We start from the raw sequence: 57,671 nt of genomic DNA on the forward strand, positions 1-57,671 counted from the left end.
AGGAATTCGTTGTTCATCAATCACAAAAAAGCGGTCGAAATTAGTTTTTCGACCGCTTTTTTGTGATTTTAAAATTCGGGATGACTCATGTTTTTGTTACTTCCCTTTACGCTCAATCTCTCGTAAATTCTCTAATTTTTTATTTCTCAAGAATCCTGTAATATCTTCAAAATGTTCTTTTACTCGTTTGTTTCCAAATTCAAATACTTTGGTAGCTAATCCGTCTAAGAAATCTCTATCGTGTGAAATCAGGATGATTGTTCCTTCAAAACTCTTCAAAGCATCTTTTAAAATATCCTTCGTTTTTAAATCTAAATGGTTGGTAGGCTCATCCAGAATCAACAAATTGACAGGCTCAAGTAATAATTTTACCATTGCCAAACGAGTTTTTTCACCACCCGACAATACTCTTACTTTTTTGTTAACGCTGTCGCCACCAAACATAAAAGCCCCTAAAATATCTTTGATTTTAGTACGTACTTCACCCACAGCAATATTATCAATGGTTTGAAAAACCGTTAAATCTTCATCTAATAAAGAAGCCTGATTCTGAGCAAAATAGCCAATCATGGAATTATGACCTAATTTTAACTCTCCTTCAAAAGGAATTTCGCCCATGATAGCTTTCACCATGGTCGATTTACCTTCACCATTCTTTCCTACAAAAGCTATTTTTTCGCCTCTTTCAATTGTCAATGAAGCATCTTTAAATACGACATGGTCATCATAGCTTTTACTGACATTATCAACAATAACAGGATAATTTCCTGAACGTGGAGCAGGCGGAAATTTCAAATTCAAGGCTGAAGTATCAATTTCATCTACTTCTACAATCTCAATTTTCTCCAACATTTTTACTCTTGATTGAACTTGAAGCGTTTTTGAGTACGTTCCTTTGAAACGGTCGATAAATTCTTGCGTTTCAGCAATCATTTTTTGCTGGTCGTTGAATTGCTTTTGTTGTTGTTCCTGACGCTCTTTTCTAAGTTGTAAATACTGAGAATAATTTACTTTATAATCATAAATGCGTCCCATCGTTAGTTCAATGGTGCGGTTGGTAATATTATCTACAAAAGCTCTATCGTGAGAAATCACGATGACGGCTTTGGCATTATTAATCAAAAAATCCTCTAACCATTGGATAGATTCAATATCCATGTGGTTGGTTGGCTCATCTAATAAAATCAAATCAGGATTTTGAAGGAGAATTTTCGCTAATTCTATTCTCATTCGCCAGCCACCGCTAAATTCACTGGTTTGGCGAGTAAAATCGGAACGTAAAAAGCCTAAACCTAACAAAGTTTTTTCTACTTCTGCATCAAAATTAATTTCTTCAATAGAATAATACTTCTCGCTCAGTTCAGAAACTTTTTCGATGATGTGCATATACTCGTCTGATTCATAGTCAGTTCTGGTTTCAAGCTGCGTATTTAATTCGTCAATTTCAGCTTTCATGTTCAATACTGTCGAGAAAGCCTTAGACGTTTCTTCAAAAACCGTACTGTTATCTTCCGTGAGTAAATGCTGAGGTAAATAGGCAATTACGGCATCGCCTGGGGCAGAAATTTTTCCTCTGGTTGCTTTATCTACGCCTGCTATAATTTTTAAAAGCGTAGATTTTCCCGCTCCGTTTTTTCCCATGAGGGCTACTTTATCTTTGTCGTTGATGTTGAAAGTGACATCACTAAAAAGAGCTCTTCCACCGAACTCTACCGCTACGTTATCTATTGAAATCATGGTATTTTTTTATGAAATGCAAAGATAAGGAAAAACGAAGTTTTTTATAACTCTGTTTGGTAATCCCTTTTGGTTACTGAATAGAAGAGCGGTAGAATTAAACATTTATTGCGTAGCGGTAATCCTTTACGGTTACCGCATATTCAATACGGCAACCGCAAGGGATTGCCGCTACAATCTATTTATTTGAAAATCCAACATCACAAACCCGAAAGCAAAATCATTCTTCCATTTTAGGTTTTGAAGCCGATTTTGCTTGGTTCAATCGATAGCTTAAAGTGTCAAATTGATTTGTCTTGTCTCGGTAAAAAATCTCTGTATGAATAAAAATTTACGCCTTCAATAATTGTTCTTACTCTTCTTGAATACGAAATCTGTAAAGCATTTTCATTCGCTAAATTTAAGGTAAAATGCGTACTTGGGAACAAGTTGGCATAGTCTATTGGATTAACTTCATTGGTTTGTTTCAAGGTTGTTGTCACGTTTGTCAATTCTGCTCGCAAACCTGTTTCAATTTTTCCTTCTTTGCGGTAATTGACGTTCGCCGATACACCATAATTGGCAGGATTTCCCGAAATCAATTCAAAAGAGCCATTAAAACATTGCTTTTGTTCTTTTTTCAAAATGATATTAATAATGCCCGACATTCCTTCGGCTTCATATCGTGCCGAAGGATTCGTGATAATTTCTACTTTTTCAATCAAACTTCCTTGTAATTGTGCAGCCCAGCATCACCTTTAAAACTTACTAAACCCGAAGGTTTTCCATCAATCAAAATCCTGACGTTATCGCTTCCACGCAATTTTACACCCCCAATGTTGCTGAGAATATCAGACGCAGAACCGCCTGCATTTGATAAATCTTTTCCACGCTAATTTTTTTATCTTTGTTCTATTCCTAGAAAAGGCATAAAAACTAGGAGTACAAAAGGTGAAATTTACGAAATTGTTGGGAGTATGGCATCTTGAAAAATCAGCAATTCATTTGATAAAAGGATGAGGTGTTTTTTATTAAAAATGGTTCGTAATTTAGAAAAGTAATATAACTTTTGTGCTGGAAATTATAGGGAACAATGATAATTCCATTGAAAAGCATCTAGGTTAAAAGCGAATGTGTTTTTACAAAATTATTTTACTACATTTCAATTGTATTTTCCTACGGTAATAGGCTGTTGAATTAAGACCCATTATCATGACTTCTTTAGCTTTTGTAGTGGACTTATTCCGATAATGGATGCCAAAGGTCCTTCGGCTCAAGGCAACCACTCTATCAGTATTGGTGCGGCAGTTGGAATGTTTTCTGGAGTAATCTTGGGTATATTTACAGAAGACCCGATCTAAAAAATGCAGAATTGCTACTTCAAGAAGCAAATGCAAAAGTTGGTATAACAAAAGCAAGCCTATATCCATCGTTAACAATTAAGTTGCTGTTGGAATTACTCAACCATTGTTAAATGGCAAATTATTTAGAGGTAATTACTGCTCAAAGTAATTTACTACAAAGTGAATTAGAATTGGTTTCGCTGAAAAAAGCTAGACTAGAAGCAGATGTAGATTTATATCGGTCGTTAGGTGGCGGCTGGAAATAGTAATCATTTTAAGATTTGTATTGAAAAAAACGAGGCTGTCCAAAAAGTATTTGGCAACCTCGTTTTTTTTATTGGCAACTATTCTCATTTTTTCATCAATCTAATACTATAAATTGCTCCAGTACTTTGCTTATTTTTTGCTACAAATTTGATATTGATGAGTTTCTTATTCCATTCAGCAGGTAATTCATAATCTACTTCAAATGGCTTTCTTGATTTCACCGCTTCAAACTGAACCGACTTAAATAACTGATTATCAAGTAAAATATCAAAATCTCTTACTCGGTTTTCATTGCCAAAAGTAATTCTGATTTTCTGAGCATTTTGCTCGTTATTTCTTAAATCATAACTTATCCAATCGGTAGTACTTCTCCAGAATGCACCAAGTTCTCCGCCCACATTTGATTGGTTCCCTTGAAAATGATGGTCGGCTTCGGGTTGTTGTTCGCCCAAAGCAATTTGGTCAACTGTTTGTTGTTCTAAAGCCAATTTCACTTGTTCTTTTTCCTTCATTTCCTGTATTTTACTCGCCAATTTCTCTTGATTCATCACTGGAAAATATAGCATATATCGGGCATCGTGTAATTCGTAAAAAGGAATTAAAGTAAGCGAATGATACTTGGTTGGATAAAGTGCATCGCCCATCGAAAAGGCTAATGGCTGGTTTTTAATCGGCTGAATTTTCGATAAAAATTCTTTGGAATTACTTACCAAAATTGGTGCTTCGTCTAAAGGATATAATTTCCCAGACGCTTCGTGTCCCATTCTGCTATTGTCGGCAAAAAGTCCTTTTAAGTCGGTTGTGTCGGTTTTGGCTGCCAACACAATTGGTCCATGCACAAACGAAACCCAAGGCGAGCCGTCGGGAAGTGTTTCAACAGTCGTTTCCATTGGGAAATTAAGCGATACTTTATCGCCCGATTTCCAAGTTCTATTAATCGCAATAAATGAACTTGGTTTTTCATTTACTTCAAACGTTTTCCCATTTACTTTTACTTGAAAAGCCTTTTCTTTCACCCATTTCGGATAGCGAACATAAAGCGTAAAAGTTTGTGGTTGAGTCAATTTTAAAGTAATTTCTGAGTTTGAAGCATTCGGAAATTGTGTGTTTTGCGTCAGTGTCAAGCCTTTTTCTTTCCAATTCAACGTAGAAGCCATGAATAGATTTACGTACAAATCTTTGTCGGTATGTGCATAAATCATTTCGCCGTACTTGCCATGATTTTCAATTCCCGAACCCACACAGCACCAAAAACCTTCTTGTGGCTGAGAATAAACCCGATAATGACGTGGACGAATGGGCGTAAAATAAACAAATCCGCCTTTTGTCGGATGTTGTGAAGACAAAATATGATTGAAAAGCGTGCGTTCAAAAAAGTCAATATAATTGGCTTTGGGTTCAGACAAAAACAATGCTTTCGTCAGTTTCAACATATTGTATGAATTACAAGTTTCGGGACCTTGGTTCGATTCCAACATCGGTGTAAAATCATTGACAGGATTAAAGTGTTCTCTGAAACTATTTCCACCGAAAGAAACGCTGCGTTTGGTACTTACATTTTCCCAGAAAAAATTAGCTGCATTTGCCCAATCTTGGTTCTGTGTTAAATCCGCAATTTTTTGAAAACCAATTACTTTAGGAATTTGTGTATTGGCGTGTAAACCCGTTAGAGCATCTTTTTGAGCTAACAATGGGTCAAGGATGGCACGATGGGATATTTTTTGAGCAATTGCTAAATATTTATTCTCATGTGTAATTTCATAAAGATTAGCAAACACTTCGTTCATACCTCCATGTTCGGTTCTTAGCATTTTTTGAATTTGTTCATCATTCAAATTTTGAATGGTTACAGCAAACCAATCAGCTAATTTTACCAAAATACTCAAAGCTTGTTTGTTTCCTCCAATTCTGTAAGCATCATCTAAACCCGCAAATAATTTATGAATGTTGTACAAAGGCACCCACGTATTATTCAAGCCAAAGCCACTTCCATCCAAATCTCCTTTAGCAATTCTACTCCAAAATACTTTTCCTTGCGGAATTCCACCAACATAACCATCTCCATTTTTTTGCTGACATTTTGCCAATTCAGACACCATGTATTCCAATCTTTTTTTCACTTCGACATTATCCGTTGAAGCATACATCAATGCCAATGCTGATAAATAATGTCCGCCGATGTGTCCATCCAAACCAGAATTCTCCCAGTTTCCATAGCGTTCAGCTTTTAAAGGCAAACCTGCATCAATCAAGTAAGGAGCTAATAATCGGTCAGGATTCAAAGCAAGAATATACTTCAAATCAACCTCTTGGGCGTTCAGAAATGACCCAGCTTTTAAACGAACAGCTTGGAGCGGGAAGCTTTGAAGTTTAGTATTTACTTCTTGAGCAAAGTTATTTGTGCATGAGCCAAAAAGCAATAAAAATGAAAGTGTTGTTCTTAAAAACATAGAATTTTGTTCTTGAATAACGTTTTTTCGTAAAAGCTAAATAAGGCAATTTTTAAATGTGTTGATTTGACACAAATATAAGCATTCACCCCAAGAAGTCAACACTTGTATATCATTATTCTATTTTTAATTATTACGAATAATATAAAAATCTGTTTGGAAAGTAAAATGCTATAACTTTCCAAACAGATAAGTAAGCATTAATTTTTCCCCAGCCAAACTGCCATCGGTTTAATATCTCTGTGTCCCCAAACTACATAAGGAACCATCTGAATGGGTACTGCTTGTTTTCCTTCGTTGGTATTTATCCAGCCTTTTCCTTTCAAAACGGTTACTCCGTTCAATAAATCTTTTTGATATTCAGCCGTCAAAGGTGCTTGTTCGTTCAAGGAAATGTCTAAAGCATGATTGTTATTGTCTTGTGCTTCTACGCAAAATAACATTGGACCTCTTTGGACAGCTACTTTATTCGCATTTGCCTTGATATTGGCGTTACTTGTTAAAGTTTTGTTTTCCATTGGGAAACTGATACTTACTTTATCGCCACTTTTCCAAGCATGATTAATTAAAGCATAGCCATTTTCGATTTTATAAGTAACCGCTTTACCATTTAATTTAATGATGGTTTTAGCAGATGAAGTAGCGTTGAAATAATATAAATCGCTTGGTACGGCTTCGTTTTGTGACCAACCCGGAATACGAATACGCAAAGTAGCAGGCGTTAATTTTGATGTTTCGACCGATAAATTAACGTCTCCACTCCAAGGATAATTGGTCGTTTGGGTCAATTGAATGGTTTGATTTTTTACTGCTAAAGTCGCTTCCGAATTCATAAATAAATTTACGAAAACGCTGTTATCTTTTACGGCATAGACATAACCAGAAACCGAAGGTACAAATCTTGAAAGATTGGAAGGACAACACGAACAGTCAAACCACGGACTGCGACAAGTTGCTCCTTGATTGAACTTTTCTTTTCCATCAAATACAAGTGGATTTGGATAAAAGAATTTGTCACCTTCTAAAGACAAACCCGACATCAAACCATTGTACAAAGTTCTTTCTAAAACATCCATGTATTTAGATTCGCCATGCAATAAAAACATACGGTGATTCCAATAAACATTGGCAATAGCCGCACAGGTTTCCGCATAAGCGTCGTTTGGTAAAGCATAGGCTACATCAAAACCTTCGATGCCATGTGCCGCTCCCAAACCACCAGTCACATACATTTTTTTACTAACAATATCTTCCCAAAGTTTATCAATTGCCTTTAGGTATGCTTTATCGCCCGTAATGGCTGCAATGTCTGCCATCGACGCATACATGTAAACTGCACGCACAGAATGCCCAACGGCTTCATCTTGCTGCGTTACGGGCAAGTGGTCTTGTGAATACGCAGGACTATCGAAGTCGGTCTTTTTACCAGTAAGTGGCTGATGACCACGTCTTTCAAGTAAAAGTTTTGCTAAATCAAGGTACTTCTTATTATTGGTTACTCTGAATAATTTAATCAAACCCAGTTCAATTTCCTGATGTCCCGAATAGCTTTGTAATCCCTTATTAAAACATAAATCATAAATCAAATCTGCATTTTTAGTAGCAATATTCAAGAATGACTTTTTGCCAGTAGCGACATAATGGGCAACCGCTGCTTCGTACATGTGACCAGCGTCATAAAATTCATGGCTCATTTTTTCACCCAAAAATCTACCTTTAGGGTCATAAGAACAACATTGGAATTTGTTGTAATCATTCGCTTTCAAGGTCCAAGCGGTGTATAGATAGCCATCATCTTCTTGAGCAGCGGCTATGTACGAAATTACTTTGTCCAAATAAGCGTCTAATTTAGGATTTCTTTCGTTCATCAAAGAGTAAGAAGCTCCTTCGATAATTTTATAAACGTCCGAATCATCAAAACCAAAACTTCCTTCGAATTTTCCTTCTTTTAGTCCGCCGGCAAAAATAAAATTATTGATTCTACCCGTTTCCTCGCATTTCTGAAAAGCGTAAGGAATCGTTTTGTTTTCGACAGTATCTAAACGACTTTTCCAGAAACCGCCCGTTACTTTTACTTTCGTAAAATCAATCGGTTTGATGGGATAATCATAAGAAAGTTTTTGGGCATTGGCATAAAAAGCCAAAAGCCAACACGCCATTAAGAGTACTTTTTTCATCGTATTTATTGTTGATTTTTAAAAAATTGAAATAATTGTATATGTTCGTTATTGTTGGCAATCAAAATACAGTCACGATTTCCAAGCCGAATAGCTTGAATATCACGTACTTCTTTTGACATATTTAACCCGCTTTGATGGACTGGAATTTGATTAAAATTACCTTTTGAATTGCCTTGTGAATAAGTACCGACGCTTGCTTTCATCATGCCCAAATTGGGTTTGAATCCTGAAAAATTGCCCCCAGAAACCAAATCAATTTTTCCATCTTGATTAAAATCTTTGGTACAAAAAGCGTAAATCGGAGCAAACTGAAACTGTTTCGGAAGTACTTTTATTTGAAAATTACTTTGTCCGTCATTGATTAATTGTAGCGATTCAAAAGTTTCTACTTGTTTAATCACAGCATTTTTTTTGAGTGCTTCTGGAAAAATATCTTTCAGTTGACTCACCGCAAAAAACTTATACTCATGAAAACGATTTTGAATCATGGGCATCTGCTTTTTGATTTCGTCCAAGCCTTCATATAATCTTTCTTTCCCATTTCTGAAATGGCAAATAATGGGGTCGGTAGAAAAACTATTGTCGAAATCTTTCACCATCAATGTCACAGGATTTTCAGTACTGGCTCTTAAATCTGAATTAATTCCTCGGTTTCCTGCCAAAATATCAAGGTCTCCGTCATTGTCTAAATCACAGGCTTTCAAACAATTCCACCAACCTGCTGTATGTTCAATAATTCTTTTGGAGAAAGTACCATTCGCATCCCTTTTCAAAATAGTAATCGGCATCCAATCCCCAGCCACGACCAACTCTTTACTTTTGGGCAGCCATGTCGCAGCATTAACCATGCCTAAATTTTTGAAGACCGCTGTTTTTTCACTTGTCTCTAAGGCAAATTCTCCATTTCCTTGATTCATCAGCACATAACTATCTGCTGAAATACCATACTGTTTTACGATAGAACGCACGCCGACAAAAATATCCATTCGCTTATCGCCATCGAAATCTGCCGTGACTAAACAAGATTTATTACTCCAAAGTAGAGGCAATGCTTTGGGCGAACGACTAAAATTTCCTTTGCCATCATTCAAGTACAATCTTAATGGCGTAAGACTCGCCTCATTCGTTTGTCCGCCTGCACTAAGTATCAACAAGTCTAAATCCTTATCATTATCAGCATCAAAAAATTGAATAGCAGCATCTTCATATTGCTTATCCGCCATAAATGCCTGCAGATTTCCCATTACAAATTTTTCGTTTCTCTGTAAATACAAAACGCCAGCTTGGTTCATCGCTCCGCCCACAAAAAAGTCTTCCAAACTATCTCCATTCACATCCGCCACTGCTACTTTCGGCCCTTGTGTTGAAAGCATTTGTGGCATTAAACGCTCATTGGCAAAATCTGAATATGAGTTTTCTTGATGAACAAATTTGAGATTACTTTGCTCAGTAATGTCTTGCCAAAGTTTTTGTTTTGCTTTTTCTGGTAAAGGTTTTTCAGGAGAAGCATTAATTTCAGAAAGAATAAGTATCTGATTAACAGGCACATTTTTCAATACTTGTACTTTACCATTTGCCCAAGTTACTTTTATTTCTTGAATCGTTTTAATTGCTCCTAAACCGAAATTTAAGATATAGTCCATCGAAGAAAGCCAACCACGAGTAGGCTGTAATTCCTGAACTATTGTGCCTTTTTGAGTGACTATTTCTACTTTTGCTCCAATGCCAAAGGGATTTTTTTCTTCGCCTTTTAGTTGAATTTTTAAGTAATGATTTTCTTCGGCATTCGATTTGTTTACATAGATGGAAGCCAAAGCATTGAGATTATTGATGACTAAATCCAAATCGCCATCATTGTCTAAATCAGCATAAGCCGTTCCCATCGAATAGCCCACCGTTGAAAAACCCCAAGCTTGCGAAACGTCCTCAAATTGTAAGTTACCCTGATTTCTATACGCAAAGTTATGTTCTGCTCCACTTGGCATCATTTGCGAGAGTTTCAAGGAAGAACTTTTTTTAACATTTTTCTGATAAGTATAATTGATGTAATCTAAATCATTCGGACGACGATAAATGCCATTGGAAACAAAAATATCCTTCAATCCATCATTATCTAAATCTGCCAAAAGTGTTGACCAACTCCAATCGGTGGCATCCACACCTGCCAATTGACCAATTTCAGAAAATCGACAACCAATTTTTCCATCCAAATTTCCTTGATTCAATTGCAACATATTCCTTGGAAATTGTGCTTGATAACCAAAGCTAAGTTTGAACTGAAATATATCAAAAGGGTCTGCTCCTGCCGATTGTTTTCTGACAATATCGTCGTCGGGCTTCATGTCTAAAGTCATAATATCCAACAAACCATCATTATTAATATCAGCGATGTCGCTTCCCATCGAAAAATTACTCGTGTAAGTTGTAGCTTCTTTACTTTTTTCCAAAAAAGTACCGTCGCCCTGATTGAAATAGACATAATCATTTTCATGAAAATCATTGGAAACATAAATGTCTGCAAAGCCATTATTATCTAAATCTGCGACACCAACAGCCAAACCATAAGCAGCAGCCCAACCCCAAATTCCTGCTTTTTCGCTGACATCAACAAATTTTCCGTTATCATTTCTTAATAATTTATCCCCTGCCAAAGGGTCTCTTTTATTGCGAAGATTCGTGTTAAGATATACTTCTGGACTATGTACTGAATGATTCAATTGATATAAATCTAAATCGCCATCCTTATCATAATCAAAAAAAGCCGCTTGCTGACAGTAACCCACCAAATCAAGTTGATACTCTTTTGCTTTCTCGGAAAAAGTAAGATTATGATTATTGATAAATAGTAAATTTCTACCAGTAAAACCTTTATAACCAGACATTTGACTCACATAAATATCTAACCAGCCGTCGTGGTTAATATCCACCATCACTACACCAGTTGTCCAATAATTTTTACCTGAAAATCCTTTTACACCCGCTTTTTCGGTAATGTCTTCAAAACTAATCTGTTCTTTTTCTTTACTTTTATTCAGATACAAAGCATTGCCAGATTGATTGGCGTTAAAATACATATCAGGAAAACCATCATTATTGATGTCGCCAACCGCCACGCCACCGCCATTATAGGCATATAAATACTCGTTGAGGTTTACTTCTTCCGTTTCCAAAAAGCGATTTACGAAGTCAACTTTAGTATTTTTATTCTCTAATAATTGAAATAAAGGCTTTTTTTCAGGAGAACAAGCAGCAAACAAAAGCAGGCACACAAAAGCTTGAACAACTCTTTTGAAGTATAAATCATTACAAACGATATTTGCTTTTTTAAAAATCATTGCATTTACAAGTGGTTATTTTCCCTTACAAAAAACCTGAAACTTAGCCCCATTTTTAGCTATCATTAATACTTCTTTTTTGCCAACTTTCAAGGTTTTGAAATCTCTGATTTGTCCTTCCACATAAATACCAGCCGATTTATTCGGTATCACCGAAAAAGTACCGTCACCTTTGCCCAATAAGCAAAGTCCACGACCTGCATCGTATCTGCCTACTTCTGGTTTGGCTTCGTAGAGGTTACCACCTACAATCAAATCAGGAAATTTATCATGGTTGATGTCTGTAACGTGAATGGCATAAATCGGGAAAAGCTGTGCTTGATATGGCAATTTTTGTGCCTTAAATCCATCTTTTTGTTGATTGATTAGTACGATACTTTCTAACGTATTTACTTCCAGTTTTGTCGCTTTTGACAATTGCTCATTCGTAAATAAATCATTGATTTTCTGATTTTTATAACTTTCATTTTTCAAATATTTCGTCTTCAAATAAGGCAACTGAGCTGTGATATTTTGGTGTAAAACTAAAGGGTAAGATTCTTCGCCATTATAAGTACACAGAATTTGCTCAAAGAAACCATTGTTATCAAAATCACTGACAAAAAGTTGAATTGGTTTAGTTTCAGAAGCTTTAAATCTGGAATTCAATCCGTGATTTCCGAGTATCAAATCTTCATCTCCGTCATTATCCAAATCAGCCGATTGAATCGTATTCCACCAACCTTTTAAATTTGATAAGCCTAATTTTTCGGAAATATCTTCAAATTTTCCATGCGAATTTTTGAAGATATGAACACCCATCCACTCTCCAACAATTACCAAATCAAGCTGTTTATCTTTATCAACATCAATCCATTTTGCATCACGAATCAAACCGATTTGATTTAAAGTAGGAGCAATTTTGGATGTAATATTGCTAAAAAGTCCTTTGCCATTATTTTGCAAAAAATAGCCATTTTGTGGCAAACCATAATGACGATTGGCGGCACGAATGCCCACAAACAAATCAATATCGCCATCTTGGTCGAAATCAGCAGGTTTTACACAAGCTGAATTTTCAAATTTAATCGTTGGTAAAAACTGGAACGATTTTGTAAAATTCCCTTTGCCATCATTAAAATACAATCGGTCGCTTAGTTCATTACTTTGCTCTTCTGCCTCACTCCCACCGCTTGCCACGTACAAATCCAAATCATGGTCTTGGTCGGCATCGAAAAAAACGGCATCCACATCTTCTGCATTTTTGTCCATTTCCCAAAGCCTTTGATTGGTCTGTACAAAACTGCCATCTGCTTTTTGTTGCAATAATTTAGCAGGAAATCCTTTGCCTGTACCGATAAAAACATCTTCTAAACCATCTCCATTGACATCCCCTACTGCCAAATGAGATCCTTCAGTAGAGAGCATATGGAAGAGCAAAGGCACATCGTCAAAATCGCTATAAGTATTTTCTTGATGTGAAAAATCTGCTGAAAAATCCTTAGAAATATCCTTCCAGAAAGTAATATTTTGCTGGTTTAGTTCTTGTTTTTGCTGAAAAGTTGAAACTGTTTTTTCATCAAAAACTAAAGTTTGATTTACTTTCACTTGATACATTTTAGTCAACAATCCTCTTGGCCAACGAATCAATAAAGAGTCAATTTTAGCATTTTTCCCTAAACCAATTTGTAAGACATTACTTACCGAAGATTGAAAACCTCGAGACGGAATTTGCTCAACCATGTACTGTTTTCCTGCTGAAAAGGCTATTACTTTTGCTCCAATTGCTGCGGTATTCTTATCTTTTCCTTTGAGTTGTATTTTAAGAAAATTGCCTTTTTCGGCAACTGTATTACTTTCGTTTCTATACACAAAAGCAGGCATATTGACGTTGTTCACAACCAAATCTAAATCGCCATCATTATCTAAATCACCATAAGCAGAACCATTAGAAAAACTGGGTTTATTCAGTCCCCAAGCTTTGGTTTTATCTTCAAAAGCTAAGTCTGCTTTACCTGCAAAAGCGTAGTTTTCAATGGGTTTCGACGGAATAATGTCGATTAATTTCTTATAATCTACGCCATCTTTTGAGATAACCGTTTTGGCAAAAGCATCGCTTGAAATAAATTTCAAGTAATCTTGATTCAAAATATCTTTATAAATGCCGTTACTTACGTAAATATCTCGCCAACCGTCGTTATCAAAGTCCACCATCAAAGCACCCCAACTCCAGTCGGTCGCTTCTACGCCAGCAAACCTTCCAATTTCACTAAATGAGCCTTCTGAAAGCTCGTTTGCTCCATTGTTGAGTTGTAACATATTCCGTGTAAACTGCTGATGATAACCATACTTTTGGTTGTATTGGTACTTATTCCAATTCTCGAAAGTCATAGAAGTTTTCAGTCTTTCTTCGTCTTTCGGTAACATTTCAGTCACAAACAGTTCGGGCAAAGCATCATGGTTTAAATCGGCAGCATCTGCCCCCATACTTGCCTGAGAAATAGAAGGCATTTGCTGAGTAAGTTCTTCGGAAAAAGTACCATCGTGCTGATTGATGTAGAGATAATCTCTTTCAAAAAAATCGTTACAAACATACATATCCAACCAGCCATCGTTGTTAAAATCGGAAACAACCAAACCTAAACCAAAGCCAATCGCACTGCCATAAATATGTGCTTCTTGGCTAACATCTTTAAACTTTCCACCATCATTTCTATACAATTTATCACCTCCTAATTCATCTCTTGTATCTCTATCAATGGTCGCCAAATTGAATGAACCTATCGGGCGATAGGAATTATTCAAAATATAAACATCCAAATCGCCATCTTGGTCATAGTCAAAAAAAGAAGCGTGCGTCGATAAACCTTTGTCTGCCAAACCGTATTCTTCAGCTTTTTCGCTAAAAGTACCGTTTTGATTATTGATAAAAAGCTCGTTTTGTTTGTCGTCGCCTTTTACATCTCCCGAATTGCACACATAAATATCTAACCAACCATCACCATTTACATCTGCCATCGTCACGCCAGTTGACCATGCTTTTGTGCCTTCTACGCCTGCTTTTTTAGCAATATCTTCAAATTTTCCATCGCCTTTGTTCAAGTACAATTTGTTTTTCCCCATGTTGGCAGTGAAATAAATATCTTGCCAACCATCGTTGTTGATGTCGCCAATGGCTACACCACCGCCATTATAAAAATTTCGGTAAGTATAAATATTGAAATCTTTGGTATCGGTTACGGTATTCTGAAAATCAATCCCTGTTTCGGCGGACGACAATTCGGTAAACAAAGGTTTTTCACTTTGACTCCACTGACAAGCCCAACAAGTAAATGACAATATCAGACACAATATATTTCTTTTCAAACCTTGCATGAACTACTGTTTAGGAGCTAATAAATCAATAAATCTTACATTGATGACATTGCTTTGGGCTTCTTCCGAAACTACAATTCTACAGTTTCCACGAACCGTAACAAAAACATCATTTTTAAAAAAGTAAGGACTATTTATCTTGATAAATTTTCGTTGATACCACGATTCTAAAAGTTGAATTACATCGCTTAGAAGCTTATCATTACTTGCTCCAACTTTCCAAGCTACGGCATCTTGATAATAAAATGCTGCATTTACTTCGGCTATTTTTTGGGCTTTAAAGGTTGGGAAAAAATTGATTTCTAAGGTTTTGTGATTGGGTGATTTTATTTTCGTCGTAATCCAAGCACTATTTTTTTGTCCGCCTTGAAAGAAATCTTTGTGAATATTTTTCTTCAAACAAAAATCAAAAAAAGTAGAATCTTTCATGCCCAAGTAAAGCCCTTTAAAAAGCTTATCATGACGAACTTTTGTCGCCAACTCTTCCGATTCTAAGCTTAAATATTGTTCTTCTGGCGTTTGTTTACAAGCTCCCAAAAGCAATATAAACAACAAAGCGTAAATATATAATTGTTTGATTTTCATGAATTCCCCTATTACAAAGTATGCTTGATAATACTTATTTTATCGTTCTTTTTGGAAATTATCCAATGCTTTTTTCCTTTGACCACTATTTTGTTGATACTTCTGATTTCTCCTTTGATACACAAACCAGACTTTGCCATTGAATAAACTTTAAAATGCCCTTTGCCATCGCCTTTTAAAAATTGCCCTACGCTGGCATCGTAAATGCCAACTTCTGGTTTGGCGGTATGTAAATTTCCGCCACAGAGTATATCTAATTGTTTATCACCATCAAAATCATCCAATAACAAAGTATAAATTGGGGACATTTGGGCTTCAATTGGTAAAGCTTTTGCGATAAATTTCCCTCGCTGATTGATAAAACAAGTAGATGCTGTTGTAAATACAGAAGATTTTTTTGCCTGATGTAAAATGTCTTCATCAAATAAATCTTCAATTTTGGTATGAGCATAATCTTTCGCTAAAGGCAATTTGCGTTTCAATAATGGCAATTCTGCTAATAAATCTTTGCGAGTTGCCAAAGGATATGCTTCTTCGCCATCATATGCCGTGATGATTTGTTCGTTCTTTCCATTCTGGTCAAAATCATGGGCGTACATGGTCAATGGCTTTTCTAATGAAGCTTTCAAACGAGTATTTTCGCCTAAATTTCCTGCTACAATATCTGGAAATCCGTCATGGTTTATATCCCCAACTGCAAGACAATTCCAAAAACCATTACTATTTTCAAAGCCTAATGCTTTACTTTTTTCGGTAAATTTTCCTTTGTTATTCTCAAATAATTTAACGCCCATCCATTCACCTACGAGTACAAAATCTAAATCATGGTCTTGGTCATAATCCAGCCAAGCGACATCTGTTACCATTCCTATTTCTTGTAAAGCAGGGGCAATTTGCTTACTTACTTCCTTGAAATTCCCTTTACCATCATTTTGTAAAAGATGTGCATTCACCGAAAATCCATAATAAAAAGCTTTCGCTCTTGTACCGACCAGTAAATCTACGTCACCATCTTGGTCATAATCACCTGCTTTTACACAGGAAGTATTCTCTAAAATATTGGGCAAGGCTTTTTCTACTTGCTGAAAATCACCTTTACCATCATTGATAAAAAGCCTATCCTTCAATTCTTGAGCATTGTCAATAAATGCAGTTCCACCACTGCCAATGTATAAATCTGGGAAAGTATCACCATTGGCATCAAAGAAAAGTACGGCGGTATCTTCATGAAATTGAGCTTTTTCAAAACAAGTTTGTGTCGATACTTCAAATTTCCCTGCTTTGGTTTGGAGATATAATTGCCCTGCTTTTCCGAAAGAACCTGCTACAAAAAAGTCCTCTAAACCATCATCATTTACGTCTGCAACTGCCGTCTGAGCACTCTTATTTTCAATGCCATGAAAAAGTAATGGCTCACGATTGAAATCAATAAAAGCACTTTTTTGATGCTGATAACTCAAGCTAAATTCATTGGTAACGTCTTGGAAAACAGTTTTTTCAACTACCTGTTTCTGAGCTTGAATCGATTCTATTACTTCTTGCTGAATCGTTAAAAATTGATTCGTTTTTACTTTTTTCAGTACTTGAGAGCTTTGATTTACCCAAAGAATTTGGATAGAATCTACTTCTTGAATATCACCTAAACCAAAATGTAATCTGTCATCTACAGTAGATTGATAACCTCGCATCGGTGCTAATTCTTGATAAAAACTTTTCCCTTGTTCGTACACCGTTACTTGTGTGCCTAAAGCAGCAGTGTTTTTTCCCAAACCTTTGAGTTTGATATTTAAAAAATGTTGGTTTGGATTCACCGCTCTGGCATTGTTTTGCAAAACCATTGCGGGCATATTTACATTATTGATGACCAAATCTAAATCGCCATCATTGTCTAAATCACCATAAGCAGAACCATTTGAAAAGCTTGGAATATTCAAACCCCAATCTTTTGAAACGTTACTAAACTGAAAAGCTGAAGCTCTATTTCCTTGATTTTGAAATACATAATTCGGCAAAGGATTGGAAGGAATAGCATCTATCAATTCCTTTAAAAACTTCCCTTTTTCCTGCATCAATCTTTTAATCGTAATCGGGTCGGCGTAATAATTGATATAATCTAAATCCGTTAAATCTTTGAAAATACCATTTGCTACATAAATATCTTTGAAACCATCGTTGTCTAAATCTACCATCAAAGCACCCCAGCTCCAGTCTGTGGCACTTACGCCTGCCAAGCGAGAAATCTCGCTAAATGCCATTTCGCCCGTATTGGTTTTTCCTAAACTGAGCTGTAAAACATTGCGGGGAAATTGTTTGTGATAGCCCGTCGAGATATTACTATGATATTTGTTCCAATCTTCAAAAGCCGTTTTTGTTTTAATTCGCTCGTTACTTTCGGGCAACATTTCGGTGACAAATACATCTGGATAAGTATCATTGTTAATATCTGCCATGTCTGCTCCCATCGAACCGAGACTAATTTCGCCCATATACTGTTCTAAAGATTCTGAAAAAGTACCATTTTTTTGATTGATATAGAGGTAATCTTTTTCAAAGAAATCGTTTGAAACATAAATGTCTTGCCAACCGTCTTTATTAATATCGCCAATGGTTACGCCTAAACCAAAACCTATGGCACTGCCGTAAATACCCGCTTGTTCGCTGATGTCTTCAAAAGTATTTCCATTGTTTCGGTATAATTTATTCGCTCCTTTTGGGTCACGAATCTTGCGTTGATCTTTGATTAAATCATAAATACCAACCGTCCTGATAGAGTTATTGAGCAAATACATATCCAAATCTCCATCTTTATCATAATCAAAAAAGGCTGCGTGGGTCGATAGCCCATAATCTGCAATACCGTACTCAGTAGCTTTGTCGGTAAAAGTGGGAATGTTTGTCCCTGCTTTTACACCGTTGTTGATGTATAATGAATTTTTGCGTTCAGCTCCGCCCGGTTTTCCCGATTTACAAACATAAATATCTAACCAACCATCACCATTTACATCTGCCATGCTTACTCCTGTTGACCACACATCTTGGGTTGTCAACCCTGCATTGTGGGTGATGTCTTTAAAACTTAAATTACCTTTATTGAGGTACAATTTATTGCTGACCATATTGCCACAGAAGAAAACATCGGGCAAGCCATCATTATTCAAATCGCCAATGGCGACACCGCCACCATTGTAAAAATTTCGGTAGGTATAAGTATTAAATGCTTCGGTATAAGTAAGGTTATTTTCAAAATCAATATTGGTTTCAGAAGCGGGTAAATTGCTAAACATTTTTTGTTCGCCAAAGTATGATGACATTTTTTCGCAAGAAAAAAGCAAGCAACAAAATGGAATCAGCCAACAAAATCGTTTTTGAACAAACATGTATTTCTTTGTTTTTTAAATTTCAGATTTGGAAAGCTTTCTTGCCATTGCTCGTGTCTTCAAGAGCAATTTACAAATTATGTTTTGTGAACGCATTGTCGCCCGTGGTGACACGGGCAACGGCAAGCCAATCTAACCAAACCTTTCTAATCAAATAAGGGTAAATCTATCTTTAGGATAGGAAATCCCATCTTTTAGATAGCTCAATCCATCTCGGAGATAGAAGAACCTATCATTTTGATGGCTTGTCCTATCTCTGAGATAGGTTCTTGATTCATTTTTGCGGTTTTTTGCGTGAAAAAGATAGGAAATCCTATCTCGGAGATAGGTTGACCCATCTTTTTCACGCAATTTCCCGTATAAAAATGAAGAAAACCGCAAAATACAAAATGAAAGAAAGTTGTGAATTGTGAATGAGTGAATCAAAATTGGATAAATAGGAATCCACCAATGCCATTGCTCGTGTCTCACGAGCAATAATTTACACACATTGTCGCCCGTGGTGACACGGGCAACGGCAAATAACTCACAATTCACTAAATCACTCAATATCAATACCCCGCATTCTGTTTAAAGTTTGGATTACCATTCAACTGACTTGTTGGTACTGGAAATACCAATTTTGCCATGGTTGATTCTGGTTTTTCCCAACGAGCTCTCGTAAATCTTCCAAAGCGAATAGCATTCGTTCTTGAATGTCCTTCATAAGCCATTTCTCGCATGATTTCTTTATAAAGATTATCTTCATTCAGCGGTGTTAAAGCTGGCAATGAAGCTCTGCTACGAATTTGGTTAATCAAACTAGCCGCCTCAGCACTGTTATTATCCAAACGCCAAAGGGCTTCTGCACGCATTAAAATCACGTCAGCGAATCTCAACAATGGAAAATCATTATCCATATTGGTTTGAATACCTTTTTGGAATTCAAATTTTCCTAATCTCGCTCCCGACTGACTGAAACATTTTGGCGTAAGTTCGTTGATGTATGGCGTGAAAATTAATGGCGTTCCATCAGGGTCTTTCGCTCCTTTTGAATCTACCTCTGTTGCACCATTCGGGTCTTGAATTGGTTTACCATCAGAAGTAAATTGTTGCCCAACAATAAATTGTTTTTTACGAGCATCATTGTCAGGAAATGAATTATAGAATTCTTCCAAAGCTGTAAATCCGTTCCAAGGACCAGAAGCAAAATTATAAGTATCCTTGTTTAATGGATGCAAAGTTTGCATGTGCAAACTGAAACCATTGGCATTTCCATTTTCGTAAGGAACGATAAAAATGTTTTCACGAGAAGCATTATTTTTTACAATGAAATTATTGAAATAATTTCCCTCTAAAGCATATTTATTACCATCAATTATTTGCTTTGCCGTTGAAGCAGCCAAAGCCCATTCAGTCTTGCCAGTATAAACGCCAGCATTCAAATAGAGTTTGGTTAAAATTGTTAAAGCACTCCATTTATTGATACGTCCATAAGTTGTAGCATTAACTGTTTCAGGCAAGTTTGGAATGATTTCATTCAATTCTTTGATGATAAAAGCATGTACTTCTGCACGTGGTTTTCTAGCTGGATTAGCTTCTGCCGCCGAAAAGGAAGTTATCAGTGGTGCATCACCAAACATATCAATCATCAAGAAATAATAGAAAGCTCTCAAAGCTCTTAACTCTGCCACAAAAGCCGCTGATTTATCAGGCGGAGCCAAAGCGGTGAGTTGTTCAATCAAACGGTTACAAGTAGAAATTCCACCAAAACCCATGTTCCAAGCCGTATTGAATGCTCCAAAATTTGGATTGAACTGATGTCTGTGTAAGGCTGCCCACACACCACCATCGTCCCAAGGACCAAATTTAGCAGGAGCGGCACTGGTTTCAGAACTCAACTCCTGAATCGTCCAAGGGTCGCCTGCATAAGAATACAGCGGAGTATAGGCTGTACCAAGTGCTGCCACAAATTGGTCATCATTCTTGAAGAAATCATTTGGAGTAAGTTCACTATATAATTTTGAGTCTAAATCAGTACATGACAAGCATAAAAATGCAAGTATCGGCATGACTGAAGCTTTATACCATCTTTTCATAATACAATTTTTTAAAGTTCTTAGAATCCAATATTTACACCAAAAGTGAACGTCTTAGTTCTGAAATATGAAGTACGTTGATCAATACCTGGTGCTAGTGGCGTACCAGTAGTTCCTCCTTCGTTATAATGTACTTCAGGATCTACGCCTGTATAGCCAGAAATAACAAATAGATTTTGTCCAGAAGCATAAAATCTAATTTTCTTGAAAGCCGATTTCTTACTCAAGTTTACATTGTAACCCAAAGTAATGTTATCAAGCTTTACAAAATCTGCTTTTTCTACGTAATAGCTATTCCAAGATTCTCCTTGTTTCAGGTTAGGCAAATAGTATTTCGTTCTTACAGGGTTATAGTTATTGGATGCCGCTGGACTTTCATAATAAGCTCTGTTGATGTTCACCAAACTATGACCAAATGCACCACGGATTAAGAAATTCAAATCAAAATTTTTGTATTCAAGACTGTTGTTCCAAGCTAATTCAAATTTAGGCAAACCATTTCCGACTACTAAATAATCTGCTCTGGTGATTTGTCCATCACCATTTTGGTCTTTGATAATTCTGCCACCTTTATCATTTACCCCTTCAAAAATTGGTGCCATAATATCTCCTATTTTCTCTCCTTCTTTCAAACGAACGACTAGAGTACCGTTCAAACCCGGAGGGCCTAGATTGGCTAAGAATATCTCAGATTGCTTTCCATCAAAACTTACTAATTTGGTATTATAAGTAGAATAAACCAAACCTGTATTATACACCAAACCTTTGATTGCCTTTGGCATTACAGCATAGTTTAGTCCTACTTCCAAACCATTACTTTTTAATTTACCGATGTTCAATAACGACGTTCCGAAGAAATTTGGGGGAACAGAAACACTTACTGTTTGCAAAACATCTTTGGTATTACGAACATAATAATCAACCGAACCCGTCAAACGATTGTCAATCAAACCGAAGTCTAAACCAATGTTAGTTTCTGCTTTTTGCTCCCATTTCAAATCTGGATTTGGGTTTGAAGCCACTGCAACACTTGGCACGAAATTTCCTTCAAACAAGAATCTTGGTCCAGTTCCCAAACGTTGTAAATACTCATAATTTTGGTTTGGCAAAGCACCTGTTACACCGTAACCAGCTCTTAGTTTAAGCGTTGTTAATGCTGAAATCTTCAAGGCTTTCAATAAATCTGCCCCGCCACTTACTGAATAAAAACTCCCCCATCTGTGATTAGGTCCAAATTTAGAAGAACCTTCATGTCTGATGGCAGCCGATAAGAAGTAACTATCTTTATAATTCAACATGGCTCTACCAAAGAAAGCCACTAATCTTGATTCTTCTTTTGCACTGCTAATTCCAGCTAATTTATTGGCAATATCAAGTCCTAAACCTAAGTTATTGTACAATAAATCATCAGTAATGAAATTTCCGTTTGCGGCATACACATTTTCAAAAGATAACATTTGTCTTGAATAACCACCCACAACATTTACTTTCAAATCGTTAAAAGTCTTTTTGTAAGAAGTAGTCATTTCAAACAATTCGTTATTACCATCTTGCGAGAATTTCGTCGCTAAACCGCCTCTACCACTTGCCGCTCCGTATCGCATTTTTGAACTTAAATACGTAGAAGCCATATTGTTATCAATCTGATTAGAATAGAAAGCACCAATATTCCAGCCATCTAATACTTCAAAATCTGCACGAATACTTCCTACCAATGTCTTGATTTTCCCTTCCGAAGTGGCTTCTTTAGCAATGGCTACAGGATTATGAAATTCTGGACTGTTTGGTTCTAAATATCCTTTGGCGGGGTCATTATCGATATACACAGGAGCAGTAGGATTGGCAATAATCGCAAAACGAAGTCCATCAGTAAAACCATAACTCGCATTACGATTGGTTACCCCAACGTTGAAAGATAAAGTCAAACGGTCGTTGATGGCTCTTTGTGTCAAGTTCAAACGAGCGTTAATTTGTTTGAAGCCTGTTCCGATATAAATACCTTCAACGTTTCTGTAGTTGATAGAGCCTGTATAACTTGTTGAACCAGCAGAATTTGAAAACGATAAATTATGTACATTCGAGATACCTTTTCTTGTTACTAAATCTAACCAGTTTGTTTTAGAGCCAAGGTCTTGTCCACCCGCTTCAACAAATTGTTCTGGTGTTGAATTTTGAACAAATCTTGCTACTTCTTCGCTAGAAACATAAGTATTGTATTCTACACTTGCTTTGCCATCTGTCGTTCCTCTTTTTGTCGTTACTATAATTACACCAGATGAACCTCTTGTGCCATAAATTGCTGCCGCAGAAGCATCTTTTAGTACTTCAATAGATTTAATATCATTTGGGTCTAAAGCATTTAGTGAACCACCAATTACTCCGTCGATGACAATTAAAGGCTGAGAGTTCGCTCCAAAAGTAGAAAGCCCTCTTAATCTGATACTAAAATCTTCATTAGGGTTACCGCCTGGTCTTACAATTGATAAACCTGCTACTTTTCCTTGTAATAATTGTGCAGGATTATTTACGTTTCCTCTATTGAAATTTTTTGCATCAATTTTTGCGACAGAACTGGTTAATTCTTTTCTTTCAACCGTACCATAACCAATTACCACTACTTCATTCAATTGTGTATTGTCATCTTCAAGTACAATATTGAATACTTTTTGTGAGCCGACAGTTGCCTGAAAAGGTTTATAACCAACCGAAGTAAATACCAAAATTGATTTTTCATTTTTTACAGCAATCGAATATTTACCGCTTGCATCCGAAACTACCCCGTTTCCTGTACCATCTTCTCTAATGCTTACACCTGGAACTGCCTCACCTTTACTGTTAGTAACCGTTCCAGTTACTTCCGTCAAAATGATAGCGTTTTCTGTTGTATTATCAGCGGGGTCTTCGTTTTTTGGCGACTCAGAAACTTCGTTTGAACTTAATAAAATTCTCTTTTTACTAACTTCATAGCTAATTTTGAGAGGCAAAAGAAGCCTATCTAATACTTCAGAAAGTTTCTCGTTTCTCGCCGAAAACGATACTTTCCTCTTTGCCTGAATGACTTCGGCACTATACATAAACTTGACATCCGTCAGTTTTTCTACCTGTGTTAAAATTGTTTTGATATCTCGGTTCTCAATAGTCAAAGAAATTTGCTGATTGAGTACCTCCTGTGCATGAGAATCCCGAGCGAAAACAAAGCTCGTGAATAAAACAACCATGCAAATTTGAATCAACGTCACCTTCATAATTCCCAATAGTAATCGTTGTAAATTGTGCTTTTTTTTCATACTTTTGACTGTTTTGTACGGTTTTTAGACATATCTGGACAAAATATTCCCCTGAGGTTTTGTGCAAAAAAACCTCGAAATTAAAATCCGTTTTTGGGGAGACGTAATGGAATGGAGTCGGTAGTGGTGCAAACACTATCGGCTTTTTCAATAAAAGTAAACTTATGTTTTCATAATTAATTTGGGTTTATGGTTAGTATTTATTAAATGGTAATTCAAGTAATTCAGGTCTAAAAACAGCAAAAAATACAATAACGCTTTTTTTATACGTTTTATCAATTTTCAAAAAGCACACTCCAACATCAATTCTTAAATCTTAGCTACCTTACCTAAAGTCATCAAGTCTTAAATCTTGCGTCTTGTATCTTGCTTCTTTCCTCTTACTTCTTTCTCCTAAAGTCCTCCAGTCCAAAATCCTAAAGTCTAAGTAAGCTACTTCTTACAACTCTTCACATTCATCACAATTTGTCCATCAATCATTTCATAATTTCCGTGGATAATTTTGCTAATGAGATTGAGCTTTTCAATCAAAGGCTCGTCCGATAAACTAGCCGTAAGTGTGCAATTAGCTACTTGGTTTTCGTCAACAACAATTTTAATACCGTAAGCTTTCTCCAATTTTTCAAAAACATCCATCAAAGGCGTTTCGTCAAAAGTAAAATCATTTTCTGAAAGCACAGGATTGATAATGGCTGGACTATCCACCAATTTCTTCTCAAATTTTGCTGTTTCTTTCAAATACTCCACTTTCTGATTCGCCGTAATGATTACTCCACGAACAGCGGGATTGGTATTATCTTTTAATTTTTGCCATTCATTATTTTCAAAGACTGATACTTTCCCTGTTTTTACCAAAACTTGCATTTTATTATCTCCTTTTGGTGCGCTGATGGTAAAGCTTGTCCCTAATACTTTAACAACCAATTCATTAAAATGAACAATAAAGGGATGATCTGGATTTCGAACAACATCAAAAAAAGCTTCTCCTACTAAATTTACTTCTCTTAATTCCTTACCAAATTTTTCTGGATAACTTACAGAACTATTAGGTTCAAGGGTTACTTTAGACCCATCTGGCAAAAGCACATACATACTTTCCGTTCCTTTATTTACTTTTTCTATTTGATCAGACGATTGGTCGTTGATAAACAACTCAGAAAGTAAACTATTTACGCTTTGCTCACGCTTAGGCAATAAAAACCACATCAAGCCAACAATCAAACAAACAGATGCCGCAGCGACAAACCAATCTAAAACGCTAAATTTCTTTGCTGGTACAACATCCTCAATATTTAAGTTTTTTTCTTCCGCTTTTTTCCAAAAATCTTGTATTCTATCCTCTACATATTCCTCAGAAATTTCAGGTTGCATGTTGTGAATATTCAATAAATACATCCTCGCCTTTTCTAATTCATGACGATTACTTGGGCTATTTGATAACCAAAGCAACAAATCATCATTAGCGTCGAGTTCTTTGTTGAATACCCAAGCCCTAAATGCTTGATGATTCACAAAGTCTATTGCCTTGAAATTATCATAATTATTCATATAAAAATCAAAATTTGAACTCTTTTACTTAGATTAGAAAAATGAAGGACTGAGATACTCGTTTTTTGACAAAAAAAACGAAAAATAATTACACAAAAATTCAATATATTGATAATCAATCTATTAAACTCAATAAAAATATTGAAGCTAACCAGTTATTTCTGAGAATAACGATGCTTTGTTGGAGAAGATTTGAAACCGATTGCTTGTTAATATCCATAATAACAGAGATTTCCTCGTGGCTGAGGTTCTCATAATATCGCAAATACAAGGCTTCTTTCTGACGCTTGGTCAGTAATTTGAAGTATTCATTAAATTTAGAAAGTAGTTCATTTAAATCATCTTCTTGCATAAGCATGAATTCGATGTTTTCAAACTCAATCATTTGCTCGTCATCTTGTTCAAGAAAATCTGTCGATAAATTACTTTTATTGACGGCTCTGATTAAATTATTCCGAAGGGCTTTGAACAAATAGTTTTTTACAGAAGCAGGCGTAGAAAGATAGGCTTTGCGTTCTAATAATTCTAAAAATAAATCCTGAATAGTATCTTCAATCAACGATTTATTCTTGGTGAATTTTGTACCATACTGCAAAAGAGAGCGAAAATATCTTCTCATCAATTCGCTCAGTGCATCTCCATCACCATTTTTGAAATTAAGCCATAAAAGGCTATCAGAAGCTTGCTCTCTTGTATGTAATGTTACAATTTTCATATTCAAATGATTCTCGGATGCTTAAACACAAAGAGCATCTGCAAATACATACAAATGCTACGTTGGGTTTTACATTGAAAAGTTTAAATGTGTTTAATTGACACAAAACTATAAGTTTTTTTCTTATAATAATACTTTTATCCAAAAATATATTTGTATAATTAAATATAAAATAGGATTATATTCAGAAATGTGTTGAAATCATCTGAATTGTTCATCCTTAACACTTTATTTTCTTGTAAATTGTGTTCCGTAAAACTCCAAAAAGTAATATTGCTTATTCACAAAAATTGCAGTATTCTTTTATTTTTTCCATCAAAGTCTATCGACTAATGGGAATCCATACTTCCATTTCTGAGTGTCCACGGTTACTCCAAGCATAATATGGAATTAATCGTACTTTCGTTGAAACGGGCGTTTGTGCTGATACTTCTCTGTATAATTTATTTGACCAAGTACTTGTGTCAACGATTTTTGCTTCGCCATCTAAGGCTGTAATCGGACTGTTTTCAATCGTCATACTACTGATTTTCCATTTGCTTTTTGGTGAAATGGAGAGTGTATTTAATTTCACGTTGGCATTGTCAACCGATTCCAAACAATATACAATTGGGCCTCTTTTTACGGCTATTTGGTTTCTGATTTCCTCTGCTAATGGATTGGCTTCAATCATTTTCACCGTCATTGGCAATACAATTTCGATTTTATCAGCAAGCGACCATTTTCTATTTAATTCAACATAATTGCCTTTTTCAATTTTTCCTGTAAATAATTTTCCGTTGATTTTGATAATAGCTCCTTTACTCCATTCTGGAATTCTTACAAAAACTGAAAAAGGATTTTTAGCTACTTCTTTCCATTCAATGCTGATGTTACCATCCCAAGGATAATTCGTTTTTTGCACCAAACTGATTTTTGAACCATCTTTCAAGGAAGTAGAAAGCGTATTGGCACCGTACAAGTTCAACCATAAACCTTTGTCGGAAACACTGTAGGCATAAGTATTGACTTGGGCGATGGTTCTAACCGTATTTGGTGGACAGCAATTTGATTTACTGATATATTTTTGCCTGCCACCCATCCAACGTAATTGGTAAGGATAATCATCAGAAGCACTTAAAGGATTGGTATAAAAAAACTTATCGCCATCTAAACTAATGCCCGACAAAATACTGTTGTACAAAGCCAATTCCATTACATCTGCATACTTGGCTTCGCCCGTAATTTGTAGCATTCGCCAATTCCATAATAAATTTCCGATGTTCGCACAGGTTTCGTTATGAGCAGAATGATTGGGTAATTGATACGATTTTCCGTAAGATTGATGCACTTTTTGAACGGTATCAGGTTTGTAAGAAGTACCTTCTGGCGAAACACCATCGTATAAAGCCCCACAACCACCAGTAATGTACATTTTATGATTAATGACATCGTCCCACATTAAATCTAAGGTTGATAATAAAGTACTGTCGCCTGTTTCTGCAAAAATATCGGCTGCACCTGCAAACAAGTAATTCGCTCGCACGGCATGACCAACTACTTTTTTCATTTGGCGGAACGGTACTCTGTCTGAATTATCATCTGTTCCTTCTGAAAGCCCACGAATATTAATAAGTCGCTTTGCTAAAGCCAAATATTTCGGTTCGGAAGTAGTTCTGTACATTTCAATAATACCCATGTAATGCGATGGACAAATGGCATTTCTTGCTTGCTCTGGACTTGCATTATTGTAAAATTCAATCAGAAAATCAGTCGCTTTTTTGGCAATATTCAGTAACGAAGTTTTGCCTGTTACTCTATAATGTACGCAGGCGGCCGTCATTAAATGTCCGAAATTATAAGCTTCAAAACTTAGCTTATCATCAAACATCTTTTGTTCACCTGTTTTCTTTTGTTGGATAATTGCCTTTGTATAAATATAACCATCTGGCTTTTGGGCTTTGCCAATTACTTCGATAGCATGATCCATCAATTCATCCAATTTTTTATCTTTCGTAGAAGCGTACATACTTGCTACGGCTTCCAAGGTTTTATAAAAATCGCCATCATGAAAAGAAGGGCCTTTGAAAGCACCATTCTCTAAGCCAGCAGCAATCTCGAAATTTTTAAAAGAATGACTCAAATTTGCATCCGTATAGTTTTTCCATATAGTAGGAACCATCGAAGAACGACAGACAGAAAAGCGGTCTGCCCAAAAGCCAGAAGTCCAGGTTACATCACCAAAATCTATGCTTTGTAATTTGGCATTTGGACTTTTTGAGGTATTAACCAAGCCTTTATTTTGGGCTTGCGAATGATTCAGAGAAAGTATTAGCAAACAAAATACTCCTATTTGTTTCATGAATGTTTTCATATTTTTCTTCAACTTTGAGACTATCTTTTTAAAACTTGAGTGCTTTTACTTTGGCACTAATCGACTCTTTTCCAGCAATATATGGCGAAATGTAAAAGCTGTATTGATACGGTTGGGCTTTGATTTGGTATTGTTCTAAAGGTGCAGCTACATCGCTCCAACTATCATTTCCGCCCACTCCCATTTGTCTTAAATCAATATTGAGATTGATAAAACCAGCATCTCTTAGTTTATAAGTATGTTTAGCCGTTTCAATATTTTGGTCGGTATAAGGTCTGGCACTCATGCTCAGCAAACTATCTGCCATCACCAATAAGCCTTCTTGTTTTTTATTCGACAAGTACATCCAACGTACATCTGTTCTGTTTCCATTTTCTTGCGGAACGACATAAGGCTCCATAAAATCTTGAATATTTTGCTGATAAATCCCTATATCAAAACCGTAAGCACGGTCAACATAATTTTCTAATTCGCCTTTTCCGTACCAAGTAATGTTGTCAAAAGTTCTTTCAATACCACATTGCATTCCTACTTTTGGCATATTAGGCAAAGTAAAAGATGGCTTAAAATTGTAATGAACTTTAATAACGCCATCGCCATTGATGCTATAATTTACTTGTACAATAGCACTATCATTCACCAAAGAGTAATTTGTACTGATTTGAATAATTCCTTTTGAAATTGTTTTGGCGACACAACTTTTCAGTTTTAAATCAACATTATACCACTGCTTTAATTTTCGCTGTGCTTTCCAACCACGACGGTCGTTGTCTGTTAGCGGGCGACTAAATTTTGGCAATAGTGGACTAAAAATTTGTTCTTTCCCTTTAAAAAGATATGAACTTAAAGCCCCATTTGATTGATTAATCTTGATTTGAAAACCCTTTCCTTTAATGGCAAAAACAGTACTTTCTTCCGACAACGCTAAAGCTGGAAATGTTTTGTTGAATGACTCATTTTGAGAAAATCCCGTCAAAGCAAATTGATTAGATGCTACTTCAAAACCTTTTTCAGCCCAAGCTTCATTTTTTGAAAGTACTACATGCAATTCAGCCAAAAACTCTGTATTTACCTTGAATTTTGGCAAATAAGGTACTAAACTAAAGAGCGTATCTTTTCCTGCTTGCAAGTTCATTTTGGGCAATTCTTTGCTGGAAATTACTTTTCCATCTTCCAAAATCTTTATAAAAATGGTATAGTCGCCCAAAGATTTGGTGGCATGACGATTTGAAATTCTAATCGTTGCCGTTTCAGCATTTTCTAAAGTACTTTCTATGCCTTGAAATACTCTTTTGCATTCGTACATCGCAGCTTTGGCTCTGCCATCAGAAGCGACTACTCCTTTTATCGTGAAATTATCAAAGTATTTTTCGCCAAAATCTCCACCATAAGCATAGAAATCTTTGGCTGATTCTGTATCTTTTTTCAATAAACCTTGGTCTTTAAATTCCCAAATACAGCCTCCAATTACTCTTTTTGTTTTTCGGAATAAATCCCAAAATTCTTTCAAATTTCCTGCACTGTTTCCCATCGCATGGGCATATTCACAAAAGAAAATAGGTCTGTTATCGCCATTTGGCTGATTTGCCAATAATTCAGGTGTGTACATGGCAGGATACATTCTGCTGACAATATCCACATAATATTGATCTAACGGATTTTGAATACGATGCGAATGGTCGTTTGGTTTTAAATATTTCGGGTCTTTATTGTCCATGTAGCCTTCCATGTTCGGACTTCCCATCGCTGGTTCGTAATGAACAGGACGAGTAATATCAAAATCATGAATCCAAGCCGCCATTGCCGCATGGTTTGGCCCACGACCAGCTTCATTGCCCAAACTCCAAAAAATAATAGAAGGATGATTTTTATCTCGCAAAGCCATTCGGTTACTTCGCTCCAAATAGGCACCCGTCCAAGCGGCATCATTACTTAGTTTAGAACCTAAACCGTGCGTTTCAAGATTGGCTTCATCAATCACCAAAATGCCAAATTCATCGCATAAATCATATAAATATGGATCACTTGGATAATGGCTGGTGCGAATACAATTAAAATTAAAGCGTTTTATTGTAAGAATATCTTGCAGAATATCTTCCCGAGAAAGAGCTTTCCCTTTAGTTGGATGATGGTCTGGGCGATTAACGCCATATAAATACGTTACTTTACCGTTGATTAAGAGTTTACTGTTTTCTTTGGAAAATTCAATGGAACGAAATCCTAATTTACAGCTTTTAGCTTCCAACAAATTACCGACACTATCTTCCAAAGAAAGTACCAAAGTGTATAGATTTGGAATTTCATCGCTCCATTTTTCAGGATTTTTTACCTGAATTTCTAATAAGCCAAACTTGGTATTATCTAATCGTGGATAGATTTCGTTGATGATTGATTCTACACTTTTTTCTAGTGGTTTTTCCAAAACCGGCTGATTATTTTTATCAAATAGTTGTGCTTTTAGCTGATAACCGACAACTTCTTTCCCTGTTAAATTCTCCATTCTTGGACGAATACTCAACAAGGCATCTTTGTAATCTTTATCCAATTTGGTTTGATAGAAGAAATCCGCAATTCTCAATTTCGGTTCTGCATGAAGAAATACTTCTCGATGAATACCACTTAAACGCCATTGGTCTTGGTCTTCCAGAAATGAACCATCACTCCAACGAATCACCCAAACCGATAAAACATTTTCTCCTTCTTGTAAATAAGGAGTAATGTTGAATTCAGAAGAAAGAAAACTATCTTCGGCATAACCCACAAATTTTCCATTCAACCAAACTTTATAAGCCGAACTTACTCCTCCAAAATGTAAAGTAACGTTACTTTCTTTCCAATTAGCTGGCACAGAAAATGAACGCTGATAACAGCCCACGCCATTATAATCTTTAGGAACAAAAGGAGGATTTACGGGCCTGAACGGATAAACTGCACTTTTATAAATCGGTTTATCATACCCTTGCATTTCCCAGTTAGCAGGTACAGGAATTTTCTTCCATCCTGTTACTTTACTTTTATAAAAATCTTTTGGTGCATCGGCAGGTTTTAGAGCAAAACTAAAATCCCATTCGCCATTTAAAGAAAGATAACGATTCGATTTTTCACGATTCCCTTGCAAAGCACTTTGTACATTATCAAAAGAATAAGCAGTAGCTCTGGAAGCATCACGGTTGATTCCGCTGACGGTTGGGTCTTCATAAGGTTCTGTCTGATAAATACTTGGTGCATTCGGAACAGCAGCGGGCGTTTTATCGACCAACTGAGCCTTTATTCCGAACGGAATCAGACTTGTGAAAAATAATAAATACTTTAATTTCTTCATTGTATAAATGCTAAAAACTTGTGTGTGAATGACTGAAAATTAAATCGCTGTCAGACATTCATCTTTGAATGAAAAGCCCCAACCTGCACGGTCGTGTGGTTTTGCCATACCATTCTGAATTTGTAAAGGATGGTCAATCAGTGGGTCAATCCAATCGAATGACTCCGCTCCTACTCCATTTGAAATCGTGCAAAGCAATGGAATATCATAATCTTTATAATAATGTGGCAACACTGGAATGTTGAAACTTCCAGCCAAAGCGGCACTATTTCGCCAAGCTTCTACACCACCCAAACGTAAAATATCGGGCTGCCAAATATCGATGGCGTTTCTTTGTAATAATTCTCTCAAGGGTAAAGTGGAGTATTCTCTTTCGCCCATTGCCAAAGAAATTCCCGCTTGCGTTCTTAATAATTGATAACCTTCAAAATCTGTATGGTCGATTGGCTCTTCAAACCATTGGATATTCAATGCTCTGGCGGCTCTTGCCAAAGCCAAGGCATTCGGCACATTCATTCCTTGGTTGGCATCCATCATGATATTGATGTCGTTCCCTACGGCTTCACGTACTAATTTTAGGCGTTCTAAATCTTCTTGCCAATCGGGTTTACCTACTTTTATTTTTACCGCTTTGAAACCTCTAGCTTTATAATTACTTACTTCGTCAATCAATTCTTCGGTACTGTACGAAATCCAACCACCACTTCCATAAATAGGCACTTCGGTTCTCGAGGAACCCAAAACTTTCCAAATCGGCTGGTTCAAAATTTTGCACCAAGCATCCCACATCGCAATATTATAAGCAGCTTGTGCCCAACGATTTATGCCTTCCAAGCCAAAATACTCGTTGGCATGATTAAGCTTTTCAAAAACTTTTACCGTATCAAAAACTTGTTCGCCAATCAGCATTTCACCCACATCTTTCAAAGCACCTGCAATGGCTCGTGGACTGTATTGAAAGCTCAGCAGATAGGATTCTCCAATGATTCCATGAGTGGTTTCGATTCTTAGTACTAAAAAAGAGATTTCCGTCAGGGTATGTGTAGCGTCTGAAATAGGTTTTGCAAGTTTAGCTTTCGCCGAAAAAACTGCATATTTTTTGATAGCGTACATATTAAAAGGGTTTTGATAAAAAACCAAAATTAATAGTAATATACCTGTATTATATATAACATTTTCACAAGATATTGTAGGATATTTGCATTGAGAGGCTTTACTCATTTTCTGGTTAAAATGAGTAAAAAGAAAAATGAACGTTATTGAATTATGGTTAATAGAGGGAATAAGGAAAGTAATATATTGCTTAATTAGAAAAATATGTTTAAGTCAAAAAAGGAGAACATTCTTTTGCAAGACCTTACTTTTCTTGTCTTGATACAAGAAAAGTAACCGCAGCGGCGGCCGCAAAAGAAAATCAAGAAATTCCGAATCGCATCGGCGAACCGACTCGCTTCGCTCAAACAGCGGAATTTCTAAAATTGCTGACGCACATAATTTGTAAAGACTCAATTTTCTTCACTTTGTAAAAGCTTTACTGGACCAATTAAGCCTGATTCGTATAGAGTTTTTGTGTCTAAATATTTCATCGGAGCAGTTGTTTTTGTTGTCCTTTGATTTTCTGGTAAAAGCATATCGCCAATTAAACGATTTGCCCAAGTATTGGTCACTTCTATGCTAAGTCCGTTTTTACCCAATTTTAATGCTTTGCTGATGTCCACTCGGTAAGGTGCTGTCCAGACAATTCCGCAAGTAATTCCATTTACTTTTACTTCGGCAAGATTGGCTACTTTACCTAAATCCAACCAAACTTCTTGATTTTTCTTGGGTAAAGTACGTACTTCAAAACTTTGGTGATAATTAGCCGTACCTGCATAGTAGCGAATCAAAGACTCTGTATTTAATGACCAATCGCTTAGCTTTTCAAAAATTTTTGTAACTTTTTGATTCGTCTTTGAATGTTCAAAATCTACTTTCCAAGCTTTATCTAACGTTTGGATGGTTTTAAATTCTTGCCAGTTTTTTGCTTTGTCGGTATTTACTTTAGCTTTGATAACTTTTGAAAAGTTGTCTTTAAAAATCACAAAAACAGAAGCATTGGCTTCTAATTTCAATGTTAAAACCGTTCTCCCATTTTCAACTTTCCATGATGTTGGCGAAAAGGTTTTATCGCTCACCGCATCGTACAATTGAATACTTTTCCCATTGGCTCTTAAAGAAAAATGCAATACTCTTTCCGTGTTTTGCTGATTAGCAAGAAAGTACAATGCTAAATCTGGTGCTTTTCTGTGTGTCCAAGCAATTCCTTTGGCATAATTTCCTTGTTCATCTTTCACAATCACATCTTGTTCAATGCCCAATTTCGCCAAAGTACTGGCTTCAAAAGGACTTTTTACTACTTTCCCCTTACCAACATTTTTATAGAAAATTTTGTCAGCACCATCCATCATTACTTCAAAATTTCCTTCCCAACATTGTTTCGCAAAGTTTTCAAGTGCTTTACTACTTTTTGTTCCTTCTTCAAATTCTGGTTTGTCGCCAATAATCAGTGTTGCACCATCTTTCACTAATGCCAGTAATTTTTCAGCCGTTTGTGCCGACATTGTATTGGCATTGGGAGTCATTGCATGTTTTTTGGTTAAAATTAAGGCACTGTAACTGCTACCATCGCTAAAAATCACTTTCCCATTTTTTACTTTGGCGGTATTCAATAAAGCATCGGGATTGAAAGAATCATAAGCATAACCACGTAAAGCATTTACCCAATTTTCTGGATCAGCCATATTGGCTGAATGTGTTACACTTGTAGGAATTTGTCTTAAAGGCTGTCCTTCGTTTTTCAATCGTTTTACTTCTTGCTCCACTACTTCTTTTCCAAAAAGCCCCGTTAAAGTTGGTACTAATCTATCTGGCAAAACTGAACGTCTTGGAATTTCATCTCCAATAAAAACGGCTAAATCTGTTACAGGAAAGCCTTTTTGTAATAAAGACTGGCAACGTTGTGCGTAATCAACCCAAGCTTTTCCAGCTTTCCACCAAGTTTGGTCTCGTTGAAAATATAAGCCTACACCGTCTAAAGTCATTCCAGGTTTTCTGTCTAACCAAGGATTGTGCATGAAAACATGATACACTAATTTATTGATTCCCAAAGCATAATTTCGGTCTTGAAGCGTTTTCAACATGGCTGGGTGTTCGTTCCAAGCCATTCGTAAAGTAGTAAATGCTTCTGCTTGAATGATGGATTTTCCATAAATATGTCCTGCCGAAATAGCATCCAACATATCATTTGGTTTGTCATGCGTCGGGCTATTCAACCAAAATTCTCCCATTGGCACATCGACTAATTTATAATGTGCTAATCCATCACTCGTCATGGTTGGTGCTACACTTTCAGCCGTGAATTTTACGCCATTTACTTTCGCTAAATCGGATAAGGTTATATAAAAAGTATCGACAACTAATTCTGAAACTGTTTGACGAAAATCGTATAAAAATTTCTCTGAAAACTCCGCATTTTCAACAGGAATTCCTGCAACGATTGGTAAATAAGGCAACAAATCATAGCCTCTTCTTTTCCTAAACTCTTCTCTGAAAACTGGCGACCAATTCTGACTTCCACATTCCCAACTATCCACATGAAAGACCTTTAACGATTTTTTACTCAGATCTGAACCAAGCTGACGTTGAGCTTCGCCAAACCATTTATCGAATTGTAATTTAATGGCTTCGGGATTAAATTTATCACACTCCAGTCCTTTTCCAGCACCACCAGTTGCATTAGTATGCCCCGTAGAAGTATGTCCGATTCTAAGAATTGTCCATGAACCCGCTGGAACATCCCAAGTCAATCGACCATCAGCCCTCACTTTGTCCGAAATATTAATAATTTTTTGTTGAGGAACACAAATGCTATCTGCCAATTGCTCGGTTGTTGAAGCCTTACTGATTCGCCAAACTTGAGCCGACTTTCCTTCAAATTGATGAATAACAGGTTCAGCCGACAGTTCTATACCAATGGTTTTAAAACTTGGTTTCCATTTAGCTGCATCTAAATCTTCTGCACCCGGTTCTGTTCCAGTTTTATCATACACAAATCGAAAATACTTGGCGGTAGTTGGAGCAATAGCGTGTGTGATGTCGGCATCTGTGTCTTGCCAGCCATGTCTTGGAGGTGATAACCTGCCAATTGAACGATAGTTTTTGCCATCATCACTTACTTCAATCAATAAACGTTGAGCTTGATAATTGTTTCCTCCCGTTTTTACAACGACCGTTCTGCAAGTAAATGGCTTTTCAAAAGCGTACTGAATCCAGCAAGGTTCATCACTTTTAAAACCTTCTTTATTGCCTTCTTTTACCAAAAACTGTGGGTTTACATTGGCTTTGTTGGAAGTCACTACTGGAACAATCGTTTTGGTAGATTGCCCTGTTCCTGTCAAAGAAGGGAAAGCATAAACGGCAATATCTTGATAAAAATTTTCATTCTTTTCAGGCTGAGGCAATTGAATATCAACGTGTTGATTTCCTTTGATATTTAGTTTAGATGAAACAACTTTTTGCATGGAAAGTGCTGGCGTAATCCAAGGTCCACCCGCCAACGCAAAACCATCACTTACGTGCATGCCCATTTCTAGGTTTAGTCGAGCGGCTTCGCTCATTGCGTGTTTCACCATTTCCCACCAAAGCGGACTAAGTTGTTCAACCACAGGCGTAAAAATTGGCGGATTCGTCGCTCCTTTTATCGGCATTAAGTAAGCACCACCGATGCCTGCTTTTTTCATGGCTTCCAAATCTGCCGTAATGCCTTCTTTAGAAACAGCTGCTTGCATCCAATACCAAAATACCCATGGTTTTGAATCTTTAATACTCGCTTCAGTTTGGGGAATAATGGTACTTAAACCTGTTTTAGTTTGTGCTAAAGAAAGGTTTTTATTGACAATAAAAAACGTAAAAATCAGGACAAAAAGCCTTCTGAAAAGGGCTTCCCATCTATTAATTTGAAAATTCTCTTTGCTCATTTTGTAGTTTCTATCATAATCGTGTCCGACTGTAAACCTTCTGCACTGGCTTTCAGCGTAATCTTTCCTACTTTTTCAGAAGCCTGAACAATCGCCAGACAAAGTCCATTGAATGCTCTTCGATAATTTGCTTTAAAGGGTTCTAAACTTGCTTGATAACCATTATCCACGCCCGCTATTGAACCTACTCCTTCTAAACTAAAATTCACTAAATGATTAGCTTCTGGCACTACATTTCCATTTTCATCAACAATACTTACTTTGATAAAAGATAAATCTTCACCATTGGCTTTGATACTTTGGCGGTCAGCTGATAATTTTATTTTAAAGGCTTTACCAGCCGTTTTTACTTCTTCTGTCAATACGATTTTTCCATTTTTTCTTGAAACAGCTTTTAAAGTACCTGCTTCGTAATTGACTGACCATTTTACATGAAAATCATTGACGCCTTTTTTTCGAATGCCTAAAGATTTATCATTTAAAAACAGTTCTACTTCATCCGCTTGCGAATAATATGCCCAAACTTCTACCGTTTTGCCTTTTTCCCAATTCCAATGTGGCAATAAATGAAGAACAGGTTTTTCAGTCCACTCACTTTGATACATATAATAAACATCTTTCGGGAAGCCCGCTAAATCTACAATGCCAAAATAGGAACTGCGTGCTGGCCAAGGATATGGATGTGGCTCGCCTAAATAATCAAAACCCGTCCAGACATAAGTACCTGCAATGTAAGGTGCATTTTTTACTGCTTTCCAAGCTTCTTCGTGCGTCGTTCCCCAATAAGCGGCTACCTTATCATAAGCTGAGGTCGTCCAATCGGCATTTCTGGTTTGTGTTTTTATATCTCTTGATGAAAATTGAATATTTTCTTGAGGCATTTCATAATGTCCTCTAGACTCCAAAGCCGAAGCAGTTTCAGAAGCAATAAATTTTTGATTGGGGAAATTTTTGAGGAAATCGGTGTAGCCTTCATGTTTATAATTAAAGCCAAGTAAATCCAAGGCTCCCGACTGAAAAATGAAATTTTTATCAGGAACATTTTCGGTTAAGGCAGACGTAACCAAACGAGTATTATCTAATTTCTTGACGATTTGAGCAAGCTCTTTGGTAATAGGAATACCAGTACTGTCAAATTGTTCTCTGATTTCATTTCCGATACTCCACATAAAAATCGAAGGATGATTTCGGTCTCTTCTGATAAAATCTTCCAAATCTTTTTGATGCCAAGCTGTCCAATCTGAAGAGTAATCTTTTTTAGATTTTCTTTTTTTCCACATATCAAAAGCCTCGTCCATGACGATAAAGCCCATTTTATCACATAAATCTAGAAATTCTGGCGCAGGAGGATTATGAGCTGTGCGGATGCCATTACAGCCCATCGCTTTTAAAATCTCTAGCTGTCGTTCCATCGCTCGTACATTCACAGCAGCACCCAAAGCACCTAAATCGTGGTGCATACAAACGCCTTGAATTTTGATTGGTTTTCCATTCAATGAAAAACCCTTTTCTGTTTCAAAATTGAAAAAACGAATTCCTAGCGTACTTTCATAAACATCTACTTCTTGATTCTGCTGAAAAACTTTGGTAATTACTTTGTATAAATATGGTTTCTCAATCGACCACAATTGAGGTTTTTTGATTTTCAACAGTTGAAAATACTTTCCAGTGCTATCTTTTAAAGATAGGTTTTTAGTCAATTCGCTAACGATTACCTTTCCTTCCGAATCGACAATAATGTTTTGAATATCAACAACTTGATTTCTTTTTGTACGATTTAACAAATTTACTTCAACCTTTATTTCAGCTTCTTCTTCACTTAATTGGGGTGTGGTCGCAAAAACGCCCCATTGGTCGATGGCAATTTTTGAAGTAATAAGCAAACGTACATTTCTATAAATTCCAGAACCTGTGTACCAACGAGAATTTGGTTGTTCTGAATTATCAACTTTTACGGCAATGACATTTTTTTCTTTCCCAAATTTTAAAAATTTCGATAATTCATAACGGAAAGAAGTATAACCACTTGGGCGTTTTCCTAAATAATGTCCATTAATCCAAACTTCGCTATTACGATATACGCCATCAAATTCTATCCAAACTACTTTATTTTGAGCAGTCGCTGGTGATGAAAAACTTTTTCTGTACCATGCCAAACCAGTGGGCAAAGCTCCACCTTGTGTCGTTGATAAATGTTGTTCGCTAAATTGCCCTTCAATGCTCCAATCGTGCGGAAGATTCAGTACTTGCCAATTCGCATCATTGAACTGATTCGTAATTGCCTTTTCACTATTTTCAAATGAAAACTTCCAAGATTTATTGAAATTGATGATTTCTCTACTTTTCTGTTGAGCAAAACCATCAATTGAAATGGTAATCAATAATAATATATAAAAGATTTTCATGAGATGAATGCTTAATTTTCGACCATAAAATGATAATTTCCTGAACCGATTGCCACGATTGATTTACCATTTTCAACTTTTAGTGGTTTAATATTTTTATTGGCAATAAGTTCTTTAATACTATCATTCGCTTTTGAAGGCAAATAAATTTTGGCAGAAGTATTGACTGGAATACTTACTTCTAATTCAAAAGTATTTGCGTTCTTTTTCCATTCCGATTGAATTTTCCCAAAAGGTGAATCATAGTAACCTTTGGCAAAAGTAAGGTCGCCCACTACTTGTGGTTTGATTTCAATCTGTTTAAAAGCCTGTGAATGTTCAGGCTGTTTAATGCCTAAAACGCCCCCATAAAACCATTCCATTAAATGCCCCAACATAAAATGATTGTTTGAAACCGTTGGAAGTGCTTGCCAAGATTCCGTCAGTGCCGTAGCACCTTTGGCTAATTGATAACCATAACCCGGCACATCTGAGCGATTGTTCATGTCAAAAATCACATCCGAACGACCAGCATCTTCTAATACTCTTAGCACATAACGATAGCCAATATCGCCAGCGGTTAGGCTATTATTTCTTCCTTTTATTTCTTGAATTAAGTTTTCAATGACAACTTCCTTATATTCAGGTTCAACCAATTTCATGTAAACAGCCATCGCATTGGCGGTCTGGCTACCAGTAGCATATTGTTTGGTTTCTGGATTGAAAAAGGTTTTATTGAAAGCATTTTTTACTTCACTAGATAAAGTCTTGAACTGCTTTGCATCTTCCTTCTTGCCTAAAATATTGGCGATTTTTTCCATAATGGTTAAATCATAATAGAAAATTGCCGTACCTGTTACGCCCATTGGCGTTAATTGCGAAACACCTGGTGGTTTTGGTCCAAGGTCGTACCAATCGCCTAAACCTTGTGATAGAATGTTATTTTTACCTTTTGTAATCATATAATCCACATAGCGTTTCATCATTGGATAACTTTCTTCCAGTTCTCTTTTTTCGCCATACCATTCGTATAAATACCAAGGCACGATGATTCCGCTACTTCCCCATTCGGGAGAATCTCTAAACATATCGCCTCCCCATTCAAATTTTACATATTCTGGAGCAATTTCTGGAATGAGTCCTTCGGCAGTTTGCGAATACTTCATATCCTGAATACCTTTTTTGAATAAATTTTGAGCTTGATAATTGTATCTCACCGAACTTCCCATTAAATGAAGCTCTTCTAACCAACCCAATTTTTCACGATGCGGGCAATCTGTAAAAACAGAAACCATATTACTCTTGATGCCCCAATCAATCAACTCTTTGGTTTTGTTGAACAATTCATTGGAACTGCTAAAATCGCCAGCGGTTTCTGCTGCATTGCGGATATGTAAACCTTTTAAATCAAGTAAAGTGGCTTTATTCAGTGAATTTTCTTCGCCTTGTGGCACAGCACCTTTTACTTCTAAATACCTGAAACCATAATATGAAAATCTTGGTTGCCAAGTTTCAATGCCATCTCCTTTCAGAATATATTCAAAATAATAGGGACTTCCAGAAGCTTTTTGATTGGTAGAACCGTCTGCTTTCAACAATTCGGCAGGAATAACACGCACGGTGTCGCCCATTTTTCCTTTTACTTTCAATTGAATAATGCCCGAAGCATTTTGTCCTAAATCATAAACCCAATTGCCATAAGTAAGCTTATTAATACTTTTTGCCGAAAAATTATCGAAGACTTTTATGGGGTCTTGCGTTTGGGCTACAAGCTCAATATCACCATCCACAATCATGGCTGGTTTCCACGATTGGTCATTGAAGGTGGGCGTATCCCATCCTTTTTGCTCTAAATTGGCATTATAATTTTCACCTCCATAAATACTTGAAAAAGTAATTGGACTTGGTGACATTTTCCAAGAATTATCACTTAAAATCGTAGCTTTAGAACCATCTGAATATTCTAAAGCTAATCGGCAAATCATTTTTGGATAACCAAAAGTCACTTTCAACTTTCTGTAACGTTCTTTTACAGGTGGAATATAATAAAAGCCATTTCCCAACATCACGCCTACCACATTATCTCCTTTTTGAATTTGCTTTGTCAAATCAAAAGTTACGTATTGTGCTTGTTTATCGTATTTCGTCCAGCCAGCATCTAAAAAATGGTCGCCTACTTTTTTACCGTTTAAACTCATTTCAAAATGTCCTAAACCTGCAATAAACATCGTCGCCTTTTTTACTGTTTTTGAAGTTTTAAAGCTTTTTCTGAAAATGGGTAAAATATTATTGCCTTGTACTTTGTCCTTTTTGCCATCCGTCGGTAAAGTATTGACCAAAGTATCAGCTAATTTTTCATAAGTAATCCAATTCGCACCTTTCCAATCGGCTTTGCTCAATAAGCCCATTTGCCAGCTATTTACTTTACTCCAAGCTGTTGTGTGTTGATGATTATCCCAGATTTTTACTTTCCAAAAATAGGTTTTGGTGGCTAACAAATACTTTCCTTCATACTTTACTTGGATAGAATTATCGGATAATATTTTGCCTGAATTCCAAACATTACCTTGGTTTTTTGCCAACGCTTCTGGACTATCAGCCACTAAAATTTGATAAGCACTTTGTAAAACATTTCTTTGCGAAGATTGAATCTGCCAACTTAAGTTTGGAGTATTCGTTTGAACGCCAAGCGGATTCAAGCGATATTCACAACGCAAATGACTGATTTGCAAATCTTGAGCGATTGTTTTGAAAGAAAACAAACAGCAAAGAATGAATACAATTTTTTTCATATAAAAGGTAAGTTGACGGCTGAGATTAATAAGATTGCTTTTCTATTTTATGTTAACTTTTAGGAATAGATTTTACTGTTTACAAAGGTAATAATAGCTAAAAGTACATATTTGTACCATTTTCTCAATGTATTATACAATTTTATCTTTAAACTACCGTGAAGTATTGTACAATTTGTGCATGTGGTATTTTTACATAAATCTTGAGATAGCCTTAAAAAAAGTCTGCAAATACACAGTTTATGGCTATGCGTTTGCAGACTTTTTTATGAAAAATAACTCTTCAGACAATCAACCAACTATTTCGTTGAAGTACTGGAAATGATTAATGTTTTTGATACTTATCTATTTTACCTAAACATTCCTTGATAATTAATTTCGGTAATGTTATTTAATAACTGATTTGAATTTTTGAGATTCACGAAAAAAAATTGAAACCATCATTACTACCATTCATAAATGCAAGTGTTGTTCGAGTGATAATATCGTCTTAAACGGTAAAAATAAATTAGGTTCACAAACTTACAAATGTAAAGACTGCGGTTGCTGTCGGGTTCTATTTTCTGTAAAAAAGACTAAAAATATTGACCTTGATGCTCTATCAAGAACCTATGAAGAGCGAAATAGCCTTCGCTCCACAGGTCATATTTTTGGTATAAGCTACTTTACTGTTTACAATTGATTAAAAAAAGCCAAGTCATTAAATCATTTTAAGACAACGATTATACCAACACAAAATAATGAAGCTATTTTAGAAGTTGACGAGATATTTCATTTTGTACTACTAAAAGTAAATCAAAGACAAATTGTTTCGGTGACGCCCAGTGATTCTTTATTGGCGATGGTAGTATGGGAACTTTGCAAGCTACTATGGCGAAAATTACCTTACAAATATTTGAAATGTAATAGTTTTAGCGATTTTGGGAAATCATATAACTGTATTCCTAGTGAAACGCATGTCAAAGTCGGAAAAGAAACTGGCAAAACCGCTCATATTGAGAAATTAAGTAACACCATTAGACAACGCTTCAGCCGTTTCGTAAGAAAAATACTATCATTTTTTTAAAAAAGAGTATATGCTCAACCTTCATTTTAAACTTTGGGCATATCAATACATTCAAAATATTATCAGTTAAAATGTTACACTATCAAATTTCTTTGTATTGGAAAATCTGTATTTTAAAACGACTTTTATGGGCTGGGAATAAAGGATTCACAAAACATCTAAAAACGACCTTTATGGGGTAAAATTTATAGATTGAATAAAAAATAAGATTGAAAAACATTTACTAAAAACGACTTTTATGGGCTGAATCCCAATAGAATTAACAGTTGATACTTTCAATTAAATATTATTTGATTTGACTTCTCCAAAAACGACTTTTATGGGCTAAAAATAATGAGTCTATTTTTTGAATCGAGACTATTGATGAAGATAAATTAATAGTAAAACGACTTTTATGGGCTAAGTTATAATTACGAAACAAAATATCACATAAAGATTCTAATTAATCAAAAACGACTTTTATGGGGTTACTTCATTCCTATTTAACTCGCTTATTTTGAATATTAAAAGAAACCTAGGTTAACTTTTTCTAAAAACCATCCTAATACCTATAGAACAATGGAATAAAACAACGAGGCACAGAAAAACGACTTTTATGGGGTTAAAAAAGTTTCAGTATTCAGATTAGGAGTAAATTAAAAACGACTTTTATGGGCTTCATACTCCTATATCTTTACAAATTACTCATTGCTAACTAAGGTTTATACAAATATGAAGTAATTAAATACAAAAAGATAAAACGACCTTTATGGGCTTATGTTTAAGCCTTTAATTACTAGAATTCAAAGGCAGTCGTTTTATTTTATCACGATTTCTACACAAATATTAAATAAGTATACAATCATTTATATTATTTGTTGTATTTATTATTCTTTATTTCTTTTTGTCTTTCAGCCTTCATAAGTGCTTGATTTGCAAATCAATGCGGTGCCAAAAAACGACCTTTATAGGGTGTGACGACGACTTTTATGGGCTATAATGACGACCTTTATGGGGTGTTAAAACGACTCCTATGGGTTGTATAAACGACCTTTATGGGGTTTATCACGACTTTTATGGGGTCATAAAAACGACTCCTATGGGGTTCGTTAAACGACCTTACTTTTTTTGTCGTCGTTTTATTTTGTTTTTACTAATTTATCTGCTTTTTTTGTAAAACGACTCTTCATTAATACAAGTCGTACTTTCTATTTTTCATCTCAACAGTTGGTAAGCGAATGAGTAACGAGAAAAACGATAAAAGAGATAAAGCAATAAACGCAATTTCGAAAGATCCATATAGAATTATCAAAGGTAATCCTATTATCAATGCAAAATTTGATATTTCGGCGATTCAGATGAAAATCTTCTTGCACATGATTGCTAGTATCGACCAAGCAAAAGATTCGATTCCTATCATTAAAATAACGGTGAAGGATTTTCAGCGACTTACTGGCATTAATAGTAACAACATTTATGCTCACGTAGAAAAAGAAGCAATGAAAATGAGAGAGAAAAGAATTTTTTTCTCAAACAATAAAATCACTTTTGATGCTAACCTTATCAGTGCATTTGTTTACTACAAAGATGAAGGATATTTCACCTTAGAAATTCCACAGGCACTCCACCCCTTTCTGTTACAAATTAAAGAGAATTTTACTGTATTGGATATTCGTAATATTTTAAGGCTCGACAGCGTTTATGCCATGCGTTTTTACGAATTCTGTAAAGAATATGAACGTTTCGGGAAATTTAGATTTGATGTAGATGAATTGAAAGCAACTTTGGGTTTATCAGCGAGATACAAAAATTACTTCGATTTTAAGAAGAAAGTAATTGAACAAGCCAAGAAAGAACTCTCGCTCAATGCTGAAATCTACTTTGAATATCAAGAAATTAAAAATGGGAAGAAAGTAGAAAGTATTGAATTTCATATTAAAAAAAATGTAATTATTAATGATGATGTTCAAACCATCTCAATAATTAAAAATACTGATTTTGAAGAAAGCTCAGAAAGTACAACAGATTTAACATCAACAGTCAATCAAATTTTTTCAAAAGTAAAAGATTATGAAATTACCTTGAAAACGGTAGAAAATTGGTTGAAAGAATTTCCTGAAGAACAAATCATACTTGGAATAGATTATGTATTGAATGAAGTAAAAACAGGAAAGAAAATTACTAACGTTGGTGGTTACTTGAATCAGATGGTTAGGAATCCGATTTTGTTTGAAAAGAGTTCACAAGTAAAAAGTGAAGTGTTAAAGAAAAAACAGCAGAGTAAAGAAGAACAAAAGAAGAAAGATGATGTTAAAAAATTAGAAGCAAAAAGAGAAGAATTGAAAGTAGCGTTTTCAAATGCAAAAAGAGAAGTAGCGTTGAAGATTTTAGTATCAAATCCAGAATTGTATTTATTGGTCTTGAATAAATTGCAAGGAAGTTTACTGGGACAAATGAATTATAATAGCTATATGAATTTCTGTAATAAAAGTGTTTCAAATGAATCTTTCATTCAATACTTCACTGATGATGCGTCTTTTTTTGCTGGAGTAATGAATGCGATGACATCGGAGTTTCCAGATATAATGGCTGTAAAAACGCAATTTGAAAAAACAGCTAATCGTCTAGGAATACAATTAATTTAGTCTTAAAATTATTGTCAAATAAAAAAACCAAAGTGACACGCTGTCACTTTGGTTTTTTTATTTGGTTTGTTGCTGGACAAAACCAAAGTGACAGCGTGTCACTTTGCTATAATATTTCTAACAATTGATGAATTCTACTAAGCATTGATTCACAATCGTATTTACTTAAATTTCCTTTGGCAATTTCTCTAATCTCACTTTGTAATTTAATTACTTGATTGCTTTGCGGGTCTTCTGAAGTAGTAGAATAAACTTGACTGTTTTTTGATAGTTCGTTGGTGATTTGTTCAATACTTTCTAATGGTTCAGATGTTTCTAATTTTGAAATAGCATTGATTGTCGCTTTTGGTAGTTTTTGTTTCCCTGTCAGGATTTCTTGTTTTAAACTAGTCGATAATTTATTCAAACCAGAAGCAAATTCTCCGTCTCTTTTAATGGTTCTGCTACTTACTCCATATTCTGTTCCTAAAGCAATAGATACATCTTGCTGACCTTCTGTTGAGAATTTGTCGCCACCACGCATTGATTTTTGTTGAAGATAGCGTAAGCCTCTTAAATAAGAAGCTTGTTCAGGAGATAAATTTCTACGCCCTAATTGAAAATCAATCATGTAGTCTTTTACTTCATCTAAAGAAGTAAATTTCAACAGATTGATGCGATAGTCTAAACGATTCTTTTTACAAATATCATAACGGTTATGTCCGTCGATTAACACATATACTGGTGTATTGCTGTCGTCAATTTGAGCAATCGCTGCGGTAGTTTCCCAAATAGATAATGGGTCTTTTACGCCGTGTTTAAGAATGTTGAGTTCTAATTGGTGTAATTCGTCGCCAGTAAGCGGTGGAATTAAATCACGGAGTTGGTCAAGTATTACAATTTGACTTTTTATATTTTCTTCAGACGATAAAAGAGAGGGGCGAAGATCGCTAGTTTTCTCTTTCATGATATTCATAAAATCTTTCTTTGCCATATTAAAGAACCATTATTTCAGTTGCTAAATTGTGATATTGTTGCCAAGAAGAAGATTTTGGAGCATAAGTAAACAAATCTTCTTTCGCTACTTGCGACTGCTTTATCACAGTTGAGCCTTCAATAATCGTATTATAAATATTAAAACTCTTAAATTTTTCTTCGATGTGCGTCATCATACTTTTATGGACACTTTGGTTTTTATGAACCATCGTAAACACAATTCCTTTTACTGTTAAAGTTGGATTAATATAAGCACGCACTTCTGCAATTCTATTAAACAGACTTTCTACGCCATGATAAGCACTCGCTTCGGGCTGAATCGGTACTACACAATAATTTGAAGCTACCAATGAACAAGTAGTACAAATTCCCAAACTTGGCGGACAGTCAATTAATATATAATCAAACATTTCTTTTACTTCATCAAGTTTTAGCGAAAGTCTTCTGTCTGCACCAATTGCATTTGCCAATTCAGATTCTTTGTAAGCCATTCTGATGTCAGAAGGAGCCAAGAACATACTATCTGTAAGAGGAATAATTGGTAATTCAGTATTACCCAACAATGAATCAATTACTTGATTTTGTGGTTCATGCACACCAAAACATTGTGATAAGTTTCCTTGAGAATCCATATCTACCATCAAAACTTTATTACCTAATAAGCTCAGTGCTTTTCCAACATTGATAGTTGTAGTCGTTTTTCCAACGCCACCTTTATGGTTTACGATAGAAATAACGACAGCTTTATCAAACATATTTTCAGAATATCCGTACTGTCTGAGGGCTTCGTCGATGGCAGGTAAATGTTTGGTTGGAATATCTTTTTGTTCTGCTAATGCTTTATGTAAAGTTTTGGAAGGAATCCCAGCTTCTTTTTCAATTTGAGTCAAGTTAAGAGCCTGCTTTGAGCGTAAAAACTTAACAACCTTTTCTTGTGTAATCATTTTTTAGGAGGGATAAAATTTTATCTTTTGTAAATGTAAAAATAACTTTTTTTATCCAAAAGCATTTTGACGAAAACTTACTCGAAAAAGCCAAAAGATTTTTTTTCAAATGAGAAAACCAAGAGTAGGAGGGGGGAGAAAGAGTAAAAAGAAAGGCAAAACGAATTTTATTCGCTTTGCAGGAGAAAAATATTCTACAGAAATCCTAAAAAAAAATTCTGTAGAAGTCTCAAGCCATTGAGTTAAAATTATTTAATGTCTAAGTATTTGAAAATTAGCAATATAGATGATTTTTATTGATTTTTTTAGACTGCTTTCAGAAATGAAAAATTACTTATTGTGTCAGATATTTTCTTTTATATTCTAAAGGAGTGATGCCTGTTACTTTTTTGAAGTGTCGATAAAAATTTGAAACATTATTGAAACCACAATCAAAACAGATTACTTCAGTTGGCAGTTTGTCTTCCACCAAAGCTCTACAAGCATGGCTAATTCTAATTTCAATCAGGAAATCATAATAGGTTTTTTTTGTCATCAATTTAAAATATCGACAAAACGAAGTAACGCTAAGATTACTGATGGCAGAAATTTCTTCTAAAGTAATATCCTTTTTATAATTAGAAAGCGTATAAGTACAAACCTTGTTCAAGCGAATTGTATCAGATTCATTAGATTGATAAAAACTATGGTCGGTAGCAATCGTTGTGTATTCATCTGTTTCAGCAAGAATATTTAAAATAGATAAAAGTAAAATGATTCTTTCTAAATTACTTGCCTTAGTTACTTCTTGCATAAGTTTTGCTACTTTTTCACGAGCTTCACCATTGATAACCATCCCAGATTTTGCCTTTTCATACAATTTTGGAATCATGTAAGCCTCAGGCAAAGTCAATAAGTATTTTCCTAGGCAATCTGGCAAAAAATGAATCACAATTGCTTCTACAACAAGGTCAGGATTATTTTCAAAATATTCTTCTTTACAACGCCAAGTGTGTGGTAAGTTTTCACCCATCAAAATGATTTCTCCATAAGAAAAGTTGCTGATATTATCTCCGATAAAGCGAACACCTTCTCCCTTAATGATATAGTGTAATTCTAATTCTGGATGATAATGCCAGATGGTATCAAAATTAGGTCTTATATCATGGCGAATACTGAAAGAACTTTCGGGCTTTACTGGTACTTTATGAAAAAGTGGCTTCATTTCTACTATATTTTTTATTTAAAATAAATTTTCTGATAAAGATTTGTACTATAGTAATGACTTATAAAACAAATGTAAATTCCATCAAATTATACTATGAAGTGCCAAATGTAACGATTCTTAGTTTAATTATGACAATATCATATACTAAGTTGGTAAAAATTTATACTAAAATACATTTTTGATTGATGAAATTTGTATGCAAGTCAGATATAATCATACAAGAGAAAAAGATAAGATATTACAATCAATTTAGGTTTTGTTGGTTTTAGTAAATTTTCTCAGTAAAAGATAAAAGTAAGGAAACTTAAAAATATACTGATTGTATTTGGAGATAAACGAGTAAAAAGCTTTAAGAGTAGTATTACCTAGATAAAAGACCAAGTGCTATTAAGAATAGCGTATTGAAATGATAAAATAATACAATAAACAGCAAGCATTAACAAATATTATTATGGAAAAAGTAGCGAAAAAAGTATTGGTATTATTGATTTTGATGATTGTATCATCGAAAATGCTTTGGGCTCAGGATATTCAAACGAAAGAGCAAAAAGAAGCAAATTATACCAAAATGATTACAGACAGAGCGGCGAAAATTGTCACAACACTCGACATTAGCGATGCAGAAACAAGTATTAAAGTAAGAGATATTATTAGCAAACAGTATCGTGATTTAAGTGAAATCCATGATTTGAGAAAAGAAAAGCTAAAAATTGCTAAAGAAAAAGCGAAAGAAGATAAAGAGAAAAGTGAAGCCGAAGTAAAACAAGCGGAAGCTGAGGTTGAATTAGCAATGAATAAATTACATAAAAATTACTTAAAAAATCTATCGAAAGAACTATCTGAAGGTCAAGTAGAAAAAGTAAAAGACGGAATGACTTATGGTGTTTTACCGATCACTTATAAAGGCTATCAAGAAATGCTTCCAAATCTTAGTGAAGCACAAAAGACGCAGATATTAGCATACTTGACAGAAGCCCGTGAACATGCAATGGATGCAGAATCATCAGAGAAAAAACACGCTTGGTTCGGAAAGTACAAAGGTAAAATCAACAATTATTTGTCAGTAGCAGGGATTGATATGAAAAAAGCAGGCTTAGAATGGGAGCAAAGAATAGCCGCTGCCAAAGCTGCTAAACAAAACTAATTGTACCAAATAAAGCTAAAATATGCTTTATATTATCACAGAAAACAAATTGCATGATAATATTTTATAATATCTTGAAAAAATTATATACAAAATTGGGCTTTCGTTAAGCTAATTTTGGTTCGTGATATTTATACTTTATATAAGTATTTTTTTGTCATTTTTGAAATATAAATATTTTGAGAAAAAACCACATAAAATATAGTTTTAAATATCCCGCTTTTTAGTAACCATTGATTTAATCTCATTTTTAAATTTTAAGATACCAAGTAATTATGGAATTATTTTTACAAACCCAGCCCAATTTGGTAAAGAAGTCATTGCTGGCTTGCTCGCCAATTTTGGCTGTACTTTTGTTCTCAGGAACATCCTTTGCAACAAAGCATAAAGAGGTTACAGCCTCGAAACAGTCAATATCTGTCATCAAAAAAGCAAATACGCCTGTAAAAGGAGTTGTGAAAGATGCCTCAGGAGAAGCTGTAGCAGGAGTAAGTGTAAGAGTAAAAGGAGGAAAATTAGGAACTGTAACTGATGCAAAAGGTGCATTTAGTTTAGATCTTCCAAAAGGAAATGAAACGTTGATATTTACTTCCGTCGGTTTGAAAACACAGGAAGTTGCTGTGAATGGTCGTTCTGAAATAAATTTAATCATGGAAGACGACGTTTCTGCTTTAGATGAAGTAGTATTTGTAGGTTATGGACAACAGAAAAAAATTAATTTGACAGGTGCTGTAGCTACAATTGATATGAAAGCAATTGAAGATTTAGCCGTAGGTAGTTTATCGGCTGCTTTGGTGAGTCAGCAACCAGGAGTAGGTGTTTCTGGTGGTACTAGCCGCCCGGGAGATAATGCTTCCATTACCATTCGTAACCCGATTTTATTCTCTAAAGATGGTGGGTCTTTACGTCCTTTATATGTTATTGACAACGTAGTGCGTACAGAAGACGACTTTAACGTGATGGATGTTTCAGAAGTTGAAAATATTTCAATTCTAAAAGATGCGGCGGCAGCCATTTATGGGGCTAGAGGTGCTTATGGAGTTGTGGTTGTTACAACGAAAAGAGGAAAAACAGGAGCACCAAAATTCTCTTATAGTACTTCGTATGGTACTTCAGATGCTGAATTACCCAAAATGATGAATGGCTATGAGTTGGCTACTTATATTAATGATTATAACTTCAAGACAACAACTCCAAATATTCTTTATTCACAAGATGAACTTGATTACTTTAAAGCGAATAGTCAAGATTGGTTGAGCCAAGCTTGGAAATCATCTAGCGTAACTCGCCATGCTTTCAATGTAAGTGGCGGAACAGATAAGGCGACCTACTTTGCCGGGATTACTTATAATCAGCAAGATGGTAATTTTGAAAAAATAAATTTTGATAGATGGACTTTCCGTGCGAGTACAGATATAAAAGTATCCAATAATGTAAGAGTTGGTTTAGGTTTATCTGGAGATATATCCAAAAAAGACAGGTATTTATTAAAGCAAGGAGGCTCTGATAATGAGAAAGATTATAAATCATTGATTTATGCAGCACCATTTATTCCTGCTTATATCGATGGTTTACCTGTTAACATCACAGGCGGTGGTTCTACAAGTGAGAATTTTCATTTTTTTGAGGCTCAAAAATCTAATAATTACCTGTTAGCCAAAAATAATGGTTTGAACATCAATGCTTACATAGAATACGACGTTCCATTTTTGAAAGGTCTGAAAGCTAAAATGACTTACAACAGAACTTTCGAAAACAATTTTGGAAAAGAATTTGGTACACGATTTTTGCTCTATAATTTTAATATGCTCGGTGCAAATAAGCATATTTTTGGGGGCGGTGTTAGAGGTACTCCTACAAACATCAGTAACAGTAATAGAATTTTCTTTTCACCAAATTACTCAGATTCGTATCAGCTAAATGGTTACCTGAATTATGATAAAACTTTCGGTAAACATTCAATTTCAGCAATTGCTTTATTCGAACAATCTGAAACTTATTCAGACGGTATCACTTCATACCTTGATAACTTAGTTGATGGTGCTTTAGACAATGCAGGTTATGCCTTAGGAGGAACTGCATCAGGTGCAGGCGTTGGAGTAATCAATGAATCAGAATCAGAATCTGGTAGATTATCGTTTGCTGGTCGTTTGAATTATGCTTACGCAGGTAAGTATTTAGCTGAATTTGCTGTTCGTAGAGATGCTTCTACCAATTTTGCTCCTGAAAATCGTTGGGGAACTTTCCCTTCTTTATCTGTTGGTTGGGTTATTTCTGAAGAACCTTTCTTCAAAAATAATGTACGTTTTGTAGATTTTCTAAAGTTACGTTTGTCAGGAGGGTTAACAGGGATGGATAATACAAGAGCATACAACTGGTTGAAAAGCTATAACTTGATTCAGACAGGTAATGGTCCAGTATTTGGCGGTAATCTTGACCGTGCAGGTATTTTCCGCCTAAAAAATGCAATGCCAAACAGAGATGTAAGATGGGATAGTGATACAAAATTAAATGCTGGTATTGATGCAAATTTCTTACAGAATCGCCTTTCATTAGGGATTGATGCCTTCTATGACCACCGTTATAATATGCTTTTTACTTTAGTTTCTTCAGTACCTCTAACGGTTGGTGCAACATTGCCCTCGGAAAACTTTGCTACTGTAGATGGTTTTGGTACGGAGGTTTCGTTGGGATGGACAAGTAAAATTAATAAAGACTGGTCGTACAAAGTAAGAGGTTTCTTTGCTTGGAGTGATAATAAGCAAGTGAAGGTGGATTTAGATAAAGGTTTAACAGGAACGTATCTTGACCCTACGGGGAGATCTACAGATCAAGGCGTTTTGGCTTATAAATATCTTGGAATGTTAAGAACACAAGCCGATGTTGATGCACTTTTAGCCAAATATCCTAACTATACAATAGACGGAGTGAAACCACTTCCAGGAATGCTATATTATGAAGATTTTCGTGGTGCTAGAAATGCAACTCCAAACCCAGATGGTACCTACTCTTATGCTGAACCAGATGGTAAAATAGATATAAACGACCGTCAGTACCTGACAAATAAACAAGATAATCATTATGGTTTCGGAATGAATTTCTCTACTACCTACAAGCGTTTTTCATTATCATTTGCGATGGGTGGTTCTTTTGGCGGACAAAGTATGCTAGAATCTGGAGCAAGAGGTTGGGGTACTTCAGCACAAGTGAATGCTAAAACAAACTTACCTCAGCATTTAACAGACCACTGGACTCCAGAAAATCCGAACGCAAAATATCCAGCCCCAAATTATAGAGGACAAAATAATTTGGATTCAGATTTTTGGTTTGTTAGTTCATTCCAAATGTCTGTAAGAACATTGAATGTATCGTATGAACTACCTGCTAACTTACTTAAAAAATTGAATGTAAATGGTGCTAGAGTATATCTTACATCAACTAACCCATTGAATTTATATAACCCTTATACTTATAAACAGTATTCTGGAGCGTATGATGTGTATCCAACATTACGTTCATTCTCAGTAGGTTTAAACTTGAATCTATAATTAATTACCCATATTTTCTTATTCAGAAGGTAGTGAAATTCTACCAATGAAATTGAAAACTTAATTATTACAGAAAAATGAAAAAGAAATATATTTTATGGTCGGCACTTTGTTCTATGCTTGCTTTGGCAAGTTGTGAAAGTGTGTTAGATAAAACAGACTTAGGAGGAGCATCGCCTGATTTAATCTCTGGAGATTCGGTATTAGCCAATATTGCACTAAATTATGTGTATAACCAAAATTTACCTAGCTGGGGTGGAGTAACAGACGTAACTGGTTTGGGGGGTAGTGTCTATTCAGAAGAATCATTTAATCAGGGAAGTTCAGCGAATAAATACTTAGAAGGAACAATTACTGCAACAGACGTTACTGATTTTGGAACTTCTTTAAATGCAACCAATAATTATGGAAAAATACGAACCATCAATTCGTTTATTTATGATTTAGGATCTGATAAATTGATGGACAATGGTGCTAGAAACAGATTATTAGCTCAAGCATACTTTTTTAGAGCTTGGCGATATTTTGAATTAGTGAAATTGTATGGCGGTGTACCTTTGGTACTAACTCCACAAGATGCTGTTGGTGACGAAGCTCGTGAGGCAACTTTTATTCCTAGAAATACCACAACCCAATGTTATGCTCAGATGTCCGCAGATTTAGATACTGCCATCAAGTACTTGCCTTCGGTTTGGTCATTACCAAATACAAACTGGGGTAGAATTACCAAAGGAGCCGCAGCTGCTTTGAAGGGAAGAATATCAATGTATGCAGCTAGCCCACAATTTAACCCAAATGATGTTGCGGCAAAATGGCAGACAGCTTATGATGCCAATAAGCAAGCTTTTGATATTCTAACAGCAAGTGGGGCAAAACTTTTTGCTGATTATGGAAAAATGTGGTTTACAGAAGTAGGAAATACAGAAGCTGTTTTTATTACAGGCTTTAATAATTCACAAGGTGATCAGCAAAGAAGAAATAACGGTTGGGAAGCAAGTACTCGCCCAAGATATGCTACAGGTTCTGGTGGTGGTTCTAACATTCCTTCTTGGGATTTAGTAAAAGCATATCCAATGAAAGATGGAAAAAAACCAGGTGTTTCTTCTAAATATACTTATTCCGACCAATTATTTTACAAAGATCGTGATCCACGTTTTGAAAAAACAATTGCTTATAATGGTTGTACTTGGCCGATGACGAATGTTACGAATAATAGATTATGGACTTATATTCAATTAAATAATCAAAATAGATACATATCAGTAGAAAATGGTTCAGTAAATATCAGCAATACAGGTTTTTATTGTAGAAAAGCACTACAGACTTCTGATGTTGCTACTTCGCCAGTGGATGCTTCAAACACTATTTATTCAGGAACTGACTGGATGGAAATTCGTTTTGCAGAGGTATTATTAAACTTAGCTGAAGCTGCTACAGGAGTAGGAAGATTAGATGAAGCCTATACACAATTAAAAGCAGTTCGTGCGAGAGCTGGCATAGAAGCTGGTACGGACGGCCTTTATGGCTTAAAAGCAAATATGACTCGTGCTGAAATGTTTACGGCAATTCTTGACGAAAGACAAGTAGAGTTTGCTTTTGAGGGAAAACGTTTCTGGGATTTAAGACGTTGGAAATTGCTTGAGAAAACATTCAACGGAAGTAAAGGAACTAAGGTTGAGATTAGACTTAAAACGACTGGAGTCCCTGTAGATTTCGCAGCTACTCGTGATGGAATGAAGTTAGACGATGTTTATACAAACTATTTGACGGTTGTTTTAACGCCAAATGGCTTAATGTCAAGACCAGCAATTGCTTGGAAACCAGAGTATTATTTCTTCCCAATTCCAACAGGAGCATTGAATAATAATCCGTTGATTATCCAAAATAATACTTGGGGTGGTTCGTTTGACCCTTTACAATAAATTTGATTAAATCTTTTGATAATATATTATAATGAAGGCTTCATTTGAAGCCTTCATTTTTTGTTTTATTTATCCGGTTCTATCTTGCTTTTATCATTAAAGCTTAGTGTTATTTTGAGATAATATCCTATATAAAATTGAAAATTTTTTATATATCAATCTCAATAATTAGTACTAATTTTGGAAATAATATACTTTTTTAGCTAATTGTAATTATTGGTCTAGCAAAAGTTTTCATAAACGTAACATGCTTAGTTTTGATGGTCTAAAAAGTAGATTTTGGGCTGATAATCAAGACTAAATTTATTAACAATCATTCATGAAAAAGAAGTTTTTCTCAACGATACTCCGTGTAGTATTGGTTTTGCTAACAGTACAGCAATCGGTTGTGGCACAGTATCCACAGATTCCTGCTGCTATCCAAAAACAAAGTGACTCGTTGCTCAATGCAGCTAGATTACAGTCTGATATTGCTTGGCAACAAGCTTTGCCAATTATTCAAAAAGAGTCTCGTGAAGGTAAACCATATATTCCTTGGGCGGCTCGTCCTATAGATTTACCTCAGGCTAGTATTCCTGCTTTCCCAGGTGCAGAAGGTGGTGGAGCTTACTCTTTTGGCGGTCGTGGTGGTAAAGTATATGTGGTAACAAGTCTTGAAGATAATGGTGTTGGTTCATTGCGTGAAGCTTGTGAAAAAGGCGGAGCAAGAACAATTGTTTTCAATGTTTCAGGTATTATTCGTTTAAAAACGCCGCTAATTATTCGTGCTCCATATATTACAATTGCTGGTCAAACAGCACCGGGCGATGGAATCTGTGTAGCTGGCGAATCTGTTTGGATTAATACCCACGATGTCGTGATTCGTTTTATGCGTTTCAGAAGAGGCGAAACAGGAGTTGGTCGTCGTGATGATTCAATTGGAGGAAACCCAATTGGAAATATTATGATTGATCACGTATCGGCAAGTTGGGGCTTAGATGAAAATATGTCGATGTATCGCCACATGTATAATGATAGTACAGGAAAAATCGAAGATAAATTGCCGACTGTAAATATTACGATTCAAAACTCAATTTTCTCTGAAGCACTAGATACTTGGAATCACGCTTTCGGAAGTACTTTGGGCGGGGAAAACTGTACGTTCATGAGAAATCTTTGGGCAGATAATGCTGGGCGTAATCCATCAATCGGTTGGTTTGGAATTTTCAACTTTGTAAACAACGTGATGTTCAACTGGGTACACCGTTCTACTGATGGTGGAGATTACCGTGCAATGTACAATATTATCAATAACTACTATAAACCAGGTCCACTTACTCCAAAGGATTCTCCAATTGGTTATCGTATTTTGAAACCAGAAGCTGGAAGAAGTAAATTAGGATATTTAACGTTCGGTCGTGCTTACGTACATGGAAATATCATGGAAGGCAATGAACGTGTTACGAAAGATAACTGGGATGGCGGCGTACAGGTAGAAAATTTCCCGAACGCCGATAAATATGCGGCTGATATGAAGTGGAATCAACCATTGCCAATGCCAAAATTGACGATACTTCCAGCAACTCAAGCTCGTGATTATGTATTGGCAAATGCTGGTGCAATTTTACCCATCAGAGATGCTGTCGATACTCGTGTTATCGAGCAGGTTCGTACTGGTAAAATCACTTATAAAGAAGATGTAAAATTGCCAGAAACGCAATTTAAGCACCGTCGTTTACCGATTGATTCTTATAAAAATGGTATCATTACAGATATTAATCAAGTCGGAGGTTATCCAGTTTATAAAGGTGTTCCTTACAAAGATTCAGACAGCGATGGAATGCCAGATGCTTGGGAGTTGAAAAATGGATTGAACCCGAAAGATGCTTCTGATGCTGCAAAAGACAGAAACAAAGATGGTTACACCAATATCGAAGAGTATTTAAACAGCGTGGTTACTTTAAAAACAGTAAAGCCATAAAAGAGTATTCTGAAAAAGTAGGAGGGAGATTGTTCAAGCAGTCTCCCTTTTTATTTTATCATTATTCTATAAGAAATTAGCTAAAAATGGAAGTAATAATTTTGTGTTTTTAATACTGCTTATAACTTCTTTAAAGCGGGAATAAACTACTGATTTTCAGTATATATAGAAATATTTTAA

General features: G+C 35.5%; 28 protein-coding genes and 1 pseudogene. 7 read left to right on the forward strand and 22 right to left on the reverse strand.

What is annotated here, in order from left to right:
- Window positions 1-96 precede the first annotated feature (96 nt).
- The 3 genes and pseudogenes from HNP25_RS11705 to HNP25_RS22070 form a co-directional block, all read right to left on the reverse strand.
- Window positions 97-1,737, reverse strand: a complete 1,641-nt coding sequence (locus HNP25_RS11705) for an ABC-F family ATP-binding cassette domain-containing protein (RefSeq protein WP_184134349.1) — start codon at window positions 1,735-1,737, stop codon at window positions 97-99.
- 281 nt (window positions 1,738-2,018) lie between these two features.
- Window positions 2,019-2,219 (reverse strand): outer membrane beta-barrel protein, encoded by a 201-nt coding sequence (locus HNP25_RS22065; RefSeq protein ID WP_476375296.1) that lies wholly within the window; start codon window positions 2,217-2,219, stop codon window positions 2,019-2,021.
- Between the two features lie 42 nt (window positions 2,220-2,261).
- Window positions 2,262-2,605, reverse strand: a pseudogene (locus tag HNP25_RS22070) (TonB-dependent receptor plug domain-containing protein); the annotation flags it as partial.
- Between the two features lie 585 nt (window positions 2,606-3,190).
- On the opposite strand from HNP25_RS22070, the gene HNP25_RS21925 reads away from it, so the two are divergent.
- The gene (locus HNP25_RS21925; RefSeq protein ID WP_310587172.1) at window positions 3,191-3,325 is read left to right on the forward strand and encodes a hypothetical protein; all 135 of its coding nucleotides are present in this window, start codon (window positions 3,191-3,193) and stop codon (window positions 3,323-3,325) included.
- Between the two features lie 84 nt (window positions 3,326-3,409).
- On the opposite strand, the gene HNP25_RS11715 is transcribed toward HNP25_RS21925, so the two are convergent.
- From HNP25_RS11715 to HNP25_RS11740, 6 genes are all read right to left on the reverse strand, one after another.
- Window positions 3,410-5,776 carry a glycoside hydrolase family 127 protein gene (locus HNP25_RS11715; RefSeq protein WP_184134351.1) on the reverse strand — a complete coding sequence of 789 codons (2,367 nt, stop codon included), beginning with the start codon at window positions 5,774-5,776 and terminating at the stop codon, window positions 3,410-3,412.
- Between the two features lie 200 nt (window positions 5,777-5,976).
- Window positions 5,977-7,953 carry a glycoside hydrolase family 127 protein gene (locus tag HNP25_RS11720; protein ID WP_184134353.1) on the reverse strand — a complete coding sequence of 659 codons (1,977 nt, stop codon included), beginning with the start codon at window positions 7,951-7,953 and terminating at the stop codon, window positions 5,977-5,979.
- A 5-nt stretch (window positions 7,954-7,958) separates the two neighbouring features.
- Window positions 7,959-11,291 carry a VCBS repeat-containing protein gene (locus HNP25_RS11725; protein ID WP_184134354.1) on the reverse strand — a complete coding sequence of 1,111 codons (3,333 nt, stop codon included), beginning with the start codon at window positions 11,289-11,291 and terminating at the stop codon, window positions 7,959-7,961.
- Between the two features lie 15 nt (window positions 11,292-11,306).
- Complete coding sequence (locus tag HNP25_RS11730; RefSeq protein WP_184134356.1) at window positions 11,307-14,645, reverse strand: VCBS repeat-containing protein; 3,339 nt, start codon at window positions 14,643-14,645, stop codon at window positions 11,307-11,309.
- A gap of 3 nt (window positions 14,646-14,648) precedes the next feature.
- Window positions 14,649-15,230, reverse strand: a complete 582-nt coding sequence (locus tag HNP25_RS11735; protein WP_184134357.1) for a hypothetical protein — start codon at window positions 15,228-15,230, stop codon at window positions 14,649-14,651.
- Between the two features lie 11 nt (window positions 15,231-15,241).
- Window positions 15,242-18,541, reverse strand: coding sequence for a VCBS repeat-containing protein (locus HNP25_RS11740; RefSeq protein ID WP_184134359.1), 3,300 nt, complete (start codon window positions 18,539-18,541; stop codon window positions 15,242-15,244).
- Here HNP25_RS11740 and HNP25_RS21725 point away from each other — a divergent pair.
- A complete protein-coding gene (locus HNP25_RS21725; protein WP_221432455.1) occupies window positions 18,532-18,765 on the forward strand; it encodes a hypothetical protein in 234 nt (77 codons plus the stop codon). The two genes, HNP25_RS11740 and HNP25_RS21725, sit on opposite strands and share 10 nt — an antisense overlap.
- A 393-nt stretch (window positions 18,766-19,158) precedes the next feature.
- Here the strand turns inward: HNP25_RS21725 and HNP25_RS11745 are convergent, their stop codons facing one another.
- The 10 genes from HNP25_RS11745 to HNP25_RS11790 all read right to left on the reverse strand — a co-directional run bounded on the left by HNP25_RS11745 (window position 19,159) and on the right by HNP25_RS11790 (window position 42,101).
- Window positions 19,159-20,685, reverse strand: coding sequence for a RagB/SusD family nutrient uptake outer membrane protein (locus HNP25_RS11745; RefSeq protein WP_184134361.1), 1,527 nt, complete (start codon window positions 20,683-20,685; stop codon window positions 19,159-19,161).
- 20 nt (window positions 20,686-20,705) lie between these two features.
- A complete protein-coding gene (locus HNP25_RS11750; protein WP_184134363.1) occupies window positions 20,706-23,972 on the reverse strand; it encodes a SusC/RagA family TonB-linked outer membrane protein in 3,267 nt (1,088 codons plus the stop codon).
- A gap of 432 nt (window positions 23,973-24,404) precedes the next feature.
- Window positions 24,405-25,520, reverse strand: coding sequence for a FecR family protein (locus HNP25_RS11755; protein WP_184134364.1), 1,116 nt, complete (start codon window positions 25,518-25,520; stop codon window positions 24,405-24,407).
- 115 nt (window positions 25,521-25,635) lie between these two features.
- Window positions 25,636-26,235 carry an RNA polymerase sigma factor gene (locus HNP25_RS11760; RefSeq protein WP_184134366.1) on the reverse strand — a complete coding sequence of 200 codons (600 nt, stop codon included), beginning with the start codon at window positions 26,233-26,235 and terminating at the stop codon, window positions 25,636-25,638.
- 322 nt (window positions 26,236-26,557) lie between these two features.
- The gene (locus tag HNP25_RS11765; protein ID WP_229202844.1) at window positions 26,558-28,588 is read right to left on the reverse strand and encodes an aceric acid hydrolase; all 2,031 of its coding nucleotides are present in this window, start codon (window positions 28,586-28,588) and stop codon (window positions 26,558-26,560) included.
- A 28-nt stretch (window positions 28,589-28,616) separates the two neighbouring features.
- Window positions 28,617-31,910, reverse strand: a complete 3,294-nt coding sequence (locus tag HNP25_RS11770; RefSeq protein ID WP_184134367.1) for a glycoside hydrolase family 2 TIM barrel-domain containing protein — start codon at window positions 31,908-31,910, stop codon at window positions 28,617-28,619.
- A 39-nt stretch (window positions 31,911-31,949) separates the two neighbouring features.
- The gene (locus HNP25_RS11775; RefSeq protein WP_184134369.1) at window positions 31,950-33,023 is read right to left on the reverse strand and encodes a mandelate racemase/muconate lactonizing enzyme family protein; all 1,074 of its coding nucleotides are present in this window, start codon (window positions 33,021-33,023) and stop codon (window positions 31,950-31,952) included.
- A 392-nt stretch (window positions 33,024-33,415) separates the two neighbouring features.
- Window positions 33,416-36,925, reverse strand: coding sequence for a glycosyl hydrolase (locus HNP25_RS11780; RefSeq protein ID WP_184134370.1), 3,510 nt, complete (start codon window positions 36,923-36,925; stop codon window positions 33,416-33,418).
- The gene (galB, locus tag HNP25_RS11785; RefSeq protein WP_184134371.1) at window positions 36,922-39,330 is read right to left on the reverse strand and encodes a beta-galactosidase GalB; all 2,409 of its coding nucleotides are present in this window, start codon (window positions 39,328-39,330) and stop codon (window positions 36,922-36,924) included. The genes HNP25_RS11780 and galB overlap by 4 nt, the downstream gene beginning before the upstream one ends.
- Before the next feature lie 11 nt (window positions 39,331-39,341).
- Window positions 39,342-42,101, reverse strand: a complete 2,760-nt coding sequence (locus HNP25_RS11790) for a family 78 glycoside hydrolase catalytic domain (RefSeq protein WP_184134372.1) — start codon at window positions 42,099-42,101, stop codon at window positions 39,342-39,344.
- A gap of 2,283 nt (window positions 42,102-44,384) precedes the next feature.
- On the opposite strand from HNP25_RS11790, the gene HNP25_RS11795 reads away from it, so the two are divergent.
- Window positions 44,385-45,791, forward strand: a complete 1,407-nt coding sequence (locus tag HNP25_RS11795) for a replication initiation protein (RefSeq protein WP_184134373.1) — start codon at window positions 44,385-44,387, stop codon at window positions 45,789-45,791.
- A gap of 106 nt (window positions 45,792-45,897) precedes the next feature.
- Here HNP25_RS11795 and HNP25_RS11800 read toward each other — a convergent pair whose 3' ends face one another.
- The 3 genes from HNP25_RS11800 to HNP25_RS11810 form a co-directional block, all read right to left on the reverse strand.
- The gene (locus tag HNP25_RS11800) at window positions 45,898-46,764 is read right to left on the reverse strand and encodes a ParB N-terminal domain-containing protein (protein WP_184134374.1); all 867 of its coding nucleotides are present in this window, start codon (window positions 46,762-46,764) and stop codon (window positions 45,898-45,900) included.
- Between the two features lies 1 nt (window position 46,765).
- Complete coding sequence (locus HNP25_RS11805; protein ID WP_184134375.1) at window positions 46,766-47,710, reverse strand: ParA family protein; 945 nt, start codon at window positions 47,708-47,710, stop codon at window positions 46,766-46,768.
- Window positions 47,711-48,044: 334 nt separating this feature from the next.
- Window positions 48,045-48,914, reverse strand: a complete 870-nt coding sequence (locus HNP25_RS11810; RefSeq protein WP_184134376.1) for an AraC family transcriptional regulator — start codon at window positions 48,912-48,914, stop codon at window positions 48,045-48,047.
- A 454-nt stretch (window positions 48,915-49,368) separates the two neighbouring features.
- Here HNP25_RS11810 and HNP25_RS11815 point away from each other — a divergent pair, with 454 nt between their 5' ends.
- From HNP25_RS11815 to HNP25_RS11830, 4 genes are all read left to right on the forward strand, one after another.
- Entirely contained in the window at window positions 49,369-50,061 is a 693-nt protein-coding gene (locus tag HNP25_RS11815) for a DUF3826 domain-containing protein (RefSeq protein ID WP_184134377.1), read from the forward strand.
- A gap of 275 nt (window positions 50,062-50,336) precedes the next feature.
- A complete protein-coding gene (locus tag HNP25_RS11820; RefSeq protein ID WP_184134378.1) occupies window positions 50,337-53,609 on the forward strand; it encodes a SusC/RagA family TonB-linked outer membrane protein in 3,273 nt (1,090 codons plus the stop codon).
- A gap of 77 nt (window positions 53,610-53,686) precedes the next feature.
- Window positions 53,687-55,531 (forward strand): RagB/SusD family nutrient uptake outer membrane protein, encoded by a 1,845-nt coding sequence (locus HNP25_RS11825; RefSeq protein WP_184134379.1) that lies wholly within the window; start codon window positions 53,687-53,689, stop codon window positions 55,529-55,531.
- Window positions 55,532-55,850: 319 nt separating this feature from the next.
- Window positions 55,851-57,491, forward strand: coding sequence for a pectate lyase family protein (locus tag HNP25_RS11830; RefSeq protein WP_229202845.1), 1,641 nt, complete (start codon window positions 55,851-55,853; stop codon window positions 57,489-57,491).
- Window positions 57,492-57,671 lie beyond the last annotated feature (180 nt).

This window comes from Arcicella rosea (genome assembly GCF_014204325.1).
Classification (GTDB): domain Bacteria; phylum Bacteroidota; class Bacteroidia; order Cytophagales; family Spirosomataceae; genus Arcicella; species Arcicella rosea_A.

What these genes read in the sequence shown, in the direction of transcription:
- HNP25_RS11705 (WP_184134349.1), bottom strand. Translation starts at nt 1,737, where the DNA reads ATGATTTCAATAGATAACGTAGCGGTAGAGTTCGGTGGAAGAGCTCTT.
- HNP25_RS21925 (WP_310587172.1), top strand. Translation starts at nt 3,191, where the DNA reads ATGGCAAATTATTTAGAGGTAATTACTGCTCAAAGTAATTTACTACAA.
- HNP25_RS11715 (WP_184134351.1), bottom strand. Translation starts at nt 5,776, where the DNA reads ATGTTTTTAAGAACAACACTTTCATTTTTATTGCTTTTTGGCTCATGC.
- HNP25_RS11720 (WP_184134353.1), bottom strand. Translation starts at nt 7,953, where the DNA reads ATGAAAAAAGTACTCTTAATGGCGTGTTGGCTTTTGGCTTTTTATGCC.
- HNP25_RS11725 (WP_184134354.1), bottom strand. Translation starts at nt 11,291, where the DNA reads ATGATTTTTAAAAAAGCAAATATCGTTTGTAATGATTTATACTTCAAA.
- HNP25_RS11730 (WP_184134356.1), bottom strand. Translation starts at nt 14,645, where the DNA reads ATGCAAGGTTTGAAAAGAAATATATTGTGTCTGATATTGTCATTTACT.
- HNP25_RS11735 (WP_184134357.1), bottom strand. Translation starts at nt 15,230, where the DNA reads ATGAAAATCAAACAATTATATATTTACGCTTTGTTGTTTATATTGCTT.
- HNP25_RS21725 (WP_221432455.1), top strand. Translation starts at nt 18,532, where the DNA reads ATGATGACATTTTTTCGCAAGAAAAAAGCAAGCAACAAAATGGAATCA.
- HNP25_RS11740 (WP_184134359.1), bottom strand. Translation starts at nt 18,541, where the DNA reads ATGTCATCATACTTTGGCGAACAAAAAATGTTTAGCAATTTACCCGCT.
- HNP25_RS11745 (WP_184134361.1), bottom strand. Translation starts at nt 20,685, where the DNA reads ATGAAAAGATGGTATAAAGCTTCAGTCATGCCGATACTTGCATTTTTA.
- HNP25_RS11750 (WP_184134363.1), bottom strand. Translation starts at nt 23,972, where the DNA reads ATGAAAAAAAAGCACAATTTACAACGATTACTATTGGGAATTATGAAG.
- HNP25_RS11755 (WP_184134364.1), bottom strand. Translation starts at nt 25,520, where the DNA reads ATGAATAATTATGATAATTTCAAGGCAATAGACTTTGTGAATCATCAA.
- HNP25_RS11760 (WP_184134366.1), bottom strand. Translation starts at nt 26,235, where the DNA reads ATGAAAATTGTAACATTACATACAAGAGAGCAAGCTTCTGATAGCCTT.
- HNP25_RS11765 (WP_229202844.1), bottom strand. Translation starts at nt 28,588, where the DNA reads ATGAAAACATTCATGAAACAAATAGGAGTATTTTGTTTGCTAATACTT.
- HNP25_RS11770 (WP_184134367.1), bottom strand. Translation starts at nt 31,910, where the DNA reads ATGAAGAAATTAAAGTATTTATTATTTTTCACAAGTCTGATTCCGTTC.
- HNP25_RS11775 (WP_184134369.1), bottom strand. Translation starts at nt 33,023, where the DNA reads ATGTACGCTATCAAAAAATATGCAGTTTTTTCGGCGAAAGCTAAACTT.
- HNP25_RS11780 (WP_184134370.1), bottom strand. Translation starts at nt 36,925, where the DNA reads ATGAGCAAAGAGAATTTTCAAATTAATAGATGGGAAGCCCTTTTCAGA.
- galB (WP_184134371.1), bottom strand. Translation starts at nt 39,330, where the DNA reads ATGAAAATCTTTTATATATTATTATTGATTACCATTTCAATTGATGGT.
- HNP25_RS11790 (WP_184134372.1), bottom strand. Translation starts at nt 42,101, where the DNA reads ATGAAAAAAATTGTATTCATTCTTTGCTGTTTGTTTTCTTTCAAAACA.
- HNP25_RS11795 (WP_184134373.1), top strand. Translation starts at nt 44,385, where the DNA reads ATGAGTAACGAGAAAAACGATAAAAGAGATAAAGCAATAAACGCAATT.
- HNP25_RS11800 (WP_184134374.1), bottom strand. Translation starts at nt 46,764, where the DNA reads ATGGCAAAGAAAGATTTTATGAATATCATGAAAGAGAAAACTAGCGAT.
- HNP25_RS11805 (WP_184134375.1), bottom strand. Translation starts at nt 47,710, where the DNA reads ATGATTACACAAGAAAAGGTTGTTAAGTTTTTACGCTCAAAGCAGGCT.
- HNP25_RS11810 (WP_184134376.1), bottom strand. Translation starts at nt 48,914, where the DNA reads ATGAAGCCACTTTTTCATAAAGTACCAGTAAAGCCCGAAAGTTCTTTC.
- HNP25_RS11815 (WP_184134377.1), top strand. Translation starts at nt 49,369, where the DNA reads ATGGAAAAAGTAGCGAAAAAAGTATTGGTATTATTGATTTTGATGATT.
- HNP25_RS11820 (WP_184134378.1), top strand. Translation starts at nt 50,337, where the DNA reads ATGGAATTATTTTTACAAACCCAGCCCAATTTGGTAAAGAAGTCATTG.
- HNP25_RS11825 (WP_184134379.1), top strand. Translation starts at nt 53,687, where the DNA reads ATGAAAAAGAAATATATTTTATGGTCGGCACTTTGTTCTATGCTTGCT.
- HNP25_RS11830 (WP_229202845.1), top strand. Translation starts at nt 55,851, where the DNA reads ATGAAAAAGAAGTTTTTCTCAACGATACTCCGTGTAGTATTGGTTTTG.